A 42,424-nucleotide genomic window follows, 5' to 3' on the forward strand; every position below is an offset into this window, starting at 1 on the left:
CGTCGGTAAACAGGCAGACTAGCAGGCTGTCGGACTTAGTGATGCAACCGATTGAATGCAAAGAGTTTCCTCTTTTGCGCCAAAAAGTCGTTTTCCTGTTTAATCAATCGGTTACGCCATCAAGTCCGACAGGCTGCTAGGATACTAATGTACTAGACTGAATCCAGTCTAGCACCCAAGCATCCTAGCAGGCTGTCGGACTTAGTGATGCAACCGATTGAATGCAAAGAGTTTCCTCTTTTGCGCCAAAAAGTCGTTTTCCTGTTTAATCAATCGGTTACGCCATCAAGTCCGACAGGCTGCTAGTCCCCCAGCCATGGCTACCGCACCCCGCTGCCAAGACGCTCCCCCGTTGAACTGGTGAAGCCTCAAGGCGCGTGGTCAGGCTCAACGTTTCCCATCTGCCATCGGCAGATCGAACCGCAAACGGAAACGTCCACGCGATGACCGTTGAACGTGGCACGATGCGCTCCTTTTTTCGTTAACGAAAAATTTACATAAGCGGCATGCGGGATAAAGCTTAACGCTGGCTTGTTGCCAAATGCAAGAAGTTTTTTGGATCGTGGCTGGGACGGGTTGCAATCGGGCTGAAGTGCCACCGTCGGCGGTCGGTGCGGCGGTCTTGATCATCCCATAAAGAGCAGTTGTCACGCCAAGGCTTTTCAGTGCGTTATCAGCGTTGCGCCAGTCACCGGGAGGGTGATCTGGATCCTGGTTCTACCCGATTGTAGTGCTTGGCGAGCTTGGCGTCTTGGCGTGGGCAATTCCCGGGTCTAGCAGCCTGTCGGACTTGATGGCGTAACCGATTGATTAAACAGGAAAACGACTTTTTGGCGCAAAAGATGAAACTCTTTGCATTCAATCGGTTGCATCACTAAGTCCGACAGCCTGCTAGGACCTTGATCGTCGTTTCGGCCAGTCCGCTAGTTCTGCGAGCCCGCGGCGGCCGGGAAGTTGCCGTCCATGGCCTGGATTCCGGCGTCCCGGCCGGAATGACGATCAAGGCCATCAACCACTCCGGGCACGCGCCCTTGCGGCAACCCTGCGCGGCCGGGGGGCCGCTCCTGCGGGCGTGCCAGGCGCTTGCCGCGGCGCCCGCACGCCCGCATTTGTGGCCAATCGGGGCAGCGCCCTGCCCTTTCAGAACCTGGATACCACCATGAACCGACAGACCCGGATCGCCAACGCGCTCGCTCAGGCACTCCACCCTCAGCACCTTGAGGTGGAGGACGAGAGTCACATGCACGCGGTGCCCGTCGGGGCGGAGTCACACTTCAAGGTGGTGGTGGTGAGCGAGCAGTTTGGCAGCCACGGCCTGGTGGCCCGGCACCGGGTGGTCAATCGACTGCTGCAAGGCGAGTTCGACCACGGGCTCCACGCCCTGGCCCTGCACACCTGGACGCCGGATGAGTGGCGCGAGAAGGGCGGCGCGGCCCCCGCGTCGCCGCCGTGCCGGGGCGGATCGAAGACCCGCTGAGGCCGCCCCTCGCCCACCGCGCCGCACTGCGATGAGCCCTAGTGCGGCAATGACTCACGCCAAGGCGCCAAGCTCGCCAAGAAATACCGCCGACTCGCCAAGGTCGCCAAATCGCCCGACGGGTCCGCGGCCCAGCGCTCATAACGCACTGAAAACCCTTGGCGAGCTTGGCGCCTTGGCGTGACCATTGCGTTTTACAGCGTGGCGGGTCGCGAGCACCGCGGCCTAATGGACCGCCCCCCGCCGAGAGAACGATCAAGGCCCATCGCCCCGATAGATGCAGCACCCGGCACGATCCGGGAGGTACGCCGGCCCATCTATTGGTAGTATTGCCCCCGTCAGGGGTACTTTATCGGCGCACACGCCCGCCGCGGCCCCGCTGGACAACCCATCCTCAACCTTGCCCACCGGCACCGGGAGCAGACTCATGAAATCCAAACTATTGATCGCATTGATGGTCGGAGCCATGTCATGGACGGCGGCATCCGCCGAACCCGCAGTGGAGACGGTGAAGATCGGCTGCGTGGCGCCGCTCACCGGTCCCCAGGCGCACCTGGGCAAGGACATCGAGAACGGCGCGCGCCTCGCGGTGGACACCATCAACGCCACCAAACCGACCCTGGCAGGCAAGCCGGTCCAGTTCGTGCTGCAGGTGGAGGACGACGCGGCGGACCCCAAGACCGCGACCGTGGTGGCCCAAAAGCTGGTGGACGACGGCGCCAAGGGCGTGGTCGGACACCTCAACTCCGGGGCGAGCATCCCCGCCTCGCGCATCTACGCGGACAATGACATCCCCCAGGTCTCTCCGGCCTCGACCGCAGTCGCCTACACCCACCAGGGGTTCAAGACCACCTTCCGGTTGATGGCCAACGACTCCCAGCAAGGCCGCGCACTGGGCCAGTACGCCACGCACCTGGGCAAGCGGGTGGCGGTGGTGGATGACCGCACCGCCTACGGCCAGGGCCTGATCGACGAGGTGGTGAAGGGGGTCAAGGCGGCCGGCGGTGAGGTGGTCGCACGCGAATACACCACCGACAAGTCGACCGACTTCACCGCCATCCTCACCTCGCTCAAGGCCAAGAAGCCCGATGTGGTGGTGTTCGGCGGCATGGACCCCCAGGCCGCGCCCATGGTCCGCCAGTTGCACACGCTCGGCATGAAGATCCCCTTCATCGGCGGCGACGGCATGCAGACCGCTGAGTTCATCAAGCTTGCCGGCCCGGCCGCCGAGGGGTCGATCGGGTCCTCGCCTGGGCTGCCGATCGACAAGATGCCCGGCGGGGCGGAGTTCACCAAGCGCTTTGGCGAGCGCTTCGGCAAGATCCAGATCTACGCCCCCTTCGCCCATGACTCGGCCGTGGTCCTGATCCAGGCGATGCTGCGGGCGGGCTCGGCCGAGCCCGAAAAGTACCTGCCGGAACTCGCCCGCACCCAACTCGACGGCGTCATCGGCCCCATCGCCTTCGACGACCAAGGCGATCTGAAGGACGGCCCGGTCACCCTCTATCAGGTGAAGAAGGGCAAGTGGCAGGCGGTGGAGACCGTCGGCGGACCAGCGGCCAAAGCGGCGGCCAAGTAACCCCGCCCCCGCATGGACGTCCTGCTCCAACAACTCGTCAATGGCCTGATCCTGGGTAGCCTCTACGCGCTGGTGGCGCTGGGCTACACCATGGTCTACGGCATCCTGGAGCTGATCAATTTCGCCCACGGCGAGATCGTGATGCTGGGCGCACTGGTGTCCGTGACCGTGCTCGGGGTGCTGGTGGCCGCCGGGGTGCCGGTGCCGCTCGCGCTGCTGCTGGCCCTGGCCGCCGCGGTGCTGGTGTGCATGGCGACCGGCGTGCTGGTGGAGCGGATCGCCTACCGACCGCTGCGCAACGCCCCGCGGCTGGCCCCGCTGATCACCGCCATCGGGGTCTCCATCGTCCTGCAGAACCTGGCGATGATCCTCTGGGGCCGCCAGTATCTGTCCTTCCCGCCGGTCCTGGCGCCGCAGGTCTATGCCTGGCACGGGGCCAGCGTGTCCAATGTCCAGTTGCTGATCGTCGCGGTGGCGGCGCTCACCATGGGTACACTGCTGCTGCTGGTGCAGCGCACCCGGCTCGGCCGGGCCATGCGCGCCACCGCGCAGAACCGGGAGGTGGCCGGGCTCATGGGGGTGGACGTGAACCGGGTGATTGCCGCGACCTTCGCGGTGGGCTCCGCGCTGGCCGCGGTGGCTGGGCTGCTGATCGCCTCCTATTACGGCATCGCCCACTACAACATGGGCTTTCTCCTGGGCCTCAAGGCCTTCAGCGCGGCCGTGCTGGGCGGGATCGGCAACATCCCCGGGGCGCTCCTGGGCGGGCTGCTGCTGGGGGTGATCGAGAGCCTGGGCGCGGGCTATATCGGGGACCTCACCGGCGGCTTCCTGGGCAGCCATTACCAGGACATCTTTGCCTTCTTCATCCTCATCCTGGTGCTCATCTTTCGCCCCTCCGGGCTCTTGGGCGAACGCGTGGCGGATCGCGCGTGATGAATAAAGATGATTGTCCGCAAATGAACGCAAATGACCGCCAAGCGTTTCGCACTGGAGGTCGAGGCTTTAGCCGGATCAGGGCCGCTGAGATGCAATGTCGCCCGGCTAAAGCCTCGACCTCCTATCTTCTTGCGGCCGAAATGACAGCAATGGATTTTCTTCATTTGCGTTTATTTGCGTTCATTTGCGGACAATAAATTCTTAATGCCAGACCTCCTGCCAAACCGTTTCTACCGCGACCCACGCCTGGCCTGGGCGGCCTATGCCGCCCTGGCGGCGCTCTTGCTCACCCTGCCCTTCCTGGTGGACGCGGGCATGGGACGCAGTTGGGTGCGCATCCTGGACTTTGCGCTGCTCTATGTGATGCTGGCCCTGGGGCTCAATATCGTGGTGGGGTTCGCCGGGCTATTGGATCTCGGCTATGTCGCCTTCTATGCGGTGGGCGCCTATTTCTATGCCATCCTGGCCTCGCCGCAACTCGGTATCCACCTGCCCTTCTGGGCCCTGCTGCCGCTGGGGGCGGGCGTCGCCTGTCTGTTCGGCGTCCTGCTGGGGGCGCCGACCCTGCGCCTGCGGGGCGACTATCTGGCCATCGTCACCCTGGGTTTCGGGGAGATCATCCGGATCTTTTTGAACAACCTGAACGCCCCGTTCAATCTCACCAACGGCCCCCAGGGCATCAATATGATCGACCCGGTGCGGATCGCCGGTCACTCGCTGACCCGGCCGATCGAGATTCTGGGGCTCAAGCTCCCCGGCACCCACACCCATTACTATCTCTTCCTCATACTCACCCTGGGCGTGATCTTTGTGGCGATCCGGCTTCAGGGGTCGCGCATCGGGCGCGCCTGGGCGGCCATCCGCGAGGACGAGGTGGCGGCCGAGGCGATGGGCATCAATACCCGCAATATGAAGCTCCTGGCCTTCGCCATGGGGGCGACCTTCGGCGGTCTGGGGGGCGGGCTGTTCGCCGCCTTTCAGGGTTTCGTCAGCCCGGAGTCGTTCACCCTGATGGAGTCCATCATGATCCTGTGCATGGTGGTGCTGGGTGGCATGGGGCACATCCCGGGGGTGATCCTGGGGGCTATCCTGGTGACCATACTCCCCGAGCTGCTGCGCTATATCGGTCCGTTGCAGGAGGGGCTGATCGGGCGGGTGGCGGTCGACCCGGCGGACCTGCGGATGCTGCTGTTCGGCGTCGCCCTGGTCGCGGTGATGCTGTTCCGGCCCCAGGGGCTGTGGCCCTCGCCGGTGCGGGCGCGCGAGTTGCACCCGGCCAACCCGGACGAGGTCCGCCAGGAACAGGAGGCGCTCTATGACGCCGAGCGCTGAGGGTCAGCGCCCACTCCTGGAGGCCCGCGCGGTCACCAAGCGCTTCGGCGGGCTCACCGCCTTGAGCGAGGTCTCAATCACGGTCCACACGGGTGAGATCTTCGGCCTGATCGGGCCCAACGGGGCGGGCAAGACCACCCTGTTCAACTGTCTCAACGGGCTCTATCACCCCAGTTCGGGCAGCGTTCACTTAGACGGGGTGCCCTTGACCGGACTCAAACCGCACGCGGTGGCCGCCCACGGGCTGGCCCGGACCTTCCAGAACATCCGGCTGTTCGCCAACATGAGCGTGCTGGAGAACGTGATGGTGGGGCGCCATGTGCGCTCGCGCGCCGGGGTGTTGGGGGCGGTGCTGCGCGGTCGGCGCACCCGGGCGGAGGAGCGCTCGATCCATGAGCGCTCGCTGGCACTGCTCGATTCAGTCGGGCTGGCCGGACGCGCGGATCAGCTCGCCCGCTTCCTGCCCTATGGCGATCAGCGCCGGCTGGAGATCGCCCGCGCGCTGGCCACCGAGCCGCGGCTCCTGGCGCTCGACGAGCCCGCCGCCGGGATGAATCCGATCGAGACGCAGGCGCTCAAAGAACTCATGGAGCAGATCCGCGGCCGCGGCGTGACCCTGCTGCTGATCGAGCACGACGTGCGACTGATGATGGGGCTGTGCGACCGGGTGGCGGTGCTGGACTATGGGCGCAAGATCGCCGATGGTCCCCCGTCGCAGGTCCAGCAGGATCCGCTGGTGATCGAGGCCTATCTGGGGGCCGGGGTGGGTGTAGCATGAGCCTGATCGAGGTCGAGGGCCTGGCGGTCCATTACGGCGGCATCCGTGCAGTCAAGGGTATCGACCTGCGGGTCGAGGAGGGTGAGGTGGTCTGTCTGATCGGTGCCAACGGGGCCGGCAAGACCAGCAGCATGCGCGCACTCGCCGGCCTGCTGCCCGCCGCCGCCGGCACGATTCGCTACGCCGGCACCGATATCACTGCGCTGCCGGTCCATCTGCGCGCCCGGCGCGGGATCAGTATGGTGCCGGAGGGCCGCGGGGTCTTCCCGCGCCTGACGGTGGCTGAAAACCTGCGCATGGGGGCCTATTTCCGCACTGACTCGGCAGGCATCGCGGCCGATCTGGAGCGTGTCTACGGGCTCTTTCCCCGCCTGCGTGAGCGCCGCGCCCAGACCGGCGGGACCCTGTCGGGGGGCGAGCAGCAGATGCTGGCCATCGCCCGCGCGCTCATGAGCCGGCCGCGCCTGCTGCTGCTCGACGAGCCCAGCATGGGGCTGGCCCCGCTGGCGGTGCAGACGATCTTCGAGACCATCCGGCTGATCGCCGCGCAGGGGATGACCCTGTTGCTGATCGAGCAGAACGCCCGTCTGGCCCTGGAGTCGAGTAGCCGCGGCTATGTCCTGGAGGGTGGGCGCATCGTCCACCAGGACGACTCCACCGCGCTGCTCGCGAGCCCCAAGGTCCGCGCGGCCTATCTGGGGGCCTAAGTTCTATTTTGAAGATTATTTGTCCGCAAATAAACGCAAATGAACGCAAATAACAAATACGGTTATAGGTGGAGAGCGAGACGACTGCCTAACAGCCGTGGATCATCAAGGATCTTATTTTGCGTTTATTTGCGTTCATTTGCGGACTAACGTCTCTTTTTTGGCATAGCTACCCGCTCATGAAGCACCTGTTTGGTGAAATTGCCCGCCAGAGCGGACTGCGCATTTCAGAGGGCAGTGAGGAGCGGCTGGCGATCTATATACACGAGCGTATGCGGGCGCTCAAACTGCGGCAACCGGAGGACTTTCTGCGTTGCCTGCTGCCAGAGCACGCCGACCACCGGCACGAGTTGCAACGCTTGGCGGCGGTGCTGACCACGGGCGAGACCTCGTTTATGCGCGATGCGGGGCAAATCCAACTGCTGCGCGACACCCTGTTGCCGGGGCTGCTGGAGCGGCGCGCGCGGCAGCGCTCTCTGCGGCTATGGAGCGCCGCCTGTTCCACCGGGGAAGAGGCCTATTCACTGGCCATCCTACTGCACGAATTGCTGGCCGGACGCGAGGACTGGCAGATTGCGCTCTACGGCACCGACGTGAACCGCGACGCACTCCGACTGGCCGCCGCCGCGCAATACGGTGACTGGGCGTTTCGCGGGTGCGATCAGGCGTTTCGGCAACGCTATTTTGCCCCACACCACGACCGCTGGGTGTTACAGCCGGCGATCCGTCGCATGGTGTACTTCATGCCAGGCGACCTGCTGCGCGATCCATTGCCCGACCCCGCCCACGGACTGGCCGACCTGGACCTGATCCTGTGCCGCAACCTGTTCATCTATTTGCAGCCCGCGGCCATTGCCACGGTCACCCACAAGCTGGTTCTCTGCCTGCGCGAAGGCGGGGTCTTGCTGACCGGCCACGGCGAATTGCATGCGCACGGCTCGGAGCTGCTGCAAACCGAGGCCTACCCACAGTCGCTGGTATACCGCAAGGGACCCCCACCGGCGGCGACGCCGGCCAAGGCGCCGACGCGCCACAATCCAGCGACCGCGCCGCGACCCGTGGCCGCGAAGCCGGTGCCGCCACCTGTGCGTACGCCGACACCGGCGCGCGCCCCGGCGATCGTTGACCCCCTGTTGGCCGCGTGGCGCCTGGCCGACGCCGGGCGCCTGGACGAGTCGCTCGCCCTCTGCCGCGGGCTGCTGGCGCAGGACCCGATGCGCCCCGAGCCCCATTTTCTGGCTGCGGTGCTGACCATGGAACTGGGCGACCCCGACGCGGCGCGCGAATCGCTGCGTAAGGCGCTGTATCTGGCACCCGACATGATCGCCGCCCATGTCCATCTGGAGCGCCTGCAGGCGGGAGCGGAGCAGAACCGCGCCGCGCACAGGACGCGCGCCATCGTCTCCCGGCTGCTCCAGGACCTACCGCCGGACGCGCTGGTGCCCTTCCTGGGGGAGGGGCGCGCCGCGGAACTCGGTGCCCATTGGGCCCGCCGTCACGCGCCGCCGGGCGCCCACTGAGCCGCCTACGCCGTGTCCGACCACTTGATTTTTGAGCTCAACGCCACCCGTTACGCCATCCCGGCCGAGACGGTACGCAGCACCTTTTGGCTGCCCGAGCTCGCGCCGGTGGAGGACCTGCCGCCCTATTTTGTCGGCCTGATCAACCTACACGGCGAGGTGCTTGCCGTCGTCGACCTGGGCCAGCGCTTTGGCCACCCGGCCAAGCCGTACCGGCTGAACCAAGCGGTGGTCTTGCTGGAGCACGACGGCTACCGCCTGGGCCTGGTGGCCGACCAGGTGCATGACCTGGTGGACATTGCCCCCGCGGCGGCCGCACCCTATGTCCACTTGGAAGGGGATGTTCACTTGCACGCCGCACCGGTGATTGCCGGCACCCTGAAATGGGAAGACACGGTGTTGATCCTGCTGGATGCGACCGCCTTGTTGCGGCTGGTCATCCAGGTGGGCGATCGGCCAGTGACCGGCCAGGCGCCCAGCGAGCGATTTGCGCCGCTTAACCCACAGGAGCAGGCCCGGCTGCGCGCCCGCACCCATCGGTTGGCCTTGCCCGACGCGCCGCCGGACCCGGCCACCCATGTCTATGCGCTGATCCGCATCGGCAGCGGGCGCTATGCCATCGAGCTGCAACACGTGGCCGAGTTCACCCACCTGGGCCACTGCACGCCGATTCCCTGTTGCCCGCCACACATCATCGGGTGCGTGAATCTGCGCGGTGCTATCCTCACCGTCGTCGACCTGGCGCCCCTATTACAGGGCAAGCCCTCGACTGACTATACGGTGATTGTGGTACTGCAACTGGGCGACCAGCGCCTGGGACTGGCGGCCCATCAGGTCAGCGACATCCGCTCCTATGCTGACCAGGCCCTCGCCCCATTGACCGGACAGGCCTATGGCCACCCGCACTGCAAATGGATGCTGCACGATGAGGATGGCGTGGCCGGCGTACTGGACTTTGATGCACTGCTGCAACACACCCAGTTTGAAGTCAATGAACAGGCTTGAACCCGCCGCCCCCTTTTTATTGCGAGACCGACGCATGACCGCCAAGCTCAAACTCTCTACCCGTATCTTGCTGGGCAACCTGATGCCCTGTCTCGTATTCACCCTGGCCGTGGCGGCGGTTTATCTGGAAAGCCTGGGCCTGCAACGCAACATCGTCGACAATGAACGGGCGGTGGCCATCAGCGAGCACGGCTTGAATCTGCAATTGCAGGCCGCGCAGATGCAGCGGGCGGCGCGGGGTATCCTGCTGAACGCCGAGGCCACCCACGTGGAAGGCTACGAAAAGAGCAAGCAGAACGCCGCCAACATCTTTCTGGAACTCAAGCAACTGGTACGCGATCCCGGCCAGTTGGCCACCCTGGAGCGCCTCAGCGGACTGGTCACCGCCATTGCCGAGGCCACCCAGGCCAACATCGCCCGCGTGAAGGCCGGGCCGACCACCGAGGGCGCGCGCGACGTCCAAATCAGCCAGGGCGATGAGCTCTATCAGCGTTTCAACGTCCTGGCGATGCAGTTTTTCGAACGCGAAAGCGAGATCGAGCAACAGTACAAGGCGAACGTGCGCAACGGTGTCGCCGCGGTCGTCCGGCTGTCGGGGCTCGGTCTGGTGGTCGCCTTTGCCCTGTCGCTCGCAATCAGCATCTGGCTGGCCCGCAACACCAGTCGCAGCATCAAGGAGCTGATTTCCGTGGTGGCCGCCTCGACTAATCAGATTGCGGCGACCACCGAGGAACACGAAGGGGCCATGACGCAACAGGCCAGCGCAGTCACCGAAACCACCGCCACGGTGGAAGAGATGGTGGCCACCGCCCGTATCAATGCCGAGCAGGCCGAGCTGGCCACCAACTCGGCCAACCAGGCACAGTCCACCACCCGCGAGGGCCTGGAACTGGTGATGCATAATGAAAGCGACATGGCCGCCATGGAAGAGAGCATGAACGCCATTGCGCAGAAGATCATTGGTCTCTCGGAACAGGCGGGTCAAATCGGCGAGATTGCCCGGGTGGTGGGCGAATTGGCCGCCGAAACCAATATGCTGGCACTCAATGCCGCGGTGGAGGCGGCGCGCGCCGGTGAGCAGGGCCGCGGGTTCGCCGTGGTGGCCAGTGAAATCCGCAAGCTGGCCGACCAAAGCAAGAAATCGGCCGAGCGCGCCAACCAAATCGTGGCCGATATTCAAAAGGCCACCAACGGCATGGTGATGACCGCCGAAGACGGCAGCAAGATCACCCATGCCACCGCCGACAGCGCCCGCCTGGCCTCGCAGGCGTTTGAAAAGGTCATTCACTTGGCAGACGCCCTGGTACAGAACGCACAGCAGGTCTTGCTCAACAGCAAACAGCAGGCGGTGGCCCTGACTCAGATCGACATTGCGATGAAGAACATCGACAATGGCGCGCGCGAGATGTCCACCGGCACGGCGCAAATCCGCGAGGGCATGGCCAAGCTCACCGGGGTGGCCAGCGAACTCAACCGGATGCTATGAGCACCACCGCCAGCAGGGGGCCGCGCGACGGTGATCGACGGTGATCGAATGTGATTGACGACCAGGAACTGCGCGACCTGTTCCGCGCCGAGAGCGCCGAGCACCTGCAGAAGATCGAGGCGGGCCTCCTGCAATTGGAGCGCACACCCCACGACGCCCCACTGCTCGATGAGGTGTTCCGCGAGGCCCATAGCCTCAAGGGCGCGGCCCGTATGTTGGGCCTGCGCGAGGTGCAAAACCTGGCGCACGGGATTGAAAGCCTGCTGGGCGAGGCACGCGCGGGCAAGCTGCAAATCGACTCGACCTTGGTGCCGCCCCAACTGGCCACGCTGGATCGGATACGTCACCTGGTCGCCATGGAACTGGGCGACGCAGCCCCCGCACCGACGCCCAGCGCCGCGGACCCAACACGCGACCCGGAACCGCCCGCGACTGCCGCGACACCGCCGCCCGCCGCGCTGGCGGCGGCGCCCACCGCGCCACTACGCGATTTTCGCATCGACACCCTGCGCATCGAATCGAGCCGGCTCGATGCACTGTTGCAACTCGGCGGTGAGTTGGTGGTCAGCAAGGGGCGGGTGGCACGCTGGCAGACCGAGCTCGACCAACTGCTGACCCAATGCGACTATCACCTGAAACACCCGCAGGCCAGTGCCGAGGGGCTGACCGAGGCGATCGCCGCCCTGGGGCACTTGCGCGGGCACCTGGCCAGCGACAGCGCCCGGCTGGAGGCGGTGGCGGTGGCGATCGAGGGCGGCATTCGTAAGCTCCGCCTGCTGCCCATGGCCACCCTGCTGGAGCTATTCCCGCGCATGGTCCATGACCTGGGGGCCGAACTCGGCAAGCTAATCGATTACCAGGTGGAAGGCGCAGCCACCGTGGCCGACAAGCATATCATCGAGGAATTGAAGGCCCCGCTGACGCACCTGCTGCGCAATGCCATCGACCATGGCATCGAACCGCCGGCCGAGCGCGAGCGTAACGGCAAGCCGGCCGCGGGCCTGATTGCGATTGCGGTCACGCCGAGCGCCGACGCGCTACAGATTACCGTGCGCGACGACGGCCGCGGTCTGGACCTGGCGGCCATCCGCCGGCAGGCGATCAAACAGCGGCTGCACACGCCGGAGGAGTTGGCAGAGCTCACGCAGGCGCAGTTGCAGGCGCTGATCCTGGAGCCCGGGTTTTCCACCGCACCCATCATCACCGATCTGTCGGGGCGGGGGGTGGGCCTGGACGTGGTCCGCGGCAGTGTGGAGCGCCTGCGCGGCTCGCTCAAGATCGCCTCCGAACCGGGCCAGGGACTTAGTATCAGCCTGCGGCTGCCCGTCTCGCTCACCGCCACCCGCGCCATGCTGCTGCGCGAGTGGGGCGAGACCTACGCCCTGCCCTTCGATGACATTGTATTCGTCAAGCGACTGCGTCCCGCCGAGCTGCATGTCATTGAAGGCCGGCAGTGCTTTTATCAGGGCGAGCAGGCCATCCCCTTGGAGCGCCTGGGGCTGCTGCTGGAGCGAGCGCCACCCGCACTGAAGGATGAGGACTGGTTGCACTGTGTCGCACTTAAGGTGGGTAGCGAGACCTTTGCCGTGGCACTCGACGAGGTCCTGGAGATTGAGGACATCGTGGTGAAGCCCACCCCGCCGCCACTAACGCGGGTGCGCAACGTCGCCGGGCTCGCGGTGCTCACCACCGGGCTGGTGTGCCCAGTGCTCAACCTCTATGACCTGCTGCGCAGTATGACCCGGACGGTGCGCCACACCACGGCGGCCACCGCCAATGGCGAGACTGCGGCCACGGCACCCAAACGTATTTTGCTGGCGGAAGACAGCATCACCACCCGCATGCAGGAACGCCGCATTCTGGAGGCCGCCGGGTATCAGGTAGTCACCGCAGTCGATGGACTCGACGCCTGGAATAGCCTGGCCCTGCACCCGTTCGACGCGGTGGTCTCAGACATTCAAATGCCGCGGATGTCCGGCCTGGAATTGGCCGAAAAGATTCGCCAGAATCGCAAGTTTGCCGAGCTGCCGATCGTGCTCGTCACGACCCTGGCCAGCGAAACGGATCGCCGCCGCGGCATGGAGGCCGGGGCGGACGCCTACATCAGCAAGTCAGAGTTCGACCAGAGCCTGCTGCTCGACTGCCTGGCCCGGCTGGCCTGAATTAGACGGACAAACACCCATGTCAGAAATCCCGGGAGGCAACGGCCAGCGCCGCATCCGCCTGCTGCTGGTAGAGGACTCGGTCACCGAGTTATACATGCTGAAGAACCTGCTCGCCGGGGCGCCGGACATGGAGGTGGTCGGCACCGCACCCAATGGGCACGAGGCCCTGATCCTGCTACCGCAACTGCGGCCCGATCTAATCATTACCGACTACCATATGCCGGTGATGGACGGCATGGAATTTATTATCAGGGCCATGGCGCAACACCCCTGCATTATTCTGGTGTTGAGCGTGGCGGTGCAGTCATTCGATAAGGACAACATCTTCCGGTTACTCGCCGCCGGCGCCTTGGATGTCATCGCCAAGCCGATGGGACAGAATGGGGGCATCGGGATCCCAGAGGCTCAGGCGTTATTGGAAAAGATTCGCGCTATCGCCGAGGCCCCGACCATGAGTCGGCGATTGGCGGCGCCCGCGCCGCCGACCACGGCGAGCGTCCCTGCCATCCCATCACCGCGGAGCAAGAAGATCGCCTTGGTCGCGCTGGGTGCCTCGACCGGCGGCCCGCAGGCATTGAACCGCATTCTTGACCTGTTGCCCAAAAGCTTCCCGATACCGCTCGTGTGTGTGCAGCACATCAGCGCCGGGTTTCTGGATGGGATGCTGGGCTGGCTGCAAACCCGCTGCGCCCTGAGACTGACACTGGCACGCCAGGGTGAGAGACCAGAACCCGGCCAGGTCTATTTCGCCCCCGAGGGCCGTCACCTGGTATTGGACGCCAGCCGCCGCTTCGGCTTTGTCGACTGCACGACCGACCACCTGCACTGCCCACAGGTGGACCGATTGTTAGAGTCGGTGGCGCAACACTGTGGCCCCACCGCGCTGGGGGTCTTGTTGAGCGGCATGGGGCGAGATGGCGCCGCCGGTCTCAAGGCCATGCGCGAGGCCGGCGCAGCCACCATCGCCCAGGACGCGGCCACCAGCGTAGTCTTTGGCATGCCCGCCGCCGCCATTGAACTGGACGCCGCCCAATACGTACTCCCCACCGATGAGATTGCCGCCACGCTGATCCGCCTGGCCGCGCGCTAAGGGCGACCGCAGATCAAGATAGAAGGAAGATTTGTCCGCAAATGAACGCGAATGAACGCAAATGAATAAAAAAACCCTTTCCGTTGCTTACTGATATCAGGCAACTCATCGACCGGGCAAGGCAAGGTGGTTCGTCGGATGCCCGCGACCCATTATCCTATTTTGCGTTCATTTGCGTTTATTTGCGGACGAATTTTTCTTCTTCAGATCAGGCCACCTCGGGCGACCACCGGCCTTGGTCGTGGACGGCGATAAAGGCATCCACCACCAGCGGATCGAACTTCGTGGCCCGACCCGCCTGGATCTCGGCAATGGCTGCCTCAACCCCCAGCGACTTGCGGTAGGGCCGCGACGTGGACATGGACTCCACCACATCGGCGACGGCCAGTATCCTGGCCTCTAACAGGATCTCATCGCCTTCCAGGCCGCGCGGGTAACCCGAACCATCGAGCCGCTCGTGGTGCTGTAGCACCACCTCGGCAATCGGCCAGGGAAAGTGGATATTCTTCAGGATCTCATAGCCGGTTTGGGAATGGGTCTTGATGAAATCGAATTCCACCCGATCGAGCTTGCTGGGCTTGGTGAGGATTTCAGACGGGATGCGGATTTTGCCGACATCGTGGACCGCGCTGGCGATCTGGAGGCCCTCCAGGTCGTGCGCGGAAAGCTGCAATTGCGCCCCGATCAATACCGCCAGATTGGCCACCCGGCGCTGGTGGCCCGAGGTGTATGGGTCACGCATTTCCACCGTGGCGGCAATCGCCGTGACCGATTCCAGCAAGGTGTCGTGCAGTTCATGGAAGTGCGCCGCCTCCTTCTTCAGCAGCATTTCGCGCTCATTGCCGAGTTTACGCTCGTGCTCGATGAGTGCGGCGGACTGCGTCTCGACCTCTTGCTGGAGTTTGCCGTTCAGCTCGGTGAGCTGGTCCTGGGTGGCTTGGAGCAGTTTGTTCTGTTCCAAGGCATTGCGGTAGATGGACAGCAGCAGGTTCAACATTTGCTGCGAGCCGGTATGGACCTCGAACACCTCATCGCCCAGCCGGGCCTGGAGCGGCAACTTGAGTTCCGCGGCCACCTGGCTCGGTTGATTGAGCGAGTCGCGTACCCGGCTCAGTAACAGTGCGGGATCATAGGGCTTGGTGACATAGTTATCGGCACCCGCATTCAGCCCCCGCACCACGTCTTGCACGTCGCTCATGGCGGTCAGCAAGATCACCGGCAGCGTACACAGCTCTGGGTCATGGCGAATGCGCTGACACAACTCAAAGCCGTCCATCACCGGCATATTGATGTCGCTGATCAGGAGATCCGGGCGTTGCGCTTGCGCCTGCGCCAAGCCCGCGGCGCCATCGCGTGCCAGGCTGACCCGATATCCGGCATCGGCCAGCACGCGCCGCAGCAGTTCGGCCTGGATACTACTGTCTTCAACGATCAGAATCTGTGCCATTGATTGGTACGTGCGATTGCTTGAAAGGGCGCTGGAACGCAATGCCTACACAGCATAGGATAAAAGTCCGCTTGGCGAACCGCCGCGCGCCAACCGAATTTTACAACGCACCGGAGGCAAAATCCGTAAATGCTTGTAAAATGATGAAAACAGCAGATCGACACCCGGCTGCGCCAGGGGCGACACCACCGCCGCCACTTTACGCGATCCCGACAAGGGCTTATGCTCCGCGTCCCGCCGCGGCGCTCGACCCGCCGCCACGCCCCCGGCAACCGCACCGTACGGCCATGTCAGCGGTCCCGGTCAGTCGCAACCTGAAGGCCACCCATGAAAATCCTGTTCGACCTGCTCCCGATTGTCCTCTTTTTCGCCGCCTACAAGTTCGCGGGTATCTATGTGGCCACCGGGGTGGCGATCACCGCCGCGGCGCTCCAGGTCGCCTGGATGTGGTGGCGCGAACACCGTGTGGACACCCTGCTGGTCGCGACCCTGGGGCTGATCGTCCTGTTTGGCGGCTTGACGATTGCGCTGCACAACCCGATCTTCGTGATGTGGAAGCCGACCCTGGTCAACTGGCTGTTCGCTGCCACCTTCCTGGGCAGCCAGTGGATCGGCGAACGCCCCCTGGCCGAGCGCATGATGGGTCATGCGGTGACGGTCCCAAGCCCCATCTGGCGCGGTCTGAACCTGGCCTGGGCGGTCTTTTTCTTCGCCCTGGGACTGGTCAACCTGGTCGTGGTCTATTGGGCCACCGGCTTCTATCAGGCCCAGCAGGCGCTGCTGCTGGCGAGCGGCAAGGACGCCATCGATCTCGCCGACTGCGCCGTCCAGTTCACCGGCAACCTACTGGCGCAGTGCAACGATGCCCATGACCGCGAAGGCTACTGGGTCAATTTCAAACTGTTCGGCATGATGGGGCTCACAATCCTGTTCGTGATCGCCCAGGCCTTCTATCTTGGGCGCCACGTCAAGGACGAACCCCAGGCGGCCGCGGAGACCGACTGACATGCTCTATGCCATCATCGCTACCGACCACGCCGGGAGCCTCGCCGCGCGGCAGGGCGCCCGCCCCGCCCACCTGGAGCGGCTGCGCGCCCTCCAGGAGGAGGGCCGTCTGGTGCTCGCCGGCCCCCATCCAGGGATCGACAGCCCGGACCCGGGCGCGGCCGGCTTCACCGGTTCGCTCGTGGTCGCCGAGTTCTCCGACCTCGCGGCCGCGGAACGCTGGGCCGGCGCCGACCCCTATGTCGCGGCCGGCGTCTATGCCCAGGTTCAGGTCAAACCGTTCAAACAGGTATTCCCGGCCTGATCCGCCACCTGGACCGGCCATCCTAAGAAGAGTAGTTAAGCCGCCAATGAACGCAAATAAGCGCAAATAAAACAAATTGTTATGAGTTTATCCCAAACAAACTCGGCGCTCCGGCCGGGTGAACTGCCTGCTTCAGCAGGTAACGGATAACCTCCTGTATTTATTTGCGTTGGTTTGCGTTCATTTGCGGCCAAATACTCTTTCTAGGGCCGCCGTCACTCACCCATCCTTTCCACCCTACGGAACTTAAAGCAATGCTCAAGACGCGTGTGTCCCTCGTCATCGGCGCCCTGCTCGCCTCCGGTCTCTGCCTGGCGGAGAACGCCAAGCCGGCCGCCGCGCCGGCCGCGCCCCCGGCTGACTCAAACATCGCCGTGGTCAATGGCGTCGCCTATCCCCTGGATCTCTTCCGCGCGTTTTTCGTGGAACGGTTGCAAGACACCCAGGGCCAGGCCACCCAGACCGACCCGGCATTCCAGCAACAGGTGTTCAACGAATTCATGACGATGGTCGTGGCCGCCCAGGAGGCGCAAAAGCGTAAACTCCAAGACCAACCGGAAGTCGCCCAAGCCCTCGAGGTGCAGCGCCTGAAGGTGATGTCGAACGCCGCCCTGGGCGCCATGGCGCAGGACATCAAGGTCACGGATGACGAGTTGAAGAAGGCCTATGAGGAGGTCAAGAAGACCGCCGCCCGCACCGAGTTCAAGGCCAGACACATCCTGGTCAAGGATGAGGCGACGGCCAAGAAGGTCATCAAGGAGCTGGAGAAGAAGGGCGCTGACTTCGCCGAACTGGCCAAGAAATATTCAGAGGTGTCAACCGCCAAGACCGACGGTGGCGCGCTCGATTGGATCGATCCGAACCAGATGCCGAAACCCTTCGCCGAGGCCATCGTCAAGATGAAGCCCGGCACCACCTCGAGCGAGCCGGTGCAGACCCAGTTCGGCTGGCATGTGATCAACCTGGAGGAGACCCGCATCGCCCCGCCACCCAGCTTTGAGGAAATCAAGCCTCAACTCACCGCCATCGTGCAGCGTCAGAAGCTGGCGGTGGAGGTCAACAAGCTGCGTGACGCCGCCAAGGTCGAGTTGAACGAGGAGGTGGTCAAGGTGACCCCCAAGACGGACGGGGAGACGGCTGAACCGGCCAAGAAGCAGGACGACGCCCACAAATAGTCCCGCGCGCCGCCCCCCCTTCCCAGACTGGTTCCGGTCTGGGGAGGGGCCGGCGAGTCCCCTCAACCCCGCCCAGACTCCAGGGCGGCGATGCGTACCTCCAAGGGCGGATGGCTCATGAACAGGGCCGCGAGCCCCTGGCCGATGCCACCGCTGATACCGAAGGCGGCAAACTCCTGCGCCGGCAGGTCGGTCGTGGCGTGGCCGCGCTGCAAGGCGCGCAGGGCATCGGCCATCTGGCGCCGACTGGTGAGCCGCGCCCCCCCCGCATCGGCGTGGAACTCCCGGTAACGCGAAAACCACATCACGATCATAGTCGCAAGGAAGGACAGCAGGACTTGGGCGACCATCGTCGCGATGAAGGAGCCGATGCCGGGACCCGCGCCCCGATCGTTGGGACCGCGCAGTGCCTGATCCACCAGACTGCCGACGATCCGCGCCAGGAACACCACGAAGGTGTTGACTACACCCTGGATCAGGGTCAGGGTCACCATGTCGCCGTTGGCCACATGGCTGATCTCGTGACCGACCACGGCCGCCACCTCGTCCTTGGTCATGGTCTGGAGGAGCCCGGTGCTCACCGCCACCAGGGCCGCGTTGCGGTTCCAGCCGGTGGCAAAGGCGTTGGGCTCCGGCGCGTCGAAGATCCCCACCTCCGGCATCCGGATCCCCGCCCGCTGCGACTGCTGGGCCACCGTGTCCAGCAACCAGCGCTCGAACGGGGTGCTTGGTTGTTCGATGACCTGCACGCCCATGCCGCGCTTGGCCATGGACTTGGAGAGAAAGAGCGAGATCAGCGAGCCGGAGAAGCCGATGATGGCCGACATCGCCAGCAGCGACGGCAGATCGAGGCCGCCAGCGGAGTTGACGCCGGTGAGGCCAAGCAGACTGAAGACCAGGCTGATGACCACCATGACGGCCACATTGGTCGCCAAAAACAAGAAGATTCGCAGCATAGGTAGAGACTCCCGTGGATGGTTGCGACGACCTGCATACGATGCCCGCACCGGAGCGCTGCAGGCAAGCCCCCGACTTGCCTCGGCACCCCGACCGTCGGACGACACCATCTCCGCGAACTGAAAAAATGGACTGGACAGACTGCGCTGCGACGGGTATCATTTTCGTCTCGATTGATTCAGCTTGTTTCGATTGACTCGGGGCCATAGCTCAGCTGGGAGAGCGCAACACTGGCAGTGTTGAGGTCGACGGTTCGATCCCGTCTGGCTCCACCAATTACTGAAAATCCGGTCGCCCACATCTGGCTACCGGATTCTTTTTTAGCCCGCTGCGCGGAGCGCCCCGGCTAATAGCGTAACGATTCAGTCCCCATCGTCTAGAGGCCTAGGACACCGCCCTTTCACGGCGGCGACCGGAGTTCGAATCTCCGTGGGGACGCCAATTAGACAGGCACTTAGCCAACGACAAAGCCCCGTGATCGGGGCTTTGTCGTATCACACGCGAGCGCAGTCCGATGCGCACGCTCTTACTCGTTCAAGGCTCCACAATGCGTGCAACGACCTGTCGATACCAGTTTTCGGCCGCAGGTTGAATTACCGCACCGCAGGCTATCACCATCAACTCTGGCACGCACCTTGAGCTTACTTGGTATCGCGGCGCCTCTTTCGGGCACGACTGAAGTTCCAGGAAGGTCCCGGTGACAGTGTTTACAGACAACCGCTTCGGGCCGGATAAATTCAGCACAGAACGGGCACTTGACCTGTTTTTCGGAGCGCGAAACAAGTCCGCTCATGAAGAACATCAGGAAGGCCAGAGGGCCAAGCAGCGCTCCGCCAATAGCTGCGCCGGCTAGGTTAAACCCGCGCTTCATCCCGGCGCCTATGCCAATCAAGGCGCCAAGCAACGGCCAAAAGAGCATCTCCATTTTATTCGCCCACAATAAGTTGATGGTAACTTATCTTATTCCACGGTTTTATTGTAGTCAAGGATAGGTGGTTGGCCGGCAAAACCCGGGCAGCCAGTTTTACTTTGCGTGCCTGAGCTTCGCCCCCCGGACCTACTCGCTTGCCCAAGCAGAAACCCCCAGCAGATATTCATAGACGGCCAGATCCGTGGCCGAGAAGCAACAAAAAATAACCTCCTGGATACCAGGATATCGTGGCAAGCGGTCCTGGACGGTCGCGACGGCGGTTCGGGCGGCAGCCGCAATGGGATAGCCATAGATGCCGGTACTGATGCTCGGGAAGGCCAGGGAGCGCAGTTCGGCCGCCGCGGCGACCTCCAGGCAACGGCGATAACAGGCAGCGAGCAGTTGCGCCTCACCCTCGGCTCCGCCGTGCCAGACCGGCCCGACGGTATGGATGACATGGCGGGCGGGCAGCCGGTAGCCGCGCGTGAGTTTCGCGTCCCCGACCGCACAGCCGCCCAGCGTGCGACACTCGGCAAGCAACTCGCTCCCGGCGGCACGGTGGATGGCCCCGTCCACCCCCCCGCCGCCGAGCAGCGACCCATTGGCCGCATTGACGATGGCATCCACCGCGAGGGTGGTGAGGTCGGCCTGAATGGCACGGAGCTTGGTTGTCATGATCGGAACACCGGTGCGAGGGTCAATCAGCGCGAAATATACCAGAGGCCCAGGCGGCGGCGGGACGCATCGCGCACCCCAAGCGGTCCTCCCATCGGTTAGGATTGTGGGTGTTCCCGCCGCCGCAGTGTGCGGACCCTCGATCGATCCTTTGAGCCAAGTAGAGCAATCATGAGCGAACCCATCCCAGCAGCAACGCCCGGCCAGACCCCAGCCCAGGACATCAGCACGGAGATTGCGATCATCGGCGGCGGACCCGGCGGCTACACGGCGGCCTTCCGCGCCGCCGACCTGGGCCAGCGCGTGGTCCTGATCGAGCGCTATGGCGCCTTGGGCGGGGTCTGTCTCAACGTCGGCTGCATCCCCTCCAAGGCCCTGCTGCACACCGCTGCCATCATCGAGGAGGCCAAGGCACTCGGGGCGATGGGGGTGACCTTCGCCCCGCCGCAGATCGACCTGGACCAGATGCGCGCCGGCAAGCGCAAGGTGGTCGAGCGCCTCACCGGGGGGCTGGCGGCACTGGCCAAACAGCGCAAGGTGCAGATCGTCACCGGCAGCGCGCGCTTCGAGGGCCAGCGCCGCCTGAGCGTGGAAACCCGCGAGGGCCGGATCGGCGTCAACTTCAACCAGTGCATCATCGCCTGCGGGTCGAGCCCGGTGCGCATCCCTGGCTTCCCCCACGAGGACCCGCGGGTGATGGACTCCACCGGCGCCTTGGAGATTGCCGACATCCCGGAGCGCCTGCTGATCGTCGGCGGCGGCATCATCGGGCTGGAGATGGCGAGCGTCTACGCTGCGCTCGGCTCACGCATCGACGTGGTGGAGTTACAGGACCAGCTCATCCCCGGCTGCGACCTGGACCTGGTGCGGGTGCTGGAGAAGGTCGTGAAGCCGCGCTATGAGCGCATCCTACTGGAGACCAAGGTGGCACGGATGGATGCGAGCGCTGAGGGCATCAAGATCGTCTTCGAGGGCAAGCACCCGGGGGAGGCCATCTACGACAAGGTGCTGGTCGCAGTGGGCCGCCGACCCAACGGCAAGCTGATCAACGCCGAGGCGGCCGGGGTCACCGTCGACGCCCAGGGCTTCATCCCGGTGGACGCCCACCTGCGCACCAACGTGCCCAACATCTACGCCATCGGCGACGTGGTCGGCAACCCCATGCTCGCCCACAAGGCGACCCATGAGGCCAAGACCGCGGCCGAGGTCATCGCTGGCCTGCCGGCCCTCTTCGACCCGCTCACCATCCCCTCGGTGGCCTACACCGACCCGGAAATCGCCTGGATGGGCCTCACTGAGACCGAGGCCAAGAAGCAGGGCATCGCCTACGAGAAGGGCGTCTTCCCGTGGGCGGCGAGCGGTCGGGCACTCGGCATCCACCGTGAGGAGGGGTTGACCAAGCTCCTGTTCGACCCGGACACCCACCGCATCCTCGGCGCCGGCATCGTCGGCGTGAACGCGGGCGAGCTGATCGGCGAGACCGTCCTGGCCCTGGAGATGGGCGCGGACATGGAGGACATCGGACTCACCATCCACCCCCACCCGACGCTCAACGAGACCATTGGACTGGCCGCCGAGATGGCCCACGGCTCCATCACCGACCTGCTGCCGCCGAAAAAACGGTAGGGTAGCCGGGGCGCTTGAGGCGCCCCGGCTTGGTTAACACGCAAAGGAGCAATGCGAGCCAGCGTTGGGCCGTCTCCGACGCTCTCGTGACACCGCTGCGGCGGTGTCACGCCTGTGTTAGTCGCTGTGCGACGCGAGGCACGCGCCCGGAACGACCACCAAACTCAAGAAGGAAGTCAGACGCGATGGGGCGCCACCCGTCGAATTGGTGGAGTGTTAAGCAACCTTAATCATTATCCCGGGCCATCGGCCCCGCCAGCCAGCTCCCCGGTCGGCTTGAACGCCGCCGCCGGTGTACTCGGAAAAACCTCTGATCTGGGCCACTTGCCCCCATCCGGAACCCCCGCCACACCCGCCTGAAGCCCCTCAATCACCGGAAATGCACGTCAGCGGCGTCCAAACACTTGTCTTGTTTAGGGCGGACGCGCTATCTTTCGCCGCTTGGTGTTTCTGTCAGGGCGGTTTCCCGCGTTAAGGAACCGCCTTTTTGTTTTTTTGGACGCGGCACCTCGCGCGTCCCGGAGCCGATTCGGCAGGGCCTCTATGAGCGAACCCTTGATGGCGACCTACAAACGACTGCCCGTGACCTTCGCACGTGGCGAAGGCGTGTGGCTGTGGGACGATAGCGGTACGCGTTACCTGGACGCGCTGGCCGGGATCGCCGTGTGCGGCCTGGGCCATGCCCACCCCGCGGTGCGCGACGCCCTGTGCGCGCAGGCCGGGCTGCTGGTGCATACCTCCAATATCTACGGCATCGCCGAACAGGAGCGCCTGGGCGCCCTGCTCACGGCGCTCGCGGGCATGGACCGGGTCTTCTTCGGCAACTCGGGGGCCGAGGCCAACGAGGCGGCGATCAAGTTGGCGCGCCTCTACGCCCACCAGCGCGGCATCGAGAACCCGGCCATCCTGGTGATGGAGAACAGCTTCCACGGCCGCACGCTCGCGACCCTGAGCGCGACCGGCAACCGCAAGGTGCAGGCCGGCTTCGAGCCGCTGGTGCAAGGCTTCCTGCGCGTCCCGTATAACGATATCGACGCCATCGAGACCGCCGCCGCCAACCGCAAGAACATCGTAGCCATCCTGGTGGAGCCCATCCAGGGCGAGGGCGGCATCAATATCCCCGGCGATGACTACCTGCCGGCCCTGCGGCGCATCTGCGACCGCGAGGGGTGGCTCCTGATGCTGGACGAGATCCAGACCGGCATCGGGCGCACCGGGCGCTGGTTCGGCTTCCAGCACACCGACATCGTGCCGGACGTCATGACCCTGGCCAAGGCACTCGGCAACGGGGTCCCGATCGGCGCCTGCGTGGCCCGCGGGGCGGCGGCCGAGGTCTTCGGCCCCGGCAGCCACGGCTCGACCTTCGGCGGCAATCCGCTCGCCTGCCGCGCGGCCCGGGCGGTGCTTGAGACCATCGCGGCGCAGGACCTGGTGGCACACGCCGCGACCCAAGGGGCAGCCCTGCTCGCGGCCTTCCGGGAGTCCCTCGCCGGGACGGCGGGGGTGGTCGCCATCCGCGGGCGCGGCCTGATGCTCGGCATCGAACTGGATCGGCCCTGTAGCGAATTGGTGGGGCAGGCACTGGCAGCGGGGCTGCTGATCAATGTCACCGCCGAGCGGGTGATCCGGCTCTTGCCGCCACTAATCATCGATCAGGACGAAGTCGCAGCGTTGGTCGAGGGTCTCAGCGCCCTGATCCGCCGGTTCCTCAGTGCCCCTTGAGGGCGCGCTTGACCCACTCCCGGAGAACGGACCCCCGATGCAAGCCATCCCGAGCACCTGTCGGCACCTCCTCTCGCTCACCGATCTGGCCGCCGCCGAGGTGCGCGCCCTGATTGCGCGCGCCACCGAACTCAAGGCCATGCGCCGCCGCGGGGAGGACTATCGCCCCCTGCGCCACCGCGTCCTGGCGATGATCTTCGAGAAATCCTCGACCCGCACGCGCGTCTCTTTTGAGGCGGGCATGGCCCAACTCGGCGGCCATGCCATGTTCCTGTCGGCACGCGACACCCAACTCGGGCGTGGCGAACCGGTCGAGGACGCCGCCCGGGTCCTCTCGCGCATGGTCGATGCGGTGATGATCCGCACCTTTGAGCAGGAGACTGTGGAGCGCTTCGCCGCCCATTCCTCGGTGCCGGTCATCAATGGCCTGACCAACCGCCTGCACCCCTGTCAGGTCCTCGCCGACATCCAGACCTATGTGGAGCATCGCGGCGATATCGGCGGCCGGCGGGTGGCCTGGATCGGCGACGGCAACAATATGTGCCAGACCTACATGGAGGCGGCATGTCTGTTGGATTTCGAGCTGCGTATCGGTTGCCCCGCCGGTTTCGAGCCGGAGACCGGGTTGCTGGCCGAATGCGCCGACCGCTGCGAGATCATGCACGACCCGGTAGCCGCCGCCGCGGGGGCCGATCTGATCGTCACCGATGTATGGGCCAGCATGCACCAGGAGGACGAACTGGCCACCCGCATGGCGCAGTTCGCCCCCTTCCAGGTCAACGAGGCGGTGATGGCCGGCGCCGCGCCCGACGCGCTCTTCATGCACTGCCTGCCGGCGCACCGCGGGGAAGAGGTGACCGCCGCGGTCATCGACGGCCCCCAATCCGTGGTGTGGGACGAGGCCGAGAATCGCCTGCATGTGCAAAAGGCGCTGCTTGAATTCCTGCTGGTCCTCGGGCGTTGAGGCCCCCGCGCCGCGTGCGCCGAAAAACCCGTATCACATCGTAGCGAGGACGCCCCATGAGCGCATCGGCACCCCTGTTGTGCGGCCTCTGTGCCGCGCTACTGATCCCGTTATCGGCCCAGGCCGAGACCAGTTACGTCACCGATCAACTGGAAGTCGGCCTGCGGGCCGGGGGTAGCACCCGTTACAAGGTCATCAAGATGCTGCCGAGCGGCACACCGCTCGAAGTGCTGGGGGTCAACCGGACCACCAAATACGCGCAGGTCAAGACCCTGGACGGCGCCGTTGGTTTCGTGCCCGCGGACCAACTCCAGACCGAACCCGCCGCGCGCAACCGCGTCGCCGCGCTGGAGGCCCGTCTCGCCGAGCTGCAACAGTCGCCCGACGCACTCTCCGCCCGACTCGCCAAGGCCCAATCCGAGCGGACCGAGCTGGCGGCGCGTAACCAGGACCTGGTGCAGAAGAGCAATCTGCTGGAGCAGCAACTGGCGACCATCCGCCACGCCAGCGCCAACGTGCTGGAGGTCACCACCGACCGGGAGCGGCTGCGTGTCCAGGTGGCGGACCTGACCCGCGCCCAGGCGGAACTGGAACAGGAAAACCGCGATCTCAAGAACCAGACCAATCTGCGCTGGTTCCTGATCGGGGCCGGGGTCTTGGTCGGCGGGATACTGCTCGGCCTGATCCTCCCGCGGCTGCGCCTGCGGCAGCGCAAGAATACCTGGGGAACGCTGTAGCGCTGAACGAGGCCGCCCTCGCGCCGAGATCCGTCATCGTTGTCCGATCATGGATAGCCCTATCTCGCGGGCATTGATCCTATCTCGCGGGCATTGATCACTTGGCGCCTTGGCGTGACAACTGCTCTTTCTAGCAGGCTGTCGGACTTAGTGATGCAACCGATTGAATGCAAAGAGTTTCCTCTTTTGCGCCAAAAAGTCGTTTTCCTTTTTAATCAATCGGTTACGCCATCAAGTCCGACAGGCTGCTAGGATCAAGCCCCCCACGCCGCCGCAATCGCCGCCTGGCCCAGGGCCAGACCGCCGTCGTTGGCGGGCACCTGATGGTGGGTGAGGGGCGCGAACCCGTGCCGGCGCAGCCGTTGGCAGACCCCTTCCAACACCAGCCGATTCTGGAAGACCCCGCCGGACAGGGCGACCTGCCGCAGCCCCTGAGCCGCCGCCAGGTCGGCCGCCAGGTCGGCCACGGCGCGGCAGAAACCCTGGTGGAACCGGACACTGATCTGTCCCGCCGGGACCCCGGCGGCCAGGTCGTCGAAGAGACTCACCCACAGGGGGCTAGGGTCGAGCTCCGCACGGCCAGCGACCGCGATGCGGCCAAAGGGGTAGCCCTCCCCGGCGTCCGCCAGCGCCCCCACCGCCAATGACTCCAACTCGATCGCCGCCTGGCCCTCATAGCCGATCCGCTCGGCACACAGCCCCAGGGCCGCGGCCACCGCATCGAACAGACGCCCGGCCGAACTCGACAGGGGCGCATTGAGGCGGCGCGCCATCAGGATGCGCAGCTGGGGCACCGGCCGCTCGGCCAGTCGCCGGGAGAGCTCCAGCCCAGGCCAGCGGCGCAGGAACTCATCCCAGCCCAGACACACCTCGATCTGCGCCACCAGGTTGCGCCAGGGCTCCAGGATGGCCCGGGTGCCGCCGGGCATGGGCACCGGCCGCAGCCAACCAACCCGCCGATAGCAACGATAGTCCGCCGCCAGGAACTCACCGCCCCAGAGGGTCCCATCGGCCCCATAACCCAGACCGTCCAGCGCGATGCCAAGCACCGGCCCGCCATCCAGCGGCCAGCCGTTATCGGTCAGGACGGCGGCGATATGGGCGTGGTGGTGCTGAACCTGGATCAGCTCCAGACCCTCACGCGCGGCCCGCTCCCGGCCGGTGAGGCTGGAACGATAGTCCGGGTGCAGGTCCACCGCAATCCGCTGCGCTGCGTGCTCGAACAGGGATTGATAGAGGTCGATGGTCTGTTCATACTCGCGGGCGGTATGCGCCTCCTCCAGGTCGCCCAGGTGTTGGGTCAGGATCGCCTGGCCGTTGCGCAGCAAACAGACCGTATTCTTGAGCTCGCCCCCCATCGCCAGGACCGGCGCGCAGTCGGCAAAACCGGGCGGCATGGCGATGGGCGCCGGGGCGTAACCGCGCGCGCGCCGCAACAGACGCGGCGCCCCATCCATCCAGCGCACCACCGAATCGTCTACCCGGTTGACGATGACCCGGTCGTGCAGCAGGGCGAAGTCAGCAAGCCCGCCCAACCGTGCCAAGGCATCCGTGTTATCGATGCACTGCGGCTCTTCGCTTAGGTTCCCGCTGGTCATCACCAACGGGCGCTCCCAGTGCGCCAGCAACAGCAGGTGTAGCGGGCTGTAGGGGAGCATGAAGCCCAGGGTCGACTGGCCCGGGGCAAGCTGCGGCGCCAACTCCGGGCCCGACAGCCGCTCCAGCAGGACAATCGGCGCGGCCGGGCTCGCCAGCAGTGCGGCCTCACCCTCCCCCACCCGCGCATAGCGCCGGATGACCGCCAGATCCCTGGCCATCAGGGCGAAGGGCTTGCCGAAGCGCCGCTTGCGGCGACGCAGTTCGCTCACCGCCGCGGCGTCGGCGGCATCGCAGGCGAGGTGGAAGCCCCCGATCCCCTTGATCGCCAGGATGCGCCCCTCGCCGAGTAGCCGCGCGGCCGCGGCGATGGCATCCACGGCGCCCAGGTCGGCCGGGTCCAGTGCCTGCCCCACCCGATCCGCCAACCAGACCCGCGGACCGCAGACCGGGCAGGCGTTGGGCTGGGCATGGAAACGCCGATCCGCCGGGTCCTGGTACTCGGACGCACAGGCCGGACACAAGGCAAAGACCCCCATGCTGGTATTGGCGCGGTCATAGGGGATGGCGCGCAGGATGCTCAGACGCGGCCCGCAATGGGTGCAGTTGGTGAAGGGGTAACGATAACGGCGATCGGCCGGGTCCAGGACCTGCGCGGCGCAGGCGGCACAGGTGGCCGCGTCCGCCACCACACCGGTCTGCACCCCGGTGCTCGCGCTCGCCAGGATGACGAAGCCGGGGGGATCGGGGGCAGGTGCGGCGATGGCGCCGGATTCGATGGCCGCGATCCGCGCCAGTGGCGGACAGTCCAAGCGCAGCCGGGCGCAGAACCGATCGAGCAGGTCGGGGGCGGCGTCCGCCGGCGCCCAGGCCCGGATCAGCACCCCCTCCCCGTCATTGCACACATCGCCCGAGAGCCCGAAGGCGCGCGCCGCCCGCCACACCATGGGGCGGAAGCCCACCCCCTGCACCAGGCCTCTAACGCGGATCGCGACGCCCGTGCCGACTGAGCGGGTCAGCATGGCCTGCGCGTTTCCCGCAGCGTGATCTCGAGCAGGGCATGACGCCGCTTGGCGTCTTGGATCAGAGAATCCGCATCATCCTGACTGATGGCAAAGAAGGTCTCGATGGTGTCGCGGATTTGCATCCCTTCCTGCAGCAGCTCCTTGGGCATCAACTGCTCGAACTGATCGCGAAATCTTCCGGTCAATAAATCATCGATCGACGCCCCTTGCAACAATTGCCCATCGCGATTGATCCAGCCCATCTCAAGCAGTTGGCAAATAAACGCCGGCACCTGCTTGATGCCTGCCAGGGCCTTGAGACCCGCGGCGATCTTGGCGCTGAAGCGACGACTGAGCTCCTTGGCAATCAGCTTGACAATCAATTGATCCAGGTGGTCTTGCAGTGCTTGATACTGCGGTAAATTCGTCCGGCCCTGCTGCGCCCGCTCAAGCACTTGGCTGGGCACGATATGAATCGAAATCTCCATCACATTTTGGCCGCCGTCACAGACCGAAAATTGTATATCCATACTCAGGCTCTCCATCTGACTGATCAGCTTGCGCCGCTCATGTGGAGAACTGTTTGCCGTCAGCCGCTCACTATGCCGCTCCATGTCCATCATCGTCTTGACCAGGCTGGAGCCCATTTTCGGGAAAAAGAGATTGACGAAGCGATAAAGGGCCAGCAGCTTTGCCGTGGACACCTTGTCCGCATCGAGATAAATTGGTGAAAACAGAATCGGGTCGGCGTGTAACAAGGACACTTTGCGAAGCATAATCTGCGGGCCTTAGGCGTTATAAATGGTTCCGATACTACGGAATGGCAGGCGATAAATGACATAAGACACCGAGAAATCATTTTCGAGCATCTTGTCCAGACGATGCATCACCCCCATAAACACCATCGGCAGCTCCCCCGGTTGCAGGGTACCGGTAATTCGATTCAAGATGAATTGATCTCTCAAGATCAGCAACGCCCGGCTCTTGGCCTGATATTCCGTATTGCTCGCCGCCTGATCGACACCCGCATTACTCATCAGCAACTTATTGAGCAGATCGTACTCTTGTATCAGCAGGTCCATGTCTTCAGTACCCTCCAGCGCCGCCCCCTCCTGTATCGCATTACAGATAAATGAAAAATTCGGACTACCACTGTCCGCCAGTCGCCGGGCCAATGCGACTTCATTACCGCACACCGGCACCCCATCCTGATAAATCCGCGTCTTATCCCAGGGGATATTTAACTCGCCTATTTTTGCAGCAATTCCTTTCCACATTTCCTCAACCGCCGACACCTGCTTCTCTATCCTCCTCCGTCTTATCTTCTTATTGGTCAAAATCGAATCTGTGCGCCCGGCGTCTTCCTGTGCGTGCAGGATCGGCACATAGATCAGTCGTCTGCTTTCATTCATCGTGGCGACCCTTTCATTCAAGGCAGCAGCGCCTTGCCGATCACCCCCGCCAAGTCTTTATTCGCAAAAGGCTTGCTCAAGTATTCGCTGACCTTCAGATCCGCCGCCTCCCTGATGGTATCCGGGCAGCCATACCCGGTCAGGATGACGACCAGCACCTTCTTATCGCATTCCCGGATATTGCGCAACGTCTCGATCCCATCCATGTCCGGCATACGCAAGTCGAGAAGAATCAGATCGGGGTCCTCCCGCTCATTAACGAGAATGCCGTCGGCACCATTGGATGCCACGAAGACCCGATAGCCCTCCCGTTCCAAGACATGCCTGACCAGCATCAGCAAATCGGCGTCATCCTCGATAATGAGTATCTTGCGCTGCGCGACGTCTGTTGTCATTGCTATACCTCCGCGTGGTTGGTCGCCTGCTCAATCTGGTCGTCTGCGGCCCGCTGACTACAACGCGGCCGCATCCTCAATCCGCCGCCCGCGCCCGCGCGTTCAATTCACGGGATCGCGAAAGGCATTTCAAAGGTACCGCGGTGAGTTCGGAGGGGAGGATAGCCCCGATGTGGATGGTGGGCAAGGACGGCGAAGAGGGGGCCAGGCGGTACTCGCCTTGATCGGCATCCCGGCTGCCGCCCTTTTCGTCGCATTTGGCACTTGTACTGGGCCAGCGCAGCCCAGACGATAGACGGTCACGCCGGACGGGATGCCGGGCGGCGGGCCAGGGCTGGCGACTGCGCCGACGACGACCCAGTGTCGCCTTCACCCATCTGACTTTAGCACCGCTGCCGTTTCGCTATGCACACCTTGACCAAGTTGATCGTGACCCTCGGCCTGCTCGCCATCGCGGCCGGTCTGTCCGCCGTCGAACACCCCAGCGCCGCCGCCCTGCCGGTCCATGCGGCACATGCCCATGCGGCGCAGGTCTATCAGTGCCCGATGCATCCCTGGATCAAGTCGGACAAACCGGGGGAACGCTGCACCATCTGTGGCATGGAATTGATCGCCGCCAGCGGTGACACCGGGGCCGCAGTCGATCCGAACCTGGTCACACTCAGCGCCGCCCAAGCCGCGGTGACCGGCGTGGCGACCAGCGCGGTCACCCGGGGCGCGCTCACCCGGACGCTGCGGGTGAGTGGGGTTATCGAGGACGACGACACCCGCCATCGCATCCTGGCCGCCCGGGTACCTGGGCGCATCGAGAAACTTCAGGTCAACTATGTAGGCGCCGAGGTCGCGGCCGGTGCGCCGCTCGCCACGGTATTCAGTCCAGAGATGCTCACCGCCCAGCGCCAATATGTCGAGCGGCTCAAGGCCGGCGCGGTCGCCACCCCCCTTTCGGAGCGCGCGGCGGCCCGCGAGCGCCTCTTGGAATTGGGACTCACCGAGGAGGAGATCGGCATCCTGGAACACACGCTGAAGCCCACCGCCATGGTGAACATCCGTGCCCCACTCTCCGGCACCGTGATCTCCCGCTCGGTCTACGAGGGGCAATATGTCAAGGTCAACGATCCACTGTTTGAAATCGGTGACTTTTCGCGGATGTGGTTCGTCTTCGATGCCTACGAGCCAGACCTGGCCTGGCTAAAACTGGGCCAGACCGTGGAGGTCTCGGTGCCCTCCCAGCCCGGCCAGGTGTTGACCGCCCCCATTACCTTCATCGACCCCAGCCTGAACGAGAAGACCCGCACCGCGCGGGTACGGGTGACCTTGGAGAATCCCGAACATCGGCTACGCTTTCGCCAGACCGCCCAGGCGGTGGTCGCGGCGAGCACGCTCGATGGCCTGCTGGTGCCGCGCGCGGCCGTCCTCCAGCACAGCGGTCGACCCATCGTTTATGTCGACGCCGGGGGCTCAGGCTACCGGGCGCGCGAGGTGCGGATCGGTCGCGTGGGCGACACCGACGACGAGGTCCTGGACGGTCTGAAGCAGGGCGAGCGGGTCGTCACCCAGGCCGGCCTGATACTGGATTCGCAGGCGCAACTGGCCCATGCCGCGGTGGATGTGGCGGCGGCCGACCCGGCGCAGGTCACGCCCGTCAAGATCCCCGGCGGTACCGCGCCGCATAACGACGCGACCTATGGGCTCCTGCGGACCCTGGTATTCGCCACCGCGGATGCCGCCACCGCACTCGCGGCCGACGATCTGGCCGGCTATTGTGCGGGCCTACCCGCCCTGCGCCAGGCGCTGGCCGACTATCTCGCCGGCAATGCACCGGCGGAGCGCGGCGACTTGGCCGCATTCACCGACAAGCTACCGGATCCCACCGACCTGGATGCCGCCCGCCGCGCCTTCGAGCCATTCAGTACCGCGGTCGCCGACCTGGCCCGGGCCGAGCACCTACAGCAGCGCGAGGAGGTCTGGATCTATCAATGCCCGATGAGCCCGGTGCTGGGTACCGCGCGCTGGCTGTCGCGTTCCCATCGGTTGCGCAACCCCTTCTTCGGCTCGGCCATGCCCGGGTGCGGGGATGAGGTGAAGTGAGCCGACCATTCTTCGATCCGCCAATGGGGAACCCCGGTCCCAGGCTCCACCGTAAGCGCCGTGCCAGGGCACTCGTGACGCGGAGCGTCCAAGGATGCATTCCCACGCGGAGCGTGGGAACGAGACTGGAACGCGGATGATCGACCGAGTCATTGTCTGGTCGCTGCACAACCGCTTTCTGGTCATCAGCGGCTTTCTCGCACTCTGTACCTGGGGCCTGTTCGCGCTCCAGCGCGTGCCCATCGATGCGATCCCCGACCTGTCGGAGAATCAGGTCATCGTCTACGCCGACTGGCCCGGCCGCTCGCCGCAGGAGGTCGAGGACCAGATCACCTATCCGCTGTCGGTCTCATTGCAAGGGCTCGCCGGGGTCAAGACGGTGCGGGCCAGTTCGATGTTCGGCTTCGCCTTTCTCACCGTGATCTTCGCCGACAGCGTCGACACCTATTTCGCCCGCACCCGGGTGCTGGAGCGGCTCGATTCATTGGGTGACCTGCTGCCGGCGGGGGTGATCGCGCGGCTCGGCCCGGACGCCACCGGGCTCGGCTGGGTCTATCAGTATTATCTCGATGACCAATCCGGCCAGCAGGACCTGGGATCGCTGCGCACCCTGCAAGACACCTATGTGCGCTATCAACTCGCCGCCGTCCCTGGGGTGGCCGAGGTCGCCAGTATCGGCGGCTTCGTTCGCCAATATCAGATCGAGGTCTCCTCACTCCAACTCAAGCAATACGGCGCCACCTTGGGCCAGGTGATGGACGCGGTCAGCAAGTCCAATCTCAATGTCGGTGGCAAGACCATCGAGGAGAACGGTGCCGAGTTCATCGTGCGCGGGGTCGGCCTGATCGAGAGCGCGGCCGATCTCGAACTGATTCCGGTGCTGCCGCGCGGCGGCACCCCCTTATATCTACGCAATGTGGCAACCATCGAGATCGGCGGCGACTTCCGGCGCGGGGCGTTGGATGTCGATGGACGGGAGGTGGTCGGCGGCATCGTGGTCATGCGCTATGGGGAGAACGCTTACCAGGTCATTGCGGACATCAAGACCCGCATCGCCGCCCTGGCCGCGGGACTGCCAACCGGGGTGCGCGTGGTGCCGTTCTATGACCGCAGCGACCTGATCGGGCGCGCCATCGGCACGCTCAAGGATGCACTGACCGAAGAGATCATCCTCGTCACCCTGATGCACATCCTGTTTCTTTTTCATTTCCGCAGCATCCTGATAGTCACCCTGCCGCTACCGGCATCCATCCTGATCGCGTTCATCCTGATGGACCGGTTTGGCATCCCATCGAACATCATGTCATTGACCGGCATTGCCATTTCAATCGGGGTGCTGGTCGATGCCGGCATCGTCATGACCGAGAATGTCATCCGCCATTGCGAGCGGGCCGAGGCGGCGCTCCAGCGCCGGCTCGATGCCGCGGAGGTCTTCGCCCGCACCCTGACCGCCGCCACCCAGGTGGGGCGGCCCATGGTGTTCTCGATGCTGATCATCATCCTCGCCTTCGTGCCGGTCTTCCTGTTGACCGGCCAGGAGGGCAAACTGTTTCATCCGCTCGCCTATACCAAGACCTTTGCGCTGATCGGCGCGACGCTGCTCGCAGTGACGGCGGTGCCGGTGTTCTGCACCCTGCTGGTGCGGGGCCCGCTCAAGCCGGAGGGCGAGAACTGGCTGATGAACGGCCTGTTGCGCGTCTATGAGCCGGCATTGGACTGGGCACTGGGGCATCGCAAGACCGTACTGGGACTCGCGGCCACCCTGCTCACCGCCTGCATCGTCATCGCCTGGGGCCTGCCGCAGGCGGTCAATGCCTGGCTGCCGGAGTCGGTCGCGCGCCACACCCAGGGGTTCGGCACCGAATTCATGCCCACCCTGGAGGAGGGCTCGCTGCTCTTCATGCCGGTCCTGCTGCCCGCCACCGCGTTCACCGAGGTGAAACGCATCATGGCCTGGCAGGACCGCGCGATCCGCGCCCACCCGGCGGTCGCCACGGTGGCCGGCAAGCTCGGGCGGGCGACCACCGCCACCGACCCGGCCCCGGTCGAGATGATCGAGACCACCATCACACTCAAGCCGCGCGAGCAATGGCCGCCCGGGACCACCAAGGCCTCCATCATCGCTGACCTGTCGGCGCGCCTGATGGAGCTGCCCGGCTATGTGCCCGGATTTCTACAGCCGATCGAAAACCGTATCCTCATGACCAGCACCGGCATCCGCGCCCAAGTCGGGGTGAAGGTCTTCGGCGACGAGCTGGATGCACTCCAGCAGCAGGCATTCGAGGTCGAGCGCGCGATCGATCGGATACCGGGGGCGGTCGGTGTGGCACCCTCACGGGTACAGGGCAAGCCCTATCTGGAGGTCCAGGTCCGCCGCGAACCGATGGGCCGCTATGGGCTCAGTGTTCAGGAGCTATTGCGTCAGGTGGAGGCCGGCATCGGCGGGGTCACCGTCGGCAGCACCATCAAGGGCCGCGAACGCTGGCCGATCCAGGTGCGCCTGGAACAGGCGGAGCGCGGCGACCTCGATAAACTCGGCGAGATCCCGATCGTCACACCCTCCGGTGCCACCGTCCAATTGCGGCAGGTCGCCGATCTCAAGCGGGTGGTCGGCCCCAACGAGATCCAGAGCGAAAACGGCCGGCTACGGGTCTTCGTCCAGGCCAATGTGCGCGACCGCGACCTGGGCTCATTCGTCGACGAGATCAAGTCACGTCTCGCCGCCGAGATAACCCTGGCGCCGGGCATGAGCATCGAATACTCGGGTCAATACGAGCAGCAATTGCGCGCCCGTCAGACCCTGCTCTATGTATTCCCCGCCGTCATCCTCATCATCTTTGCCACCCTGGCAATGACCTTCCACTCGGTCGGGGAGGCGGCGCACGTCATCCTGGCGGTGCCCTTTGCACTCACCGGCGGCGTCTTGTTGCAGGCCTGGATGGGATTCAACTTCAGCGTCGCCGTGTGGGTCGGCTATATTGCGCTCTTCGGCACGGCCATTCAGACCGGCGTCATCATGGTGACCTATCTGGAAGAAGCGGTGCAGGAGGCCAGCCGACGTCTGGGTCGCGTATTGACCCGCGCGGAGTTGATCGCGGCAGTCAAGGCCGGGGCGCGGCTGCGGCTACGCCCCAAGGTGATGACGGTCGCCACCACCATCGCCTCCTTGTCACCCATCTTCTGGCTCCAGCGCACCGGGGTAGAGATCATGCAGCCGCTGGCCACCCCGGTGGTCGGCGGGATGATCTCCAGCCTGGTGCATATCCTGATCGTCACGCCAGTCATCTTTTTGTGGCTGAGGGAGCGGAAACTTCCCGCGCCCGCCCAATCGAGCCCTACCGATACCTGAGCTGGATTCCCGGGGGCCGCACGCCCATCAAGTCCAAAGTCGACTATTGCTCACGCCAAGGCGCCAAGCACGCCATGCACGCCATGCACGCCATGCACGCCAAGTTTTTTCAGTGGGTTATCTGCTCAGTGCAACTAACCTAGCGGGCGATCTTGTGGCATCTCCTACCCTCTTGTATTGCTTGGCGAGCTTGGCGCCTTGGCGTGACAACCGACCCTTATCAGGTCAATTGGCGCCTTGATTGCGCACCGTCGCAATCCGCTCACGCACCGGGATATTTTCCGAGTGCAGGCCAGGCGTCTGGTCGTGCAGATCGAACTCCAGATCGACTTGCGGGCGGAAGATCAGGGTATGGGTCGAACCACCGTAATGGAACATGCCGAGCTGGTCCCCTTTCTCCACATGCTGCCCCTCGTAGACGGTGATTTCGTTGGACGACACCTCTGCCATCCCGACGAACATCGCCGCCATCAAGCCAATCTGGGGATTGTCCGCCTTGATGAAAATCAGGGCGCGCGAGGCGACTTGTGTAATGTAGCCTTGTGATTCATTGGGGCTGACCGGGTCAAAGCCAACCGCCGGCGTCGCCGCATAATAGGAGCCGTCGATCACCCGAGTCTTGACGATCCGGCCGCTGACCGGGCTGTGCCAGCGGTGATAACTCAGCGCGCTCAGAAACGCCTGATACACAGTTGCGCCCTCGAACTGGGCGGCCAGCGGATCGTCCGCCAGCATATGGATCAATGAATAGGGCTGATCCTTGATCCAGAACCGATCGCGCAGTTTCACCCCGGTGGCCAACCGGTAGGGTGCCGACTCACAGGCATTGTCAATGACGCGCTCGTCATCCGGGCTGGCGACCGGACGGCGGCCCTCGCGAAAGACCCGGGTGAAAAAATCATCCCATGACGCGAAGCCATGATAGTGCAGTTTCGGATCGGAGACGAAATCCTTATCGAAGGTCGGCATGGCCGCCCGCGCATCACGCCCAAACCAACCCGTATTGGGCTTGTCGTTGAGCACCCAACGCGAATCCGCGGACCGCAGATACACCGCCCAGTAGGCCAGGATCTTCTTTAATTGGCGATTGACCTTGTCGTTCAGGAAGGCGCTAGCGCCGGCCGGCGTACCCATCGCCCAATTGACGATGGCATTGATCGGAAAGCCGACCATGCCGGTCTTATTGAATTGCGGCGGCTGGGTCACGGCCTGGTTCATCAGCCGCAGCATCTCGCGATAGTCCCGCGCCGCCGGATGACCCGCGGCGTCTTTCTCGAACTGCGGCTCGTGCGGAATCTGCTCGAACATTTGCGTAAACAACATGAACAGTTCCGGGTCGGTTTCGATCAAGACCCGAAACTCATCGATCACCGGCAGCAATGGCGTCGTGTCGCTTTGCTCGGCGGCCTGGTCAGCGAGCCGCTGGCGCGCCTCCTGCAACGCCTCTTGATCGGCGTGCAGCCAGGCGCCCGTCTCTTGGGGAGTCGCCGCACCCGGCGGGACCGCCGGGAGCTCGGCGAAGGCCAGCGGCACGGCAGAAATGAGCGCAAGAACGCCCGCTAGATAGCATTTCATCTTCATATCAGCGATTCACCCGGGTAATGCGAATGACCAGTGGGATCTGGCGCAGCCGGCGCATGATCCGCGCGAGGTGTTGGCGTCCACGCACCGTCACCAGGAACTCCAAGGTGGAGGTGGTGCCGTCCTTTTCCTGGGACTGGACGTTCTCGATATTGGACCCCTGCTCGGCGATGACCCCCGCCACCACCGCCAGGGCACCGCGTCGGTTGCCGATGTCGACCCGGATCTCGACTGGAAAGTCACCATCCGGCTCCGGCGCCCACTCGACATCCAACCGTTTGTTGCGCCGGGTCTCCAGGCTGCTCAAGTTGCGGCACTCCTGGCGGTGGACCACGATCCCGCGCCCAGGGCTGAAGACGGCGGCGACCGCATCGCCCGGGATGGGACGACAGCAGCGGGCAAAGGTGACGACCATCCCCTCGGTGCCACGGATCGCAAAGCGGCGCGGGTGGGGTTCGGTCGCCGCCCCCGCCACGGCGCCCGCGCTCTCCCCCTCCGCCCCCACCAAGCGGCGCGCCGCCAGGACCGGCAGACGATTGCCCAGACCGATGTCAACGAGCAGGGTGGCGACATCCGGGAGACCGGTGTCGTCCAGGTAGGCGGCCAGGGTCGCCGGGGGCAGTTGGTCGAAGTCGCTGCCGAACGCGCCCAGTTCGGCGTTCAACAGCCGCTGTCCCAGGGCCTCGGCCTCCTTGGCCTTGAGATTTTTAAGGTAGCCGCGGATCCCGGCGCGCGCCTTGCCGGTGACCACAAAGCCGAGCCAAGCCGGATTGGGCTTGGCGCCTGGGGCGGTGATGACCTCGACCGTCTGGCCGCTGCGCAGCGGGGTGCTCAGGGCGGCCAGCCGCCGGTCGATCCGCCCCGCCACACAGGTGTTGCCCACGTCGGAATGGATGGCATAGGCAAAGTCCACCACGGTCGCCGCCCGCTTCAAGGTGAGTATGCGGCCCTTGGGGGTAAAGACATACACATCGTCAGGGAAGAGATCGACCTTGACGTTATCCAGGAAGTCCTGAGGATTGCCGGCGCCCTGCTGCATCACCAGCAGGTTCTGGAGCCAGTCGTTGGCCAGGTTGGCGGGCGAGTTGGCGTTTTGGCCGCCGCTCTTGTACATCCAGTGGGCGGCGATCCCAGACTCGGCGCCGCGCTCCATGGCCTCGGTGCGGATCTGGATCTCCAGCGGCACGCCTTGGGGGCCGAACAGTACCGTGTGCAGCGATTGGTAGCCGTTGGCCTTGGGGATGGCGATATAGTCCTTGAAGCGCCCGGGCACCGGCTTATAGAGGTTGTGGACCTGACCCAAGACGCGGTAGCAGGTGTCCACCCGATCCACCGTCACCCGCACCCCGAAGACGTCCACCACCTCCGAGAAGGATCGGCGCTTCTCCTTCATCTTGCGGTAGATGCTGTAGAGGTTCTTGCAGCGGCTCTTGACCTCGCCCGGGATGCCCTCTTGCTGGAGCCGGAGTCGGATCGTCGCCTCCACCCCGGCCAGCAATTCGGAGCGCGCCCCGCTGGCCTTCTGCACCGCCCGCTCCAGGATCAGGTGGCGCCAGGGCCAGTAGTGGCTGAAGCCCAGTTCTTCGAGCTCGACCCGGATACTGCTGATCCCCAGGCGGTTAGCGATGGGCGCAAAGATCTCCAGGGTCTCGCGGGAGATGCGCCGCCGACTCTCGGCGCTCATCACCCCTAAGGTACGCATGTTGTGCAGGCGGTCCGCCAGCTTGATCAGGATCACCCGGATGTCCCGGGTCATGGCGAGCAGCATCTTTTGCAGACTGGCCGCCTGGGCCTCGGCGCGGGACTCGAAGTCGATCTGGGAGAGCTTGCTCACCCCGTCCACCAGTTCAGCGACCTCGCTGTCGAAGACCTCGGCGAGCCGGTCCTTGGCGATCGGGGTATCCTCGATCACATCGTGCAGGATGGCGGCGATCAGGCACTTGTAGTCCATGTGCATGGTGCTGAGGGTACGTGCCACCGCCAGCGGGTGATAGATATAGGGCTCGCCCGACTTGCGGCTCTGGCCCTGATGGGCCTCGGCACCGAACAGATAGGCGCGATAGACCTCGCTCACCTGCTCCACCGGCAGGTAGGATTCCAGCGCGGCACAGAGGTCACTGATCAGGAAGCGCGGGGGCCGGCCCGGTTCCGGGTGGGGTAACTCATCTGGGGGGGGCGCGTCGCTCATCCTAAACCCGGGAATTACTCCTTGTCCGAGTCCAGATCGCGCATATCGGCGGCGAGCTCGGCCGCGAGGCGTTGTTCGAGGGCCGCGGCGGTCTCCTCGATGTGGCGCTGAGCGGCCTGGACCACCTCGTTGGTGATGCGGCCAGCGGCGATCTCGCGCAACGCCATGACGGTGGGCTTGTCCTTGAGCCAGGGCAGGGTGGGCTCCACCCCGTTGGCGAGCTGGCGGGCACGCTTGGTGGCAAGCAGGACCAGGTCGAAACGGTTGTCCACGTGGTTGAGGCAGTCCTCTACGGTGATGCGGGCCATCGATCAATACTCCAACAACGGATTCAAATATAACCGGGATATCGGGATAGCGCCGGCAGGACGCCCGGGCGGCAGCTCGCGCGGGCCCGGTGGGCCCGGAACGCCGCGCGCGGGCGCGTGACCCATTAGCCTAGCACAAGAGTCCCAACCGGTCGCGACGACGCGCGCATCACCCCTTCTTCGCCTTCGCAAAGGCCGCGGCAAAGGCGCTATTGGCCGGCACCTGCTGCTCAGGCGCCGGACGGGCCGACGCCGGCCGCCGACCCTCCGGCGGGCGGCGGGGTTGCTCCGCCGTCCGCGGCTGGTCACGCCGCGCGGCGCTGCCGCGCGGCACGCCGGCCTCCGCGGCACGCGTCGGCTCACCCAAACGCATGCTGAGCGCGACCCGTTGGCGGGGTAGGTCGACCTCCAGGACCTTGACCTTGACCAGGTCGCCCGACTTCACCACCTCGTGCGGGTCCTTGACGAAGCGGTCGGCGAGCATCGAGATGTGGACCAGGCCATCCTGGTGGACACCGATGTCGACGAAGGCGCCGAAGTTGGTCACATTCGTCACCGCGCCCTCCAGGATCATGCCGGGCTCCAGGTCTTTCAGCGTCTCGACCCCCTCCTTGAACTCGGCCGCCTTGAATTCCGGGCGCGGGTCGCGGCCGGGCTTCGCCAGCTCGGCGAGGATATCCGCAACGGTCGGCAGGCCGAAACGCTCGTCGGTGAACTCTTTAGGCTCCAGGCGGCGCAGGGTGGCGACATCGCCGATCAGCGCGCGGATATCCTTACCCGCCCGCTCGCAGATCCGGCGCACCACCGGATAGGCTTCCGGGTGGACGGCCGAGCTATCGAGCGGCTCGTCGCCGTCCGGCACCCGCAGGAAGCCGGCGCTCAACTGGAAGGCCTTCTCACCGAAGCGTGGCACCGCCATCAAGCGCTTGCGGTTGCCGAATGCACCGTTGACCTCGCGGAAGGCGACGATGTTCTCCGCCAACCCCCGGTTGAGCCCGGAGACCTGGGTCAACAGGGGCACCGAGGCGGTGTTCAGATCCACCCCGACGGCGTTCACGCAGTCCTCCACCACCGCTTCCAGGGTACGGGCCAAGCGGCCCTGGTTGACGTCGTGCTGGTATTGACCCACGCCGATGGCCTTGGGCTCGATCTTCACCAGTTCGGCCAGCGGGTCTTGCAGGCGCCGCGCGATGGAGACCGCGCCGCGCAGCGACACGTCCAAGTCCGGCAGTTCATTGGATGCCAACTCGGAGGCCGAATAGACCGAGGCCCCGGCCTCGCTGACCACCAGCGAGCGCAGACCCAGGGCCGGGTGACGCTTGATCAACTCGCGGGCGAGTTTGTCGGTTTCGCGCGAGGCCGTGCCGTTGCCGATGCTGATGAGTCGCACCGCATGCGCCTCACACAGCACCGCCAGCCGGGCGATGGAGGCATCCCACTGATTTTTTGGTTGATGGGGATAGATGGTGTCGGTCGCTGCCACCCGGCCGGTGGAATCGACGATCGCCACCTTGACCCCGGTGCGCAACCCCGGGTCCAGACCCAGGGTCGGCAGGCGCCCGGCGGGGGCGGCGAGCAACAGGGCCTTGAGGTTCAGCCCGAAGACGCGGATCGCCTCCGCCTCGGACGCCTCCATCACCCGCCCCTTGAGATCGAGGTCCAGGCGGGTCAAGAGCTTGACGCGCCAGGTCTTGCGCACCGTCTCGGCCAACCAGTCATCGGCCGCGCGGCCCTGGTGCCGCAGCCCGAAGCGGGCAGCGATCAGTGCGCGGTAGGGCAGGTCCGGCTCGTCACCCTCGCCCGGGATGAGGTCCAGGTTCAACACCCCGACATTGCGCCCCCGAAAGAGCGCCAGGGCGCGGTGCGAGGGGAGCTTGGCGAGCAATTCACGGTAGTCGAAATAATCGGAAAACTTGCTCCCCTCCCGCTCCTTACCCGCGACGACCTGGGAGACCAGGATGCCCTCCTCCCACAACCGGTCGCGCAGGCGTCCGGTGAGTTCCGGGTCCTCGGCGAAGCGCTCCATGAGGATCTGGCGCGCACCCTCCAGGGCGCCGGCGACATCGGACACGCCTTTACCCGCGTCGACATAGGCGGCCGCCGCGGCGGCAGGCTCCTGGGTGGGGTCGACCAACAGTCCGTCGGCCAAGGGTTCGAGCCCCGCCTCGCGGGCAATCTGGGCCTTGGTCCGGCGCTTGGGCTTATAGGGTAGATACAGGTCCTCGAGCCGCTGTTTGGTATCCGCACCCGCGATCTCCTCGCGCAGCGCTGGCGTCAGCTTGCCCTGCTCAGTGATGCTGGCAAGCACCGCGGCGCGCCGCTCGCTGAGTTCCCGCAGATAGACCAGCCGTTCTTCCAGGTGCCGCAGTTGGATGTCGTCGAGGCCGCCGGTGGCCTCCTTGCGGTAGCGGGCGATAAAGGGCACGGTCGCGCCCTCGTCCAACAGCCGGACGGCCGCCTCCACCTGGTCGGCGCGGGCCTGGATTTCCTGGCTAATGGTCTTTGTAATAGTCTGCATAGGGCGAGCGGTCCTGCTTAGATGGGGGATGCCGATGGGGCAAGAGCGGGGCGACAGTGTAACCTGGAAAGCGGCTTCAATCGCAACTGAACGCAAACGAACGCATAAAAATACAAGAGGTTATACTTGGATATTCGTGGTCTGCCGAACGCCCCTTGGGCCTCGCCCACCGGTGGGCTTCGGATAGTGCGGCGAGACCGCCAGCGCTGCGCGATCAACTGGCCGCGGCATAAGGCCGCAGCACCTCGGGATGCTCAACCGCCAGCCGTGCCACCAGCAGCGCACTGCCGGGGGGCGGAAAGCGCCCCTGCTCCCAGTCGCGCACGGTGCCGACCGGGGTTTGCAGCAGCCGGGCAAAGGCCGGTTGGGACAGGCCCAAGGC

General features: G+C 64.9%; 32 protein-coding genes and 2 tRNA genes. 23 read left to right on the forward strand and 11 right to left on the reverse strand.

Annotated features, from left to right (window positions below; translation table 11 throughout):
- Positions 1 to 1,159 precede the first annotated feature (1,159 nt).
- The 12 genes from QZX93_RS06470 (at position 1,160) to cheB (ending at position 14,078) form a co-directional block, all read left to right on the forward strand.
- On the forward strand, positions 1,160 to 1,477 hold the full coding sequence (locus QZX93_RS06470) for a BolA/IbaG family iron-sulfur metabolism protein (RefSeq protein WP_295384658.1): 318 nt from the start codon (positions 1,160 to 1,162) through the stop codon (positions 1,475 to 1,477).
- A gap of 427 nt (positions 1,478 to 1,904) precedes the next feature.
- The gene (locus QZX93_RS06475; RefSeq protein WP_295384660.1) at positions 1,905 to 3,056 is read left to right on the forward strand and encodes a branched-chain amino acid ABC transporter substrate-binding protein; all 1,152 of its coding nucleotides are present in this window, start codon (positions 1,905 to 1,907) and stop codon (positions 3,054 to 3,056) included.
- A gap of 12 nt (positions 3,057 to 3,068) precedes the next feature.
- Positions 3,069 to 3,992, forward strand: coding sequence for a branched-chain amino acid ABC transporter permease (locus QZX93_RS06480; RefSeq protein ID WP_295384662.1), 924 nt, complete (start codon positions 3,069 to 3,071; stop codon positions 3,990 to 3,992).
- Entirely contained in the window at positions 3,992 to 4,192 is a 201-nt protein-coding gene (locus QZX93_RS06485; RefSeq protein ID WP_295384664.1) for a hypothetical protein, read from the forward strand. The genes QZX93_RS06480 and QZX93_RS06485 overlap by 1 nt, the downstream gene beginning before the upstream one ends.
- Before the next feature lie 7 nt (positions 4,193 to 4,199).
- Positions 4,200 to 5,327 (forward strand): ABC transporter ATP-binding protein, encoded by a 1,128-nt coding sequence (locus QZX93_RS06490; protein WP_295384666.1) that lies wholly within the window; start codon positions 4,200 to 4,202, stop codon positions 5,325 to 5,327.
- On the forward strand, positions 5,311 to 6,105 hold the full coding sequence (locus QZX93_RS06495) for an ABC transporter ATP-binding protein (RefSeq protein WP_295384668.1): 795 nt from the start codon (positions 5,311 to 5,313) through the stop codon (positions 6,103 to 6,105). The genes QZX93_RS06490 and QZX93_RS06495 overlap by 17 nt, the downstream gene beginning before the upstream one ends.
- A gap of 2 nt (positions 6,106 to 6,107) precedes the next feature.
- Complete coding sequence (locus QZX93_RS06500) at positions 6,108 to 6,812, forward strand: ABC transporter ATP-binding protein (protein ID WP_366759849.1); 705 nt, start codon at positions 6,108 to 6,110, stop codon at positions 6,810 to 6,812.
- Positions 6,813 to 6,991: 179 nt separating this feature from the next.
- Positions 6,992 to 8,332, forward strand: coding sequence for a CheR family methyltransferase (locus tag QZX93_RS06505; RefSeq protein WP_295384672.1), 1,341 nt, complete (start codon positions 6,992 to 6,994; stop codon positions 8,330 to 8,332).
- 12 nt (positions 8,333 to 8,344) lie between these two features.
- Positions 8,345 to 9,337, forward strand: a complete 993-nt coding sequence (locus QZX93_RS06510) for a chemotaxis protein CheW (RefSeq protein WP_295384674.1) — start codon at positions 8,345 to 8,347, stop codon at positions 9,335 to 9,337.
- A gap of 34 nt (positions 9,338 to 9,371) precedes the next feature.
- Positions 9,372 to 10,823: a methyl-accepting chemotaxis protein gene (locus QZX93_RS06515; RefSeq protein ID WP_295384677.1), complete on the forward strand. Its 1,452-nt coding sequence runs from the start codon at positions 9,372 to 9,374 to the stop codon at positions 10,821 to 10,823.
- Positions 10,824 to 10,873: 50 nt separating this feature from the next.
- Positions 10,874 to 12,985 carry a response regulator gene (locus QZX93_RS06520; RefSeq protein WP_295384679.1) on the forward strand — a complete coding sequence of 704 codons (2,112 nt, stop codon included), beginning with the start codon at positions 10,874 to 10,876 and terminating at the stop codon, positions 12,983 to 12,985.
- Between the two features lie 19 nt (positions 12,986 to 13,004).
- On the forward strand, positions 13,005 to 14,078 hold the full coding sequence (cheB, locus tag QZX93_RS06525; protein WP_295384681.1) for a chemotaxis-specific protein-glutamate methyltransferase CheB: 1,074 nt from the start codon (positions 13,005 to 13,007) through the stop codon (positions 14,076 to 14,078).
- 208 nt (positions 14,079 to 14,286) lie between these two features.
- On the opposite strand, the gene QZX93_RS06530 is transcribed toward cheB, so the two are convergent.
- Positions 14,287 to 15,525, reverse strand: coding sequence for an HD domain-containing phosphohydrolase (locus QZX93_RS06530; protein ID WP_295384684.1), 1,239 nt, complete (start codon positions 15,523 to 15,525; stop codon positions 14,287 to 14,289).
- A gap of 327 nt (positions 15,526 to 15,852) precedes the next feature.
- On the opposite strand from QZX93_RS06530, the gene QZX93_RS06535 reads away from it, so the two are divergent.
- The 3 genes from QZX93_RS06535 (at position 15,853) to QZX93_RS06545 (ending at position 18,009) form a co-directional block, all read left to right on the forward strand.
- Positions 15,853 to 16,530 carry an inner membrane-spanning protein YciB gene (locus QZX93_RS06535; protein ID WP_295384689.1) on the forward strand — a complete coding sequence of 226 codons (678 nt, stop codon included), beginning with the start codon at positions 15,853 to 15,855 and terminating at the stop codon, positions 16,528 to 16,530.
- Position 16,531: 1 nt separating this feature from the next.
- Positions 16,532 to 16,834 (forward strand): YciI family protein, encoded by a 303-nt coding sequence (locus tag QZX93_RS06540; protein ID WP_295384692.1) that lies wholly within the window; start codon positions 16,532 to 16,534, stop codon positions 16,832 to 16,834.
- A 254-nt stretch (positions 16,835 to 17,088) separates the two neighbouring features.
- Complete coding sequence (locus QZX93_RS06545; RefSeq protein WP_295384695.1) at positions 17,089 to 18,009, forward strand: peptidylprolyl isomerase; 921 nt, start codon at positions 17,089 to 17,091, stop codon at positions 18,007 to 18,009.
- A 62-nt stretch (positions 18,010 to 18,071) separates the two neighbouring features.
- Here QZX93_RS06545 and htpX read toward each other — a convergent pair whose 3' ends face one another.
- Positions 18,072 to 18,965 (reverse strand): protease HtpX, encoded by an 894-nt coding sequence (gene htpX, locus QZX93_RS06550; RefSeq protein WP_295384698.1) that lies wholly within the window; start codon positions 18,963 to 18,965, stop codon positions 18,072 to 18,074.
- A gap of 200 nt (positions 18,966 to 19,165) precedes the next feature.
- Between htpX and QZX93_RS06555 the strand changes: the two genes are divergently transcribed.
- A tRNA-Ala gene (locus QZX93_RS06555) sits at positions 19,166 to 19,241 on the forward strand.
- Between the two features lie 90 nt (positions 19,242 to 19,331).
- A tRNA-Glu gene (locus QZX93_RS06560) sits at positions 19,332 to 19,407 on the forward strand.
- A gap of 616 nt (positions 19,408 to 20,023) precedes the next feature.
- Here QZX93_RS06560 and QZX93_RS06565 read toward each other — a convergent pair.
- A complete protein-coding gene (locus QZX93_RS06565) occupies positions 20,024 to 20,551 on the reverse strand; it encodes an O-acetyl-ADP-ribose deacetylase (RefSeq protein WP_295384700.1) in 528 nt (175 codons plus the stop codon).
- Positions 20,552 to 20,722: 171 nt separating this feature from the next.
- On the opposite strand from QZX93_RS06565, the gene lpdA reads away from it, so the two are divergent.
- From lpdA to QZX93_RS06585, 4 genes are all read left to right on the forward strand, one after another.
- Positions 20,723 to 22,177 carry a dihydrolipoyl dehydrogenase gene (lpdA, locus tag QZX93_RS06570; protein WP_295384704.1) on the forward strand — a complete coding sequence of 485 codons (1,455 nt, stop codon included), beginning with the start codon at positions 20,723 to 20,725 and terminating at the stop codon, positions 22,175 to 22,177.
- Positions 22,178 to 22,720: 543 nt separating this feature from the next.
- Positions 22,721 to 23,899, forward strand: a complete 1,179-nt coding sequence (locus QZX93_RS06575; protein WP_295384706.1) for an aspartate aminotransferase family protein — start codon at positions 22,721 to 22,723, stop codon at positions 23,897 to 23,899.
- Positions 23,900 to 23,936: 37 nt separating this feature from the next.
- Positions 23,937 to 24,863, forward strand: coding sequence for an ornithine carbamoyltransferase (gene argF / locus QZX93_RS06580; RefSeq protein WP_295384709.1), 927 nt, complete (start codon positions 23,937 to 23,939; stop codon positions 24,861 to 24,863).
- Positions 24,864 to 24,919: 56 nt separating this feature from the next.
- Positions 24,920 to 25,600, forward strand: coding sequence for a TIGR04211 family SH3 domain-containing protein (locus QZX93_RS06585; protein WP_295384712.1), 681 nt, complete (start codon positions 24,920 to 24,922; stop codon positions 25,598 to 25,600).
- A gap of 254 nt (positions 25,601 to 25,854) precedes the next feature.
- Here the strand turns inward: QZX93_RS06585 and hypF are convergent, their stop codons facing one another.
- The 4 genes from hypF to QZX93_RS06605 are packed head-to-tail and all read right to left on the reverse strand — an operon-like array spanning position 25,855 to position 30,007.
- A complete protein-coding gene (gene hypF, locus QZX93_RS06590; protein ID WP_295384714.1) occupies positions 25,855 to 28,218 on the reverse strand; it encodes a carbamoyltransferase HypF in 2,364 nt (787 codons plus the stop codon).
- Complete coding sequence (locus tag QZX93_RS06595; RefSeq protein WP_295384716.1) at positions 28,212 to 28,958, reverse strand: hypothetical protein; 747 nt, start codon at positions 28,956 to 28,958, stop codon at positions 28,212 to 28,214. The genes hypF and QZX93_RS06595 overlap by 7 nt, the downstream gene beginning before the upstream one ends.
- A 30-nt stretch (positions 28,959 to 28,988) precedes the next feature.
- On the reverse strand, positions 28,989 to 29,633 hold the full coding sequence (locus tag QZX93_RS06600) for a hypothetical protein (RefSeq protein WP_295394456.1): 645 nt from the start codon (positions 29,631 to 29,633) through the stop codon (positions 28,989 to 28,991).
- Positions 29,630 to 30,007 carry a response regulator gene (locus tag QZX93_RS06605; RefSeq protein ID WP_295384720.1) on the reverse strand — a complete coding sequence of 126 codons (378 nt, stop codon included), beginning with the start codon at positions 30,005 to 30,007 and terminating at the stop codon, positions 29,630 to 29,632. Before QZX93_RS06605 ends, QZX93_RS06600 begins: the two co-directional genes overlap by 4 nt.
- A gap of 405 nt (positions 30,008 to 30,412) precedes the next feature.
- On the opposite strand from QZX93_RS06605, the gene QZX93_RS06610 reads away from it, so the two are divergent.
- On the forward strand, positions 30,413 to 32,098 hold the full coding sequence (locus QZX93_RS06610; protein ID WP_295384722.1) for an efflux RND transporter periplasmic adaptor subunit: 1,686 nt from the start codon (positions 30,413 to 30,415) through the stop codon (positions 32,096 to 32,098).
- A 136-nt stretch (positions 32,099 to 32,234) separates the two neighbouring features.
- Positions 32,235 to 35,447: a CusA/CzcA family heavy metal efflux RND transporter gene (locus QZX93_RS06615; RefSeq protein WP_295384724.1), complete on the forward strand. Its 3,213-nt coding sequence runs from the start codon at positions 32,235 to 32,237 to the stop codon at positions 35,445 to 35,447.
- A 225-nt stretch (positions 35,448 to 35,672) separates the two neighbouring features.
- Here QZX93_RS06615 and QZX93_RS06620 read toward each other — a convergent pair whose 3' ends face one another.
- From QZX93_RS06620 to QZX93_RS06635, 4 genes are all read right to left on the reverse strand, one after another.
- Positions 35,673 to 37,022 carry a phosphatidylserine decarboxylase family protein gene (locus QZX93_RS06620; protein ID WP_295384726.1) on the reverse strand — a complete coding sequence of 450 codons (1,350 nt, stop codon included), beginning with the start codon at positions 37,020 to 37,022 and terminating at the stop codon, positions 35,673 to 35,675.
- A gap of 7 nt (positions 37,023 to 37,029) precedes the next feature.
- Positions 37,030 to 39,216, reverse strand: coding sequence for a RelA/SpoT family protein (locus tag QZX93_RS06625; protein WP_295384728.1), 2,187 nt, complete (start codon positions 39,214 to 39,216; stop codon positions 37,030 to 37,032).
- 14 nt (positions 39,217 to 39,230) lie between these two features.
- Positions 39,231 to 39,524: a DNA-directed RNA polymerase subunit omega gene (gene rpoZ / locus QZX93_RS06630; protein WP_295384730.1), complete on the reverse strand. Its 294-nt coding sequence runs from the start codon at positions 39,522 to 39,524 to the stop codon at positions 39,231 to 39,233.
- 169 nt (positions 39,525 to 39,693) lie between these two features.
- Positions 39,694 to 42,042 carry a Tex family protein gene (locus QZX93_RS06635; RefSeq protein WP_295384732.1) on the reverse strand — a complete coding sequence of 783 codons (2,349 nt, stop codon included), beginning with the start codon at positions 42,040 to 42,042 and terminating at the stop codon, positions 39,694 to 39,696.
- Positions 42,043 to 42,424: the final 382 nt, after the last annotated feature.

It is taken from the genome of uncultured Thiodictyon sp. (assembly GCF_903946935.1).
Taxonomy (GTDB): domain Bacteria; phylum Pseudomonadota; class Gammaproteobacteria; order Chromatiales; family Chromatiaceae; genus Thiodictyon.

What these genes read in the sequence shown, in the direction of transcription:
- QZX93_RS06515 (WP_295384677.1), top strand. Translation starts at nt 9,372, where the DNA reads ATGACCGCCAAGCTCAAACTCTCTACCCGTATCTTGCTGGGCAACCTG.
- QZX93_RS06620 (WP_295384726.1), bottom strand. Translation starts at nt 37,022, where the DNA reads ATGAAATGCTATCTAGCGGGCGTTCTTGCGCTCATTTCTGCCGTGCCG.
- argF (WP_295384709.1), top strand. Translation starts at nt 23,937, where the DNA reads ATGCAAGCCATCCCGAGCACCTGTCGGCACCTCCTCTCGCTCACCGAT.
- QZX93_RS06535 (WP_295384689.1), top strand. Translation starts at nt 15,853, where the DNA reads ATGAAAATCCTGTTCGACCTGCTCCCGATTGTCCTCTTTTTCGCCGCC.
- QZX93_RS06575 (WP_295384706.1), top strand. Translation starts at nt 22,721, where the DNA reads ATGAGCGAACCCTTGATGGCGACCTACAAACGACTGCCCGTGACCTTC.
- QZX93_RS06615 (WP_295384724.1), top strand. Translation starts at nt 32,235, where the DNA reads ATGATCGACCGAGTCATTGTCTGGTCGCTGCACAACCGCTTTCTGGTC.
- rpoZ (WP_295384730.1), bottom strand. Translation starts at nt 39,524, where the DNA reads ATGGCCCGCATCACCGTAGAGGACTGCCTCAACCACGTGGACAACCGT.
- htpX (WP_295384698.1), bottom strand. Translation starts at nt 18,965, where the DNA reads ATGCTGCGAATCTTCTTGTTTTTGGCGACCAATGTGGCCGTCATGGTG.
- lpdA (WP_295384704.1), top strand. Translation starts at nt 20,723, where the DNA reads ATGAGCGAACCCATCCCAGCAGCAACGCCCGGCCAGACCCCAGCCCAG.
- QZX93_RS06540 (WP_295384692.1), top strand. Translation starts at nt 16,532, where the DNA reads ATGCTCTATGCCATCATCGCTACCGACCACGCCGGGAGCCTCGCCGCG.
- QZX93_RS06635 (WP_295384732.1), bottom strand. Translation starts at nt 42,042, where the DNA reads ATGCAGACTATTACAAAGACCATTAGCCAGGAAATCCAGGCCCGCGCC.
- QZX93_RS06505 (WP_295384672.1), top strand. Translation starts at nt 6,992, where the DNA reads ATGAAGCACCTGTTTGGTGAAATTGCCCGCCAGAGCGGACTGCGCATT.
- QZX93_RS06565 (WP_295384700.1), bottom strand. Translation starts at nt 20,551, where the DNA reads ATGACAACCAAGCTCCGTGCCATTCAGGCCGACCTCACCACCCTCGCG.
- QZX93_RS06610 (WP_295384722.1), top strand. Translation starts at nt 30,413, where the DNA reads ATGCACACCTTGACCAAGTTGATCGTGACCCTCGGCCTGCTCGCCATC.
- QZX93_RS06585 (WP_295384712.1), top strand. Translation starts at nt 24,920, where the DNA reads ATGAGCGCATCGGCACCCCTGTTGTGCGGCCTCTGTGCCGCGCTACTG.
- QZX93_RS06530 (WP_295384684.1), bottom strand. Translation starts at nt 15,525, where the DNA reads ATGGCACAGATTCTGATCGTTGAAGACAGTAGTATCCAGGCCGAACTG.
- QZX93_RS06605 (WP_295384720.1), bottom strand. Translation starts at nt 30,007, where the DNA reads ATGACAACAGACGTCGCGCAGCGCAAGATACTCATTATCGAGGATGAC.
- cheB (WP_295384681.1), top strand. Translation starts at nt 13,005, where the DNA reads ATGTCAGAAATCCCGGGAGGCAACGGCCAGCGCCGCATCCGCCTGCTG.
- QZX93_RS06625 (WP_295384728.1), bottom strand. Translation starts at nt 39,216, where the DNA reads ATGAGCGACGCGCCCCCCCCAGATGAGTTACCCCACCCGGAACCGGGC.
- QZX93_RS06485 (WP_295384664.1), top strand. Translation starts at nt 3,992, where the DNA reads ATGAATAAAGATGATTGTCCGCAAATGAACGCAAATGACCGCCAAGCG.
- QZX93_RS06545 (WP_295384695.1), top strand. Translation starts at nt 17,089, where the DNA reads ATGCTCAAGACGCGTGTGTCCCTCGTCATCGGCGCCCTGCTCGCCTCC.
- QZX93_RS06470 (WP_295384658.1), top strand. Translation starts at nt 1,160, where the DNA reads ATGAACCGACAGACCCGGATCGCCAACGCGCTCGCTCAGGCACTCCAC.
- QZX93_RS06475 (WP_295384660.1), top strand. Translation starts at nt 1,905, where the DNA reads ATGAAATCCAAACTATTGATCGCATTGATGGTCGGAGCCATGTCATGG.
- hypF (WP_295384714.1), bottom strand. Translation starts at nt 28,218, where the DNA reads ATGCTGACCCGCTCAGTCGGCACGGGCGTCGCGATCCGCGTTAGAGGC.
- QZX93_RS06480 (WP_295384662.1), top strand. Translation starts at nt 3,069, where the DNA reads ATGGACGTCCTGCTCCAACAACTCGTCAATGGCCTGATCCTGGGTAGC.
- QZX93_RS06490 (WP_295384666.1), top strand. Translation starts at nt 4,200, where the DNA reads ATGCCAGACCTCCTGCCAAACCGTTTCTACCGCGACCCACGCCTGGCC.
- QZX93_RS06495 (WP_295384668.1), top strand. Translation starts at nt 5,311, where the DNA reads ATGACGCCGAGCGCTGAGGGTCAGCGCCCACTCCTGGAGGCCCGCGCG.